The organism is Desulfobacter sp. (genome assembly GCF_050177295.1).
In genome coordinates this window covers 1-57,671 of record NZ_JBFXHE010000001.1, presented here as the reverse complement: position 1 = coordinate 57,671, position 57,671 = coordinate 1, and the positions used below count along the sequence as shown (strand labels likewise).

Below are 57,671 nucleotides of genomic sequence, written 5' to 3'. Positions count from 1 at the left end.
TGCCGACTCAGTGGCCATGTTGCAATGGGTTTCTGACTGCTGCGCTGCAATTTTAAACGGGGCCAAAGGAAACCCGGATCCGGGAAAAAATATCGGAGCGCCAATCAACGCCTTGGTACAGCAGGCCAATGCCCTCTTGGTCTATGCCAAAGCTGCGGATGCGGGCATTACGACCGTACCGGTTCTGTCCGATACCTATTATGCCCATCGCCTGGAATCGTTGCTGGATCTGGCCAAGGATTTCCAGGACGTCATTGACAATCTCCAAAAGACCGAAGAGGTCGAAAAAACCCTTGAAGAATTTGCAGACGCGTTGACCCAGACCACCTATAACAACGAGGAGCCGCTCCGCAGTGAGCTGGATTCCTATACCGCAAGTTATTCCCTGCTCTATGACAGTTACCTGAAGCTGATCGGGCTTTACCAGGTCCAGTCAGGTGTGGTTCAAACGGCCCGGGAAACATTAGACAAAGCCATTCAAGAGCAGAAGATCAAAGATATGTTCAACGCGGCCTTCGATCTTGTCAAATCGGCTGTAAGCGCCGGAAAAGCAGTGGCTGAATTCGCTGCCGAGGATTACGCAGGGGGGGCCGGCGACGCTTTGGAAAGCTTCACAAGCTACATAGAAGCGGTAGATAAATTCACCGATCCCTCCATGGATGAATTAAAAGACCAGGCAGAGGGGTTAAAAATCTCCCTGACCGGTATGGCAGGCGTCGGCAAAAGCGCCTATGACGTTTGGAAGTCGGTGACATATAAGGGGGGGACAGTCTCCTTCTCGGATGCTGCAGCACTTGAAACGTCCATAGAATCGGCCTCATTAGGAGGAGATCCCGGGCTTTCATGGGAACTTTTCAGCCTAAAGGTGGATGCGGTATTGGACGGCTCCATGCCATCGGGCATTGAATCTGCGGCAAAGGAATATAAGGCAGCGCTGAAGTCCCAATGCCTGTATGGGGAAGCCATCATGAATAAAGCCGTCTCCTTGATGCACCTTTCTTATCAACTTGCAGACACGGCCGGCCGGCTGGTGGCTGTCCAGAACAACCTGTCCGTTTGGGAAAAACTGTCCCAAAATACCAAGGAGAAGGAAAAACGTATCGAAGTCCAGAAGGCTTTTGTCCAAGAGCGTTTCATGGATATCAAACGGTCCCTGTTTGTGGCGCTGATTAACTACCAGGCTGCCTACAGGTATTTTTATTTAACGCCCTGTCCGACCACCATTTCCCTGGACATGAATTATCTGGCGCTGTCCAGTGCACTGCACGGCGTCGATGTCGAGATTGGCCAGTTGCTCAATCCATCCCGCCCCCTTCAGGACTTCAAAGAGGTGTCGTGGCCGCTGGATGTAGACGGAGAACAGGCTGCCGAACTGGACTCGAACAAATATACCTGGAATATTTCCATTGATGACACGGCATTTGTGTCCAAAGTGACAGCCAGCCACAGTAAAGCCTTGTTTCTGGAATCCGTGGAATTTTATGTATATCCGGAGCCGCCCCATGGCACAATCGTACAGATGAAGATTGGCCCCTCCGGAGTGATGAACCTTGAATCGTCAAATGGGCAGCGATATACATTTACATGTGAGCAGCCATTTGAACTGGATGCAGAATATGTCTCAGGGGGGGCTTACACCACTAAATGGCAGCCTTCTGAAGAGGTGAAGGCATACTATATGAAACCTTCTCCGTTCTCCATCTGGCATTTGAAACTTATCCAGCCCGAATCGGAAGATGGAGAAAGCATGACAGTGTCTAAAATTGAAATGAAATTAAGCGGAGTATATTGGCCCAAAACTGACGCCCGGACACCAACGGCCTGATTGCCGGAGATAAAAGAATGGCAAAACTTGATACGACCCAGATTTCGGCTCTTTTGACGGTTCCCATTGAGGATTGGATTCTCATCAATGAACGCGTGGGCATATTGCTGGCCCCAAGCCCCCTTGGCGGTCTCTATTACCAGCAATTTGCCTCGATCCCCATGCTTGACGAACTGCTGAATGTGTGTCGAACATGGAATAACAGTACTTGGCCCCTGGCCTGTGAGGTGGTTTCCGAAACAAATACCTTTGCAACTAGATTAAACGGGTTCCTCCAAACAGTACTGGACGGCGGAGGAGATGTCGATACATTGAAGAACCTGGCTTCGGATGCCACGGGCATACAAAAGCAAACAGAGACGTTCAAGACGGAATCGGCAACGTTTGCAAATGTTAATAAAACAGCCGACACGAGTCCTGCGCGCCACACGTATTCCACAAATTTCGTTTTTCACGATATCAATCCCGATCCCACCGCCGTGTCCGACGCTGCCCTCCAGATAACCCTGGGGTGGGGGAATATCGTGGATGATATGACCCAGGCCATCAAGGCTATGGAGGATGCGGAAAAGGGATTTGGCGGATTTATGAGCAGGGTTGAAATTGAAACGGCTGTGGCTGATTGGAAAACCGTAGCCGATAAGTTCAAGGACCTGAAAGACGGGATGGGTGAAGCTGCCAGTGGATTGACAGGTGAAATCTTTTATGAAGGCACCACGATCCGGGAGGACGGTACGCTTTACCATGTGCGCCTGGACCATCCTTACGAACCAACCGCACTGGCAGTGGGTAATAACGGATCTCTGGTGGTGGAAACATTTGATGCGTCTGACGCCAGTCAAAAATGGTCATTTTCCAAAAACGGATTCGGGTGGATTTTAATGTCCAACAGCAGCCCGAATTATTCAGGGTACAGGGCTGATGTCACGAATTCGGCGTCCTATGCACCGGTCATGACCAATACCGGAAGAGACACCGGTACAAACTATCGGATCATCAAGGTGGACAATCATAGTTTGCGCATCGTAAACCTGGACGTTGAGTTGGGGATGGAGCAACAGCGTGTATTGCAACAAAACGCGGTGTATCTGGGCGAACCGGGAGTCCTGAACTGGAATTACCTGGTGGAGGACGACACCACGCAATCCATCCAGACCTGGAAATTCACTGAAGCGTAAGTAAACCGATATTCAAAAAAAAGGAGAAGCTCTTTATGGAAACCACTGTACGGAAAGAATCCGATGAAACGAGGTTGCATGTTTTTTTGAACCCAATCGAGCTTGAAATTTTTGACAAAACAAAGCCGGACCACAGCCAGGCATATCTGTCCGAACTGGAAGCAAAATTGCACTTGCCTCCGGATTCCCTTACGGTTTCCAATTGTGTCGCCAAGAACGACGGGGCAGCGTCCGATACCCACGGGTCCCACGGGTCCCATGCATCCCACGGGTCACATGGCTCCCACGGATCACATGGCTCCCACGGTTCCCATGGCTCCCACGGATCACATGGCTCCCACGGCAGTTGGTAGCCGGAAGCATTGGGGATAAAGAAAATATTCGGCTGGTACAGACACAAAATCATAAATCGGAATATGGCCGCATGAAAAAAATTACATTTGAAGTCAATCAACACATACATTCCAAAAGCGTTATGATCCGGACGTGCCACGCATTCACTAAATCTTATTACACGGATTTGGATGACAATGGAAACGGCAAGTGGATTGTTACCCTCCGGGAGCGGACGGATAATTCCATGGGAAAGCATGATGACCCGGAAGCCGAGTTCCGCAATGAACTGCTGAATGAGTCTTTCCGGGAAATGTTGATGGAAAAATCGAAAACCGTCAAGGAAATCGTGGTCGCCCGCGCCCTGTTCGGCGCGGACGGGTTCCCCGGCGAAGATCCCCTGGAAGCCCTGGACCTTGAAACCGATTTTTCAGATACTGACGAGGATTTTGACGACTATATGGATGATCCCCTGGGCATCGCAGTCCCCTGGGAGGAAAAATACCAAAACGGAACAAAAGCAAAAGATGCGAATCAAGAGCAATATGAGAAATCCAATGAACGATGAATTAAACTATTTCCGGTTCAAACAGATCCATTCCGACAGGTATCTTCTGACAAATGATGTGGGAAGCCATTTGTTTTTGAACGGAGATGAGTTTGCCGTATTGAGAAGTGATCCCACCCGTTTATCCGGACCCTTGCGGGCAAGACTGCTCGACAAAGGTTTTCTCTTCGAAGATGGCGAGATTGACGGTTTCATCAAGGAATACAGGACAAAGCATGATTTTTTACACAGGGGGCCGGGGTTGCATATCCTGGTGGTGACCCTGCGATGCAACCATACCTGCTCATATTGCCAGGCCGGCCGCAAGGGCATGGAAATCAAGAATTTTGATATGGATCCAAAAACCGCCGAGGAAACAGTCGATTTCATTCTGAGTTCCGGTGCGCAGGATTTGTGCATTGAATTTCAGGGCGGCGAACCCCTGGTCAATTTTGATACGGTCCGTCATGTTATTGAGTATACCCAATCAAGGAATACAGATAAAAATATCATTTTCAGCATTGTTACCAACTTAAGTTTGATGGACGACCAAACGCTCTCTTTTTTGCTGGAAAATGATGTTGCCATCTGTACATCCCTGGATGGACCGGAAGAGATTCACAATAAACATCGTGTGTTGACGTCAGGAAACAGTTACAGAAAAACGGTGGATCAGATCCGCCGGATTTCAGCGGAACTGGACAAAAAGGATCGGGAAGGCAAAACCTACGGCCGGTTAAACGCGTTACCCACGATATCCAAAGATATTTTAAGCGACCACAAATCATTGGTTGATCTGTACGTGGAACTTGGTTTTCAAACCATTCATCTGCGTCCGGTAAATCCCTTCGGTTTCAGTGAAGGTCACATGAACGGCTCGCAATACCCGGCAAAGGAGTTCCTAAAATTCTATCGCCGATGCCTTGATTATATCCTGGAGCTGAATGAATCAGGAACCGTTTTCCTTGAAAAAACAGCCTTAATTTTTTTACAGAAAATCCTGACACGAACGGATCCCGGATTCATGGATATACGCTCGCCCTGCGGTGCCGGTATCGGACAACTGGCTTACAATTACGATGGGCGCATTTTCACCTGTGACGAGGGCAGAATGGTCGATGCATCCGGAGACGATGTGTTTTGCCTGGGAAATGTCAGCTCTTCTTCCTACCCGGAGGTCGTTACAAACGGTGTGGTTCGATGCCTCAGCATTGCCAGTTGCCTGGAAGGGCTTCCCGGATGCCACGACTGTGTATACCACCCCTATTGCGGTGTCTGCCCGGTCTACAACTATGTGGTGCACGGCAACATCTTTGGGCGGCCGTTTAACGAGAGATGTCAGATTATGTCAGGAATCCAGGATTACATATTTGAACGCCTGGAAGAGAAATTCGATATTTTTTCCTCATGGGTAACCCTATCGAACCGGACACCTCCAGGAAAATTATGATTGAAAAAGTAGATGTGAAGTGCGGTTTTTTATGCAACAACCGATGTCTTTTCTGCGTCCAGGGAAATAAGCGGACGCAAATCGGGGATATCCCTACCCCAGACATCATTCAAACCCTGGAAAAGGCGCGGTCAGAGGCCCATTCCGTGGTACTGACCGGTGGAGAGGTGACAATCAAACCCGACTTTTTGCAACTGGTGAACAAAGCCGGGGAACTGGGATTCAGGCACATTCAGATCCAAACCAACGGCAGGATGTTCGCCATTAATGATTTCTGCGATAAAACCATCCGGGCCGGTGCAAATGATTTTTCTGTGGCCCTCCACGGCCACACGCCAGCGCTCCACGATTATTTGACCCAAAGCAAGGGGGCATTTTACCAGACTGTCAAGGGAATCAAAAATTTGAAAAAGCGTGGGCAACGGGTTGGCCTGAACATTGTCGTCAACCGTTCGAATTTCAGAAATTTACCCTCCATAGCCGCTTTGGCCATCCGCCTCCAGGTGGATCAATACCAATTTGCCTTTGTCCACGCACTCGGGACAGCCGGAAAAAATTTTTCGCGTATTGTGCCCAGGTACACCTTGATTGAGCCTTATGTGAAAAAAGGCCTCTCTCTTGGCATCCTGGCAGGTAAATCCGTTATGACCGAAGCGATCCCCTATTGCATGATGTCCGGATATTATCCTTATGTTGCAGAGAGGATCATTCCCAAAACAAAAATATATGATGTGGGGGTAATTGATGACTATACCGACTACCGGGTCAAGGAGGGCAAACTGAAAGGGGAGCATTGCACAGTCTGCAGATTCAATGCAGTCTGTGAAGGCCCATGGAAGGAGTATTCCGAAAGATACGGTTTTTTTGAATTCCGGCCTGTTCTCAACCCAGCCTGATGATGGAAAAATTATGGATTCGAAATGTCTGCACATTATGACAAGCCCGGTATGCAACAACCATTGCCTGTTTTGCAATGACGGTTTCAGGGATAACCCGGACCCGTCTGCATATGCGCCTGAAAACATTAAAGGGATTATACGCAGTTACAGGGGCAGGTTGAGCCGTCTGAACTTTACCTCGGGTGAACCCACCCTTAATCCGGAACTGCCAGCGTTCATAAAAACGGCGCGTGACAACGGATTTACAAAAATCGGGGTAACAACCAACGGAAGGATGCTTTCTTATCCGGGCTATCCCCTGGATCTTTTGAAAAGCGGTGCGAATGAAATTATTATTTCCATTCACGGCCCGGAGCCGGGTGTACATGACGCCCTGACCCGCTCCAAAGGCAGTTTTGAACAAACCGCCGGCGGCATCGCCAACCTGAGCAGACTCAAGCGGTCCTATAAATTTAATTTTCTGGCCGCAGTGACGCTCAACCGGCAGAACCTTCCATATTTAGAAGACCTTATTGAATTTTTAATGCCGGCTGGCCCGGATGAAATCATTGTCAACGTTATGCAGCCCTTGCAGGGCCGGAAAAAAAAAATATCCAAACGGCTGCTCCCACGGTACAGTGATGTGGCAAAAGTGGCCGGCGCGTATTTCCATAAACGCAAAGACTTTTTTATAGGAAAACAAAACCGACTCCGGAAAAAATGGTTCTGCATCATTGATCTGCCCCTTTGTACAGCCACAATGCTCAAGGATACGATCGGATATGGTGAGACAAGGATCATTGAAAATGCATCCGGTCATGACTCCGGTGCACCCGGCAAAACAGGTGAAGGCAGGCCCGGCTCGAACACCAGGATTTTTGCCGATAACCGCGAGCTGAAAATCAAGGGAAAAAATTGCAGGGCATGTATCTTTGACGACCGCTGTAACGGCATTTATAAACAATACATAGAATTTTATGGGTGGGACGAGTTTCAGCCCGTTTTGTCCGGTGCGTTTTAACATTGATGGATGAGCAGACAAAAGAGTCGGCTGTCTACGACAGAAGATACTGGTTAAAGATTTCAAATTGCTGCAACAACAACTGCATCTTCTGCCTTGATGCGGACTCTGTCCGGAAAACCGCTTTTGAGTCCATGGACGGGATTGAATCACGGATTCAAAAAGCGGTGAATGGCGGTTTCACCCGCCTGGTCATCAGCGGCGGGGAGGCGACCATTCATCCGGAATTCATTGAGATCGTCCAAAGCGCCCGGAAACGGGGATTTCCAAAAATCCAGGTCGTTTCCAACGGACGTATGTTCAGCTATCCGGACTTTACACGGCGCGCAGTGGCGGCCGGTTTGACAGAGGCCACAATATCGGTTCATGGGCACCACCCCGGGCTGCATGACCGGCTCTCGGGTGTGGCAGGGGCTTTTGGGCAGACGTATAAGGGCATTGTCCAGCTGTTGAAAACCGGGAAATGCATCGTGAATATCGACATCGTGGTCAACAGGATGAATTATCGGCATGTTGAAGACATCATCCGGCTTTTTTCCAGGCTTAATATTTTCGAATTCGACCTGCTTCATGTGATCCCGTTCGGCGCTGCGTTCAAAAACAGGGAAAAATTGTTTTTCGACCGGCAACAAGCTGCGCCGTATTTAAAAAAAGCATTCAGGTATTCAAAAAAACCGGGGTTTTATATATGGACCAACCGATTTCCGCCCGGGCTGCTGGAAGGGCACGAGGCGTTAATCCAGGACCCGCATAAATTATACGATGAGATCAACGGCCGGGCAGATCTATTTGAAGGATACCGGCATACCGGAAAACTGCACTGCAGATCGGAACGATGTGAAACATGCTTTATGCGCCCTTTCTGCAACAAATACCTGTGGTATGAAAAAAAACGGTACAATGCCGCCGGAATAGATACGATATGCACCCCAAAGATAACAGAAAAGCTGTTTACATACCTGGCAGACGTGTCTCCATACAGCCTGGAAACGGTTTTAAGCCGGGAAAACCTGGACAAATACCTTATGCAAAAAAGGAAAGCATCAAGGTTTCAACGGATTCTTTTCACTATGACCGACTGGAAGCCATCCGGGCTGCAGTGGTCGAAAATCTTTAATGACGGCCGTTGCGCCGTTGAAATTACCGGTTCATCACAAAACCTTCCCGAAATAATCCAAAGCGGTATCAAAACAGTTTTTCTTTTAAACCGCGATACCCGGCAAATGATCATGGCACATTATGATTTGGTTCAACGGTTTGCCGCCACAATCAGCTTCCGCTTCCCGGTTTTCGAAAAACTCTCAACGGCGCGGGACGAGTATGAGGGGATTTTGGAATTTCTTTGCCTGTTTCAATCCATTCCGGTACAAGACTGCACGCCCTGCCTGGCCAATGGCGGCTTTTTCCGGTCAAGGAATGTGATCAGCCCGGAACTATACCTGGACAAAGGCCGGATGGATCTTGGGGGGCTTGTAGAAGAGTATATTCATCGAGACTATTTCATCAAAGGCGACAGATGTTCGGAATGCATCCATGAAAAGAATTGCCGGGGAATGCATATCAACTTTATTCGGATTTTTGGTTTCGGGAGGTTAAAAGAGAACCCGCGCCCCCAAACCGTGAAAGGATAAAATTATATGGCTGGTATCGCCTACCTGCAAATTACCAGGAAGTGTAACCAAAATTGTATCTTCTGTTCCAACCCGGACAACAATGAAGTCCGATCTATGGAAGATGCCAAAAACACCATATTAAAATTCCGGGATCTAAACTATGACGGGGTTATACTCACGGGTGGAGAACCCACCGTCTATGACGGACTGCCGGAACTGATCGCCCACTGCCGCCAAAACGGCATTCCCTCACGGATAATATCCAACGGACAGAACCTGGCTGACAAGGGGTATCTCAATACCCTTGCCAGGGCCGGCCTAGATCACATTCATCTGTCCCTGCACTCCTTTAAGGATGATGTCCAGTCGGAACTCACCGGAAATCCCGGGTCCCTTGAGAATTTGACAAATGCATTGGAAAATTGCGGCCGGACCGGTATTTCCATAAACATCAATACGGTGATCAACAGCTACAATGCAGGCCACCTGCACCTTACGGTGAAATGGCTGATCCACAATTTCCCCTTTATCAGGCACTTTGTCTGGAACAACCTGGACCCGTTTATGAACCGGGTGGAACAAAACAGGCACGTTATAGCCCAGCTCCAGGATTTCGAAGTTTCTCTGTTCAAGGCAGCGCTTTTTCTGAAGCGGAACAACAGGACGTTTCGCATTGAACGCGTCCCACTGTGTTACATGGCCGAATTCGCCGAATTCAGCACGGAAACACGGAAAATAATCAAGAATGAAAAAAGGGCCATATCATTCTTGGATAACCGGGGAGATTACAGCCAGGATAATTTTTTCTATGAAAAAGGTCCGCCATGCCAGGTTTGCGAACTGAACCCGGTCTGCGCCGGATTATATGGCGGGGACGCGTATTTCCCATTTGACGATCTTTTCCCGGTATTCATGAACCGCAAAAGGATTATGGATGCAATCCTGAATCCAAAACCGATCCGGGAAGCCATATGAAAGAATCGGAAAAAAAACAAGTATTGATCAATCCAGCCGTTGAGTTGCCGGCACACTACATCGACAACCCGGCGTTCAATTTTTATGCGGCCGCATGTGCATACAAACAGCTCTCCCCAGGGATGGGAAATCTTAACTTCGTGGATGCATTTGCAGATGGAGACATACTGAAAAAAGAGGGGAGAGTCCGGTTCGGGGCAGCCAATAAAAAACTTATCCAAAAGGTTGATGCCCACGGCGCAGGGACCGCGATGATCATCTATACGTCATTCCACCGGGCCGAAGGATTGTACAACCGCGATCTTTTCGAGCTGATCGATTTATTGGGCAGTCGGGGGATTGAAATCACCCTGCTGGATCTGTACGATTCGACCACACACTACCTTGGATTTCATCAGGAGCGCTTGAAGCAGGCCTGCCGGTTTATCCGCAAGGTTGTCATCAGATACCTGCCGGCAGGGGCGTTGGGGGTTCCCCGCTTCCCGATTCAAATGGCGGGCATATACGGTGATTGGTTGGAAAAAGCACGCAAAACCGGGACGATCAAAGATAACAGGCCCGGTGCCCGGATTTTCCCATATCAATCTTCATTCGGATGCCCCTATCAATGCCTATTTTGCAAAAAACGCCCGGAACAATGGACCGGCTTACCTGCCCGGACAGTGCTTGATGATTTAGACTATTTGAAAAATCTGGGATATGACCGGATTTTTGTCACCGATCCCTATGCCAATTTTGACAAGGACCGTTTCAAGGCTATTTTGTCCGGTTGCGCAGACAAAAAGATCGGTCTCCACTTTGTCAACGGATTGGGGCTTGGTCATCTTGACACGGATACCGTCTGCCTTTTAAAACACACCACACAAATTGTTTCCCTGTCCCCGGAAAGCCTCTTGGATCCGGAACTTACGCGTCTTAAAAAACCCTTTGACAGGCAAACCGCCCTTGAAAAGATCGAAATGATAACGGCGCTGGGGCTGCCTGCGCACCTCCATTTCATTATAGGGCTTCCAGGTCAGAACCGGGAGGCTGTAAACCGCTCTTTGATGGAAATATGGCGGCTATATCGCCAGAATCCTTTTATACCGCGGATCCAACAGTACCGGTCAAGAGACGATCTGTTCATCAGTCAAAATAAAAGAGAGAACATTTACCCTTCTTTTTCACCCGGGCATTCCCGGGACCCATGGCTCCAAACCGCCCACTGCTGCTTTGATGCCAAGGTGAACGCCAGAAGAACGGAAAAGATAATCATCAATGTCTCCTATCGCTGCAACAACCGGTGCCGCTTTTGCGCCGTTGCCGACAGGCAGAGAACAGACGGTGACTTTTCCCGGCAGAAAGATTTGATTCTTGATGCGTACAAGCAAGGCATCCGGCGGCTCGACATCGACGGCGGAGAACCTTTTTTATATGAAAGGCTCTTTGATTTACTTGATACCGCACGAAATTACGCTGCCGTTACCGTCACCACGAACGGAAGAATGCTTGCCTACAAAGGATTGGCGCAAAGGCTCTCGGACTACCCGAACGTTGGCGTGTTGATATCCGTCCATGGCCCGGATAAAAATATCCATGACCGGGAAACAAATAGTCCCGGCAGTTTCCAGCAAACCGTGCGGGGAATTACAAATGCTGTAAAAACCGTATCAAGAGTGGGAATCAACACCACGGTAACCCGGCACAACTACCACAGCCTGCCCGGCATCGCTGAAATGGTTCGAAAGATAGGCATCAAGGTTTTCAATATTCAATGGTACACCCCTTTCGGAAACGTGGACCGGTTCCTGGTCCCGCCGGACGATGCGCTCGCCATCATCCGTGACCTGATCGCAACATACAATGGCTCAATGAAAATCAACATGATTAACTTTCTTTATTGCCAGGCACCGGATCTGTTCGGTCATATGATCGGCGATCATGGCAAGGCAGACCGAAAAATGTTGTTTGTGGACGGCAGTATCGTCAATTTATCCGATTTTTTAAAAGAGAAACGTATCATTACAAAACAATGTGTTGAATGTGAATATAAGATTCTGTGTAACGGATTCTGGAATTACGGCGATGGCAGGGGGCGTGAACGCGTGGCGCTTCTTGACATCATACCCGGCTATGCGTGCAACCGAAATTGCGTATTTTGCGCACTTCCCGAAAAACTGAGATCGAGTAATCCGACAACCCGGGAGATCATCCGGAAGCTGGAATCCGCCGTTGCTGTTTATTGCCCGGAAAAGGCCAGGATCGGTGGCGGGGAGCCCACAATCCGAAAGGATCTGTTCAAGATCATGGGATGGCTGAAACGGAACGGGGCGCCCCATATCACGGTCCAGACCAACGGACTGCGCCTTGCCGACCCAAGATACCTTGACCATCTGATCCTGGCAGGGGCGGACAAAATCAATATATCGCTCCCGGCTTATGATGAGGTTTCCCTGGCCGGCCTGACCGGCGTTAAGGGCTCGCTGGCATTGATTCAACGCGCCATTCAGAATATCCTCGGCCGAGACATCGGCCTGGCCCTGGATATATTACTGACCAAGACCGCCGTGACCCGATTGGACGACATGGTCTCCACGCTGTCCGCAATGGGAGCCGATACGTTTAATTTTTGGTTTATTTCCATTGAGGAACATATAAAACCCCATCTGTCCCGTTGTGTTCCGAGAATGTCCGAAGCGTCTGAAGCGCTTATTCGGATTTTCAATAAATATGGCGACCTTTCACTGTTGTCCTATTATATTCCCTTCTGTTTTTTTCCGGATCATGTGGCTTATGTCTGGCATCCGGCAGATGAAAACGCATTTGTCGTCACACCGGAAAAATCTTTTTTCCTTGAACAAGGCCGGATAGACCTGGGTGTGAAAACCAAACGCTGCTCCGGCTGCCGGTACGCTGATAATTGTTTCGGGATCCGGGAAAATTACCTGGAGGTATTCGGTGACAGCGAAATTCATCCCATATGAACAACAAAACCACCCGGAGGATTTTTGAAAGCTAATGTGTTTATATCAGACGGTGTAAAGCGCTGCGAACCCAGCGCCTATATCCTGAACCAGGTGGCCGCTTTCCTGGCGTTGAACGGTCATGTCCTGTGTGACGCCATGGCCGATTGCAATACGGTGATCGTCAATACCTGCTGCGTAACCGAGTCTAAAATCAAAGATTCAAATTACCTTATCGAAAAGGCGTTGAAACAATCAAACGCAGAAAAGGTGATCATCCTGGGGTGCCTTGCAAAAACCACATCAAAATATCGCCCAAGCGACAGGCTTTTACTTGTCGGATCAAAGGAACTTTATAAACTCAATCACCATTTCACCCACGAGCACCCCATTGAAACGGTGTCACCCGGGGAATTGCCCCAGACGTATTTCAAACCCTACCAATCGGCTATAACCAACAATGATCCCTGCGTAATGATCAGTCAGGGATGCCGGCATGCCTGCAGTTATTGCAATATCAAACGATCCAAAGCAGATGTGACAAGCCGCAGCATCAGCCAGGTCACCACCGACATCCGCCCATTGGTGGAGGCGGGCGCAGGACAAATCGTGCTTTTGGCAGATGATTGCGGCAGTTACGGCCGCGATATCGGTGTGGACATTGTCGATTTGCTGCAGGTTCTGCTCCTGGAATACCCGTTGCCGTCATTCAAAATAAGTTCGATTTTTCCCGGCGATTTAATGTCATTATTGCCGCGCTTCCTGCCGATACTGGCGTCTGGCCGGATCAGCTATATTAATATTCCGCTGCAATCGGCTTGCCCGAGAATTCTTGGTTTGATGAACCGGGGGTATGATGCGGCCGGTGTGTTGAACGCTGTGGATCAAATCAGGCAGATCTCTCCGGGCACCTGGCTTTACACCCATATCCTGTTCAATTTCCCCACCGAGTCAAATGCTGATTTTGAATTGTCCCTTGATGCATCTGCCGGTTTTGATGAAACCATGTTTATCTCCTACTCGGAAAATTCCCGTACAGTTGCGGCGCGTATCGCACCCAAGGTCCCCCAAAAGGATCAAATCCAGCGATTGCAGCGGATAAAAACCATGATCGAACAAAATGACCGGAACGGAATCATTGTTGATTCAAGATACAGTGAGATTGCAGAACCGGAACCGGAGCGTGCCGTTGCCGGGGACCATCATCGCAGGGTCGTCCAACTCACGCTTACAAACCGGTGCCAATGCAACTGCTCACACTGCGGCGTTAAACACCTGAACAGGGCCTTGGGCCATGCCGAACCAGACCTAGGGGAAATCGAGGAGATGTTCCGTGACTTCAAAACATCGGGGTTCAGCAGCGTGGATCTGTTCGGCGGTGAACCCACCTTGCGCAAAGATCTTCCTGAAATCATAACGATTGGCAGGCGATTCGGTCTTGAGATGCTGGTGGAAACCAACGGCCTGGAACTTGACCGGGACTACTTGATACGGCTGAAAAATGCCGGGGTTTTCAGGATTTACATCAGTCTGGACGACTACAACGCCAAGTATCACGACAGGAACCGGGGGCAGAAATGTTTTCAACACGCAGTAAAGGTATTGACGCTTTGCCGCCATTTAAATATCCAAGCCCATACCTCTATTGTTCCAAGGGACCGGGAATATTTCCTGGACGGTGAAATTAACCGGTATATACGTTTTTGCCTGGATAAAGGGGCTGCCTCGGTGCGGATTTTATTCCCCAGTTATGTGGGCAATTGCACGGATAACAATAAAATCTTTTGTTCAAATGAGGATGAGCTGTTCCTGCTCAGCCATGTGGATGCCCAATACAGGCACCGGACCTATGTTGAATCCCAGGCCTTTCCCTTGGATGCCGTGCTCAAAGGCAGGCCCGTCAAATGCCCTGCAAAACAAATGTTCTGCCATGTCACCGCATCCGGCCTGGTGATGCCCTGCCCCTACCTCCCACTGGTTTTCGGCGATGTCAAACGAGAATCCATCACCGAGATTTTTTCACGGATGATGGATCATCCACTGCTTAGGAAACCCGGATTGTACTGTCCTTCACGGGATATCGGTTATATGGAAAAATGGATGGGCACAATCAACGCTGGCAATCCCTGCACCAGGATCGCCAGCAACAACCGAATCGACCTGCAATCCAAATGCAACAACAATTGCGACGGATGCTGTCTGGCCCCGGCACAGCGGACAGGGGAGGCAATAATAGATCAACTTGAAAAACTGGACAACGGGTACGGAGCGGTTCATCTGTTCGGGGGGGAGCCGTTTTTAAGGCAGGATATATTCGATCTTTTGACCGCCGCCACCCAACGCTGCGAAGCGGTCCTGCACACCAATGCCAGAATCTTCTACTATCCGGGTCTGGCGGCAAAAGTAAGCAAATTCAGGATAAGGGCCGTCAAAGTTCCTTTTTTTTCATTTGATGAAAAGCGGTTTGACGCACACACCAAAGTCCCGGGAAGTTATGGCCAGACACTGTCCGGGATAAGGAACCTGGCGGACAACGGGATTCCCGTGTGCATATATACGCCCGAACACGTTTCAAGCCACGGACTTGACCTGCTGTCATCCCTGGGCATTGTCAGCATCAGCAGATATCACCAGGCCCGCACGGGCCAGTGCCTGGAAGACACGGTGCTGTGCTTTGGCACAGGAATCAGCCGGACCAGACTGATATGGAGAAGAAAATGACCCGGCGTGTCGCCCTGCTCAGTGTCAACCCGTGGCACGGTGCCAAAGATTTTCAATTGAACAGTGCCGGTGTGTACCGTCTCCAGGCAGCGTTGATTACGGACCCTGAAGCAAAAGAGGTGGAGTGCAGGGTTTTTGACGGCAGGAGTTGGAACATCCTGGAATATATCGACATGGTCGAAGAGTTCCATGCGGATATTGTCGGCCTCTCGGTCGCCACCTGGTCTGTGGGATTGTTCGTGGAGTTGGCGGCCCGGATCAGGCGCAACCGGCACAAGCGCCTGATAATAATGGGAGGACCTTGCGCACGGCCGTCCGTACTTTCCCTTCCACCCTACACAACAGCCGTAAGGGATGTGGACGCCCTGGTGACGGGTGAGGGAGAGAATGTGCTCAGGGAAATCGTTCGCGCAACAATAAAAGGCAACCTCCAGCTTGAAAAGATTTCCGGGCTCCTGGTATCGGACGGAAAAACATTTGCACCGACACGGCACGCCCCGCCCATTGCCGACCTTGATTCCCTTGCCTCTCCCTATGCTCTCGGTATTACGCCCGGGGGGACAACCGCCTACCTGGAAACGTTTCGCGGTTGTCCGATGTCATGCGGCTACTGCCAGGACGGCGGGTCAAAAACCGCTATGAGGAAATTTTCAACAGAATACCTGACACGTGAATTACAGGCCATACAGGCGTCCGGCGCATCCGGGGTGTATTGCCTGGACCCGGCGCTGAATCTTAACAAGACCGCTTTCAGGCGTCTGGCCTGTGCCGAAGCTGAGACCGGATTTCTGCGCAACTCCTATCTCATATGTGAAATATATCCTTCACTATTGGATTCCCTTCACCTGGATTTTTTTTCAAAGGTGAAAACCGTCATCGGAATCGGGGTTCAATCCTTGAACGCCGAGGTGCTCCAGGGCATGGGCAGGCCCTTCAACTACAAAAATTTTCTCAAAATCGTGGAGCAACTCCACGGAATCGCCCAGGTTACCGTGGAAATAATACTGGGACTTCCAGGGGACAATCCGGCTTCATTCAGGAGAACATTGGAAGAATTGCTGGAACTGCCATGCAATCTGCGGATTTTTTCATGCCTGGCATTGCCCGGCGCACTCATGGATGTGGGTGCGGACAAATTCCGGGTTTCCTTTGATCCATTGTCCTTTGAGGTGACAAATTGCCTGGGGTGGTCACAGGAGGCGCTGGCCAAGGAAAAACAACACCTGGATAAGCTGACCATCCGGCGGGGAGGATGGCGTTCCCCGGGCCGGCTGAAGACCGGGCAAGGAGTTGCCGGTGAGCACCTTGCCCATGATGTTGTCCTGGGCTGGGCTTTTCCGGGCGGCCCATATCCGTTAATAAAATTTTAAATAGCGAACAGGCAACCAGTTATGGAATATTCAGAAACTAAACAACACAAAACACCGTTGGGCGGTAATCCGGCCGGGAACAGTCCTGCGGAACCCGTGGGGGCATTTCCCCTTGAATATTGTGATAAAAACGAGGTGCAGCTTGACTACACGATGCGCCCTTACCATTCCGGGGACGCTTCTGCCACCCCTTGGCTCCGCAATGTCAATCTGCTCTATCTATTCCTGGATAACAGCCATGAGAAGGAAAGGTGGCGACGCCTGATAAATGGGATCCGTGGTGAGCTTGGAGAAAACCGAACGGTCTGGGGCATAAAAATGGATGGAAAAAAGGTAAGTATGGAACTCTATTTTTATTTTCGTTCCTTGTCCGCCTCCAGCACTCCGCCGGACAGGCCGGGGGATATCCCGCCCCAGATAACCTGGCCGGATATAAAACAGGCTCTGTCAAAATCATTCTGTATTATCCCGGATTACCCGGTCCCGGCGCCGGCAGTTATGGTGAGTGTCGATGTCGACGATACGGTTTTGGGCAGAGGAGAAATAGATATGTTGCACATCTATACCGGAAGCGGTCTCTCCTATGACGTAACGCTGAAATCAATCGAGCATGTCAACACCTATCATTTTTTTGAGTTAGCCGAACAGCCCAGGCTGGAAGAAATGGTGAGACATCTGACAAACGGCATGATGCATTCGGCTGTCTGCGGGGTCGATATCCAGCATGTTTTGCTTCCCCAGCTCTACTCCTGCCGCACAATCTGCCTGGCAGCCAAGAGGTTTACCGACGGTATCTATTTCAGCGGCATTAAACTAAACCAGTTGGCGTGGTTTCTCAAACAATATGATTGGCCAGGGCCTGTTTGTGACTTTGTCTTGGAAAACGGTCCCGGGCTTTCCCATTTGAGATGGGATGTGGGACTGGACTTCACCGGAAACAACGGCCGTATACAATGGAAAAAAAGAGGAATCTATGGCACCTTGTAGAACAGCCGGCCTGTCCCCGGAAGGGGCGCAGACCCTTGCGGTCACTTATAATTGCGAAAACCGGTGCACAATCTGTTTTGTGGAAGGGTTGAGAAACAAAGTGCCGCCAATGGATATGGAGACCTTCAAAAAACACGTGGATGACCAGAGGTGCCGCCCAAAATTCAACCGCCTGGTTCTGTCAGGCGGCGAAGTCGCCCTGGATACGGATTTCATACGCCGTGTGGAATATGCCGCAGCCAGCCGGTCGTATCAAAAGATCCGGATACAGACCAATGCCTGCGGTTTTGCCGATCCTGCATTTACCCGGGAAATCATAAACGCCGGTGTGGATGAATTTTATGTTTCGCTCCACGCGGCATCTCAAACGCTTGACCGAAAGATAACCCGGAATGGCAAGAACTTCAGTGCCAAAATAAAGGGAATTGAAAATATTCTGGCCTGCGGAGGCACTTTGATCACCTGTACGGTTGTTTTTTCCACCAACCTTTGTCAACTGGAAAAGACGGCAGAATTCATCGCAGAATTCGCCCCTGCGCGCGCGGAATTTTACAATCTCGTTGCGGTTGCGCCGGCGCATAATGCTTTAATGGCCCGGCTTTCGCTTATCAAACCACGCCTCTTGTCATCCATGAATATCCTGACGTCACAAGGGATCAATACCGCTTCGACGTTTATACCGAAATGTTTATTGGAACATCACCGGGACCGTCATACCCATCACCTGCCCCAAACCGTTATTGATCCCGGATTCTGGAAATGCTACCCCGGATTCGCCTGTTTCTATGAAAAGACCTGCCGCTGGCACGGCCAGTGTGAAGGCCTCTCCTTTCCGTATTTATCCCAATTCGGATGGGAGACCCGGATTCTGAAACCTGAGCCCGTAATGCCGGAAGAAAAGAGGCGCCCGGGACCTGAAAAAAGCTTCACCGCAACTGATGAAGAGTGGCTAACGCTTTTTAAAGGACCGGACGGCGGCCTGCTTACGGAGACCTCACTTTGGCGGCTGGAGGGGATCCGCAGGCAAAAAAGAAGGGTGAGGTTCCAAATGGTCTGCCCGGGGGGCAGCCGGCATATACTAATGCTGGAACCACGGGATGACACCCGAAAACGGCACGGACAGACCACCGGCTTCAATGTTACCCTTTTGGAACTGCCGCCCCCGAAAACCGAATCCGGATTCAAGCGCCGGTTGCGCTTAACGCTGATGGCCCTGCTCCGCCGAAATGATGACGGGCGTATGGCTTTGGAGTGATGCATGCATATGCCTGACCGGATTATGCAAAACTGGTTCTCCCTCGTTCGAAAAGGCATGGCCGGATTGAACCAGGCCGAGTCTCATCTTGGCTCTTCGGTTCTGCCGGTGATGGAGAAAAACCTGGCTCACATTTATCTGGCGGACCATAAAAAATTTTCCAATATTTTTGAACCCTCGATCCAGTGGACAGAAGGCAGGTGCTCAATCTACCGTTTCTCGTACAGTTTTCCGCTGTTCCGGGAACGCAAAGAAACCGTATATGATAATTTGGCAATGCTGGTGTCACCGTTGGGAAATCAATATAAAAACTGGATTGACAAAATAATCCGGAAAGCCTGGATTTACGGTGCTGAGCAGCTGCTGTTCGGAACGGAAGTGATTGATTCAAAAAATTTTCGTTTCAAATTATACCTTCAGTTTCCGCCCCAAAGCATTCCGCAAAAGGCAAAAATACTTTACCAACTGGGGATACCGGTTTTGGGAGAAAAGGAACGGCTGTCACTTTCAAGACTTCACCTGGTCGGAATTGATTTCGGTCAAGGGGGCATATCACGGATTAAGACTTACTACCTGTACAATAGAATTAACCTGACGCATCAACCTGGGAGATTTTTTTCCCTCCCTTTTTTTAATTATCTTAAATCGCTGGGCTACACTCAACTGACCGACGTCGTTTCAATCAGGAGAATCAAAGGTAAAGGGGCGATTGAAGGGACCAATGTTTCGGAAATTGATCTTTCTCTGGAAAAAAACGGCATTACCTGGAAAACCGTTGGCAATTTTATTCAATCCCGGGGATATGAATTCGACCTGAACATTTACGAAGACTTAAGATCGAATTTTCAAATACGGGAGAACCGGCTCTCCTTTTCAATACATCATACCGGCAAACTGACACTCTATTACCTGGTCGGATCATGAGAACGGAACCCGGGCATTTTTTTCAGCCTCAATCAACCAGAAATTGTTCCTTTTTTCCTTGCCATCGCTTTTGAAACAACTGATGAATCCGGCTTTTTCCAGTATTATTTCAGCATCTTCCATATCTGAATTCCTGTAATGTTGATACATCCGGCCATCCATGCGCCATGCATTTTGGAAACCGGATCCGGCTATGCCAAAGATATCGTTCTCGATGACGATCAATTTACCATGGGGTTTCAACACCCTTTGCATGACCCTCAATCCCCGATCCAGGTCCTTTATGTGGTTAAAACTTCCCAAAAGGAGTATATAATCAAACTTCACATTTCCGGGTTTGAAACGTTCAATGGTCCGGTTTATCAAAAAGGCTTCAGGATATTTTAATACAGCCCTGTCAAATTTTTGTTTATCCGGTTCAATACCGGTATACCGGATTTTGCCTTTCAATACCTGAAAAAACAGATCTTCGAAAACCATATCCCCGAATCCGACATCCAGCACATCACCCCTGATATTCGTCAAATTTTTAGGAATGTCGTCTAAATCAAAAACAGTCTCCGTCCCGGCCGAATAGATCCCGGGACAGGCCTTATCGCAATTTTTACATCCGGCAAGCCTCTCCATCTTCACCATGCACTCAAAACCGCTATCCCCGGATACCCCGGAAGAATCAAATGTATTCGCACCGTTCATCAGGTAGAGATGCCCTTTATGTATGGCAGATAAAAAATTCCGGGGTTTGAAAAAACTGCTCTCGGCCTCGAACAAGTGATAGGAATTGGAACCTTGCATGACGATCTGTTTGAAATAGGAGGGGAAAGAGGAGACCGATTCAAGTAAACAATTTTTACCGGCCCCTCTGATTTCGGCAATTTCCCGAAATACAAAATAATTCGGAACTGGTTCGACGATGGGTTTCAAGTCCGCCGTATCACTCCCTGCATAAGGGCCTTCGCAAACTTCAGTATAGGAACATCCAGAACAGATACCGTTTTTTCCCCTTTCACTTTCATCGGTTCGATGAAATCCATTTTCAAAAACCTCGCTCATATAATAGATACGATTGCTTTCCAAATTGTCGAACTTGAACCGATATGATGGGTCGATGAGGCAATACGGCAATCCGTCATAGTAGCAAGAAACCCCGATTTTTTGAGCAGCCGCCATGGCTTCATTCACCTTTTCCCCGGCATGTTTTAATCCGGCATCTATTTCACCATGATGCGATTTCATCAAACCTTTCAGTTCCGGATAGGAGAATTTGATTGTATCGATTCGATTTTTTGCGGAAAACTCCGGGAAATTCTTCAGATAATCAACGTTCTGACTTGTGATGACGCAATTGAGTATAATCTCGGGTTTTTCAATATAACGCACTATATTTTGAATCCCTGCCAACGTCTGTTCAAACGCGCCTTTGGTAGATGTGAGGTAATCGTGAATTTCCGAGCTATGCGAATGTAATGACACATAAAAATAATTTGAACCGGCGTTGCGAATCATTTTCAAAAAGCCGGCATAGGAAAACATCCTGGCGTTTGTAATAAAACCGGAAGCGATTGATTTATGCCTCAAATATTGCATGATCTTGCCAAGTTCCGGGTAAATCGTGGGTTCGCCCCCAGACAGGATAATCTGATCAATACCCAGGTAACGGGCCTGGTCGATTTTGTCAAATATATCCTCAATTTTATTCTGTCTGTTTTTGTATTGATGACAATGGCAAAACTTGCATTGATTGTTGCATCGATAATGCAATTTGATTATGGCTCGATTCCGATTTATCATGCACCCCCTCGCTGGCTTCTTATCCGATTCTAATATAGTTCTAATTTTAAGAGTATGTGGTCTTTTTCCCGGCATGTCAAATCAGGGTTGGAACAGGTAATCTTTTTCTTTGCCGTTCATTTAGGCCAGCTACATCAGTGATGTCCGGTTAGGGTTTTGCATTTTGATTTTTTGATTTTGCCCCGTCTTTATAAGGCTGCCATTAATTGATACGAGATCACCCAATTCTTCTTATGAATTAAGAAGCACCTCTGAGGTTTATTTATAGGGAGGATTATACTTCATAATCCGTATGAGCTATCTGAAATTTGGCATCAGACGGCGAACGATAAATTACATGACGATTGCCCTATGTGCTTGACTGTTATCTGTTTTTTTGCGTTAATACCTTGTGTTTGAAGTAACATAGGACCGTAAAATAACATTTTCGGCCAAATACCCAATGAATTGAAGGAGTTTTTAATGGCAAAGGAAAAAGTGGTTCTGGCGTATTCAGGCGGACTGGATACCTCGGTCATTCTCAAATGGCTGCTGGAACAGGGGTACGAAGTATTTGCATACATGGCTGACATTGGCCAGGATGAAGATTTTCAGGCCGCAGAACAAAAAGCCCTTAAAATCGGTGCGTCAAAAGTGTTCATCGAAGATATGAAAAAGGAATTTGTCACCGATTATATATTCCCCGTTTTCAAATCAAATACAGTTTACGAAGGCCGCTATCTTTTAGGTACAGCCATTGCCCGTCCCATCATTGCCAAAAAGCAGATTGACATCGCAAAGCAAGTGGGGGCCCGGTATGTGTCCCACGGCGCCACGGGCAAAGGAAACGACCAGGTTCGGTTTGAACTCTCCTACTATGCCCTGAATCCGGCCATAAAAGTCATTGCACCGTGGAAAAACCCGGACTTTCTCAATGCATTCCAGGGCCGCTCCGACCTTCTGGCCTATGCGGAAAAGCACGAGATTCCCACCAAGCAGACCGCAGCCAAGCCGTATAGCGAAGATGATAACCTGTTGCACATTTCCCATGAAGCTGGGATTCTTGAAGACCCCGGCGCAGTATGCGATGAAAGCATCTATTCCCGCACCGTATCCCCGGAAAAGGCCCCGGATACCCCCACACGCATCACCATTGAATTCAAAAACGGAATTCCGGTCAAGGTGAAAAACCTGGAAGACGGCACCGAAAAAACAGATGCCCTGGAATTATTTTTGTATCTTAACCAACTGGGGGCGCAAAACGGCATAGGCCGTCTGGACATGGTGGAAAACCGGTTTGTGGGCATCAAATCCAGGGGGGTTTACGAGACGCCAGGCGGGGCCATTCTGCACGAGGCACACAAGGACATTGAAGGCATTGCCATGGACCGTGAGGTCATGCGTCTCCGGGATATGCTGGCACCCAGGCTCGGGGAACTGGTTTACTACGGCTTCTGGTTCAGCCCTGAAATGGAATTTCTCATGGCAGCAATGGACAAAAGCCAGGAACTTATTGACGGCGAAGTGACCCTGAAACTGTTCAAAGGGGTGGCCTATCCGATCTCCAGAACCTCCCCATCTTCCCTGTACAACCAGAACCTGTCCTCCATGGATATCACCGGCGGCTACAACCAGGAAGATGCCGAAGGCTTCATCCGCGTCAACGCCATCCGCCTGATGGCCCACAGGGGCATCACCGACAAAAACTAAAAAAGTTTTAAATTCCGGCACGGCTTTTGCTGTGCCGGAGTGTTTGTTTACACCGCTCCGGTTAATTTTTCATGATTAGACAAGGATGACCCCAATGAAATCGACTTCTCATCCGCAAAACCAGCGAAATAAGCACTGCGAAAAAAGGAGATCCTCTATTTGGCGTTTAGAACTGGCCATAATGGTATTTTCGATGGTATTGCCTGGGCTGGTGGCGGTATGCGCCCCAAAGCGCCTTTCAGCGGCACCCCCCACCAATAAGGCGGTTTTCCTGACCAGGGAAGAACGTCTCTGGCTTGGGGCGCATAACGGTGTCATATATAGAAAAGAACTTACCGAGAATTGACCTCATGCTTGTCCGCGACAACCTCGAAGGGTTACAAGCGGTATCGTTTGGCAGAATAGACGCCATGGTAACCGACTTGGCAACAGCATCCCACACAATTGATCACCACGGCATCACAAATCTTAAAATTTGCCGTTTTCTGCCCGGCGGTGAATTGACCTATGTCAATGAGGCTTATAGTAAATATCTCGGCAAGACAGCCGAAACACTGTTCGGTTCCTCTTTTTTGTCACTTATTCCCAAGGAAGCACACGAACAGGTTAAGCACGCGTTATCCACTCTAACGGCCGAATCTCCGGCCCAGTCCAACGAGCATAAAGCGCTTGCACTGGATGGCGAAATCCGCTGGCAGCGATGGACCAACAGAGCGCTGTTTGACGCCGGGGGAAAGGTCGTGGCGTTTCAGTCCATTGGCGAGGACATCACGGACCATGTGCGGGCCGATATTATCGGCTATACCCTGGATGAAATATCACCCGTATCCATAGATACGTGGATAAAGTTCTGTCACCCCGAAGATCTGAAAGAATCCAACCGGTTGCTCCTAATCATTCATGCAGGAGCGATTTGCGAGCCTTCGAGTTCGCCTCTGTTCGGGCTGGCGCTCGTTGAAGACATCACAGAGCGGAATAAGGCAGTGGGCAAGATGACCATTGAAACGGGCAACACGACATTCGATGAAGCTTATTGCGCGGTTCACGCTGGCTTTATACCCGGAGAATTTGCAATGCTGGCTTAAGAGAAAGGGGTACACCTTGATCGCGGCCGGCACCTGACCGAAAACATTTGTAATCACTATCCCGATCTCAAGTGCCTGTTCATGTCAGGATACACAGCTAATGTGATCGCACACCGCGGGGTCTTGGACGAGGGCGTCAACTTCATCCAGAAACCGTTCTCAATGGATGACCTGTTTGTAAAAGTGCGGGAGGTGCTGGAGAAAAAATAAGTGTACAAAAACAGCCCATGAAAAATGAAATCATTCAAATCAATGCCAACGTTGCATGCATAACAAGGAGTTTCATGAGATATAACCATATATTCGGCCCGGTCCCTTCAAGGCGTCTTGGGCTTTCCCTGGGCGTGGATCTTGTATGTCACAAAACCTGTACCCTGGATTGTATTTACTGCGAGTGCGGACCGACCACCAACCTGACCCTTGAGAGAAAGGAATATGTTCCCTTTGACGAGGTTCAAGCAGAACTTTCCCATTATTTTGAAAACCATCCTGACCCGGACTATGTGACATTTTCAGGTTCTGGAGAGCCCACCTTAAGTCCGGACATCGGCAAGGTCATTGCGTTTATCAAAGAAAAAAGGGCAAAAATCCGGGTAGCTGTACTGACCAATGCCACCTTGCTGTCCGACCCCGTGGTCAGAACGGATCTTAGCAGGGCCGATCTGGTCATGCCTTCCCTGGATGCCGTGACCCCCGAGACCTTTAAAAAGATCAACCGGCCTGCCGGACAGCTTGAGATTCATGAGGTTATTGACGGACTCAACGCGTTTGCCGGGTCTTTCCAGGGAGAACTCTGGCTGGAGGTGTTTATCCTGCCCGGGATCAACGATGCCAAAGCAGAACTTGAAATCCTGGGAAAAATCATCCGGGACATCAGCCCTGCCCGGGTTCAACTCAATACCCTGGACCGCCCCGGGGCTGTAACAGGGCTTAAACCCGCTTCAAAACAGGATCTTGACCGGGTGGCCGGGATTATTGATGCCGGCAATGTGGAGATCATTGCCCGTGTAAAGGATCTGGCATCAGGCGACCATATCAGCGACGATCAGATGGAAGCCATGGTTATGGAAACCATTCACCGCCGTCCCTGCACCGTGGAAGACCTGACTGCGGCCTTGAACCTTGAAAAGGGAAAACTTGAAATTTTGATAAAACAGCTGATTCTGGAAAATAAAGTTGAATCTGTCCTTCAGAAGCGGGGCATGTTTTACCAGACCATAAAAGATCCCCGGAATTAAAGCCACTCGGGCGGGAAAGCCACAACCTGCTCAATATCCGGGGCATCGCAGAACAGCATGACAAGACGGTCCATGCCAAGGGCAATGCCGGCAGCGGGCGGCATCAAGGCAAGGTCGGATAAAAACTTTTCAGGCAGCGGCAGTTTTGTCTTACCCTGGCTGACGCGCAGTTCATTTTCCGTTTCAAACCGTTTTCTCTGGAGTTCGGGGTCGGTCAGCTCCGTGAATCCGTTGGCCAGTTCAATGCCTGCGACATACATTTCAAACCGTTGGGCCGTATCCGGTTTTTCAGGATGGACCGCAGAAAGGCTGGCCATGGATATGGGGTAATCATAGAGAAAGCAGGGACGGGTTGTGCCTAAATGGGGTTCAATATCAAAACTTAGAATCTCATCAAAGCGCCCGGATTCAAGGGCCTCGTCCAAAGAAATATCGGAATAATGCTCAAACGCCCCGGCAACCGAAATCCGCTCAAAGGCGCCTGCCAGGTCCAGGGATGCGCCCTGATAGACCAGGCGTCCCGGTGTGCCCACGCCTTGTGCAATATGGCGCAAAAGGCCCTGGCACTGATCCATGAGGTCCTCATATGTCTTATGGGCAGCATACCACTCAAGAAGTGTCAGTTCAGGTAAATGGCGCTGACCGCGTTCACCCTGGCGAAAGCATTTGCAGATCTGGAAAATTTTGTCTGCACTCCGGGCCAAGAGCCGTTTCATGCACAGTTCCGGTGAGGCCTGAAGATATGCGCCCTGGGATGTCACCGGATCAATATGGGCTTCGGGAATGACTGATGGGCACCGAAGCGGGGTTTCCACCTCGAAAAAATCCATGGAACGGAAAAAATCCCTTGTCAATTCGCTGACAAGGGATCTTTTTTTTAAATTTTCCAACAATTGGGAACCTGGCATCTTTTTTTGCTTTGGGTGCAGGGCCTATTGTTTGATCTCATACAAATCTTTTGTCCGGTCCTGAAGATAGATGCGCTGGTACTTGGTTTTATCTGCCTGGTCATAAAATTCATAGCCCTGCTCCTGGCAGGCCCTGCAGGCATTGATGGGAATATGAACGCCCAGAACATGATGGCCTGGCATGGCCTTGGAATCCACCTCAAAACTGCCGCCGCAATCCCTGCAGACCCGTATTTTTTCTTTCTGGCGGTCAAAAATATTATCCGTGTCATAAAAAACTTCACGGTGGCGGATCATAATCTGCCCGGGTTCCCCGGCGGCTTCTCTCATTTCATACCGCTGATCCCAGTAGGTCATGATCTGATCGCAGGTATTTTTGATTTTGTCCGTAATACTCACCGACTGTTTGAGCCTTTCCGGATTATAATCCGGTTCCACCACGCCGGAATAATCAATACCTGCCATGGCAAGGATAATACCCAGGTTGACATAAGGCAGGGCACCTTCAATGGCGTATCCCCCTTCAAGGACCGCAATGTCCGGCTTAAGCATGGCGGTCAGACGCGCATACCCCTGGGCCGAAAAATTCATATTGGTCAAAGGGTCTGTATAGTGGTTGTCCTGGCCGGCGGAATTCACCACAAGATCAGGCTTGAATGCCTTAAGTACCGGCAGCACACAATTTTCAATAACATAGAGATACCCTGTGGTGGAAGTCCCCGGGGGAAGCGGGATATTCAAATTGGACCCCTTGGCATTGGGACCTCCCAGTTCACCGGGAAAGCCTGTGCCCGGATACAGGGTCCGGCCGTCCTGGTGCAGCGAGATAAACAGCACATCAGGATCATGCCAGAAAATATCATTGGTGCCGTCTCCGTGGTGGCAGTCGGTATCAATGATGGCAATACGTTTGACCCCGAACTGGGAACGGATATATTCCACCATGACCGCTTCGACATTGATATGACAGAACCCCCGGCCTCCGTGGGTCACCCGCATGGAATGATGTCCCGGAGGTCTGACCAGAGCAAAGCCGTTTTTGACCTCTTTTAACATAACGGCATTGGCAATGGCCTTGGCACCGCCGGCAGATATCAGATGGGATTTGGTTGTAACGGTATGTTCATCAGGCACACAGAAATGGGCTCTTTGTAAATCTTTGGGCGTTACAATTTCAGGTTTGTACTCTATAATTTCGGGTATATCAAAAACCCCTTCTTCGGTTACCTGGTCCTGGGTATACAGAAGCCGCTCTTCCCTTTCAGGGTGGGTGGGATCAATGGCCCAGTCAAATGCAGGAAAAAAGACCAGCCCGGTTTTATGAGATGCGTTTAACATGGTATCCCCTTTAACTTCCTTGGGCCTGCCGGTTAAGCATTGATTCATACCCATGTATCAGGCCGGGTTTAAGCTGAATTTTAGTCCGAAGAATTTTTCCCCTGGGAGAAAAATTGCGCACAATATTAAACTCCTGAAATTCCACCACTTCCACCTCGTTGAGATTGTCGGGATCAGCCCCTGCATTTTCCGCCTTGTCCTTAAGCAGGCTGTAAGCGGTCTCCTCCAGATCGTCCCGGGAGAAAGATTTGGAAACAGGCTCGGCAAAATCCTCTTCATGGGCGGTTACCACGCCCTGCTCTGTGTCTGCATTCACCGTGACCTCACAGGTGGTCCTGGCAAGAGCCGCGCCAATGGCATTTGCCACTGAAGCATAGGGAACCGCAATGGTTTCAAGCTGATACATATCCTGGATCTTGTCGGCGAAGAATCTGGCCGGCCCCCCCATGAGAAGAATCGTGTCCGGACTGAACTTGTACCCTTCAAGGAAATCATGGACCGTATAAACAGGCTTGGCATTCAAGGTATCTATCATCTCAAAGGTTTTTTTCAAAATGATGTTGCAGCAGATTTTAAAGATATGTTCCGCAGCCTGTTTTTCTTCCATGCCCAGCTGATCTGCAATGGACTTTATACCCTGCCGGGCCCGGTCCTGGTCCCCCGCTTCCATGAGCCCTAAAACCACCAGGGCGTCCGTGGGTGTGGGCACAGGCCCGCCAAAGGCCATGGCCGGCCCCATACGGTCCGGTCCCACCGTAAGCTTGCGCTTTTCATTGACCCTTAGGGCTGAGTCGCCGCCAATACCTTTGGAATCCGTTCTCAGGGACCGAATCAGACTTTTGTATCCCCCGCGCTGGATGCCCACGGGTTCAAGCAATGGAATTTTATCCACCAGAAATGCAATATCCGTGGTGGTACCGCCGATATCAAGGACAACGGCATCCTGGCCTTCAGGGGCATAGGGAATCGCCCCCATGATACTGGCTGCAGGCCCTGACAAAACCGTCTGGGCCGGAAATGCCATTGAGGCACCCAATGTCATGGTGCCGCCGTCAGCCTTGAGAATCTGAATGGGTACGGTCAGCCCCATCTCCTCAAGGGATTGCTCAACGGCCTGGAAAAACTCTTTGTGCAGGGGATATACGGCCGCGTTCATGTGGGTTGTTGCAATGCGCCGGGGAAAATTCAGATTGCCGGAAACATGGTGCCCCAGAAAAATCTGTTTAAACTGCGTGTTTAATATCCGCTTGATCAAAATTTCATGGGAAGGATTTCGGACGCAGAATTTACTAACCACCCCCACATACTCAATGCCGGCCTTTTTGAGATTGTCACCCACAGCCCGGATTTCCATCTCATTAACCGGCTCTATTTCCCGGCCACGGTGGTTGATGGAGCCGCCCACGGCATAGTAGTGATCCCCGGTCCTGAAATTTTGAGGATCTATGCCCGGTCCGGCCGAAACAATCATACCCACCGGTGTCACGGTCTGCTGGACAATGGCGTTGGTGGTCAGGGTGGTGGAGATGACAACCCGCTCAATACATCCCGGATCAACGTCTTCAAGAATCAAAGTAAACCCTGAAAGAACGCTTTTAAACAAATTGTCCGGCTGGGTGGGCACCTTTACATGTTTTTGTACACCTTTTCTGCTGAGAAAAACAACATCTGTATGTGTGCCTCCGACATCTAATCCTAAAATCATGGCGTCTTCCTTGGCATAACGATTTTCGCCGAAATATACGGTATTCACAAAAGCTTGTCAGAAATCGATTCGCTTGTCAATGAAGTTTTAGTCCCTTGAAATATGGCATTATTTAATTTATCTTCCGAATATTATATTTATTTTCTAAATTAACAGGAGGGCGTTTTGGCCGTTGTCCAATGGAAGAGAAAAGATGCTGTGGCAATCGTTTCGATGTGTAACGCTGCCAACCGGATGAACAAACTTTTTGCACAGGATTTTACCCGGTGTCTTGATCAGGTAGAGGCAGATGCCCAAGTGAAATCCATGATCCTTACCGCCACGGATGAAAAAAACTTTTCCCAGGGTGTTGATGTGGAATGGATCGGTGAAAGATTAGCTGCCGGGCAAAAGCAGGACATCATTGACTTCATGTATGGAATGAACGATGTGTTCAAGCGCCTGCTGCTTTTTCCCGTACCTGTGATTGCTGCCATCAACGGCCATGCCTTTGGCAACGGTGCCATTTTAAGCTGTGCCTGCGATTTCAGGTTCATGAGAAAAGACAAAGGATTTTTTTGTTTTCCTGAAGTGGATGTCAGCATTCCCCTTCTGCCCGGCATGATCGCTGTTGTACGCAAGGCTGTACCCGAATACATGTTCAATCATATGCTGCTGTCCGGCCAACGGATGACCGCAGCGGATCTTGAGATGACCAATGTGCTTGTCAAAGCCTGTGAAAACCAGGAAGAACTGATGAAGGATGCCATGGCCTTTGCCGCAGGGTTTGACAAAAAGCGCGGTATTTTCCGGGAACTGAAAAAAAGGATGCACAGGGAACGGATCCAGAGAATGGATGAACAGGACCCCGAATTTATTGATGCGCTGAACCTGTTTGTCACCGAATGATAATACGTTCAGACCGATACCTGGTCCTTTAAAAATTGAATAAATTTTTCACATATGGGGGACCGGGTTCTCTTCCGGGACAGGGTCAGATAAAAATTTCTGGACAGGTCAAGGTCTTCAACACTCAGAGCATGCAGACGCCCTCTGGCCAGGTCCTCGGCCACGGCAATGGTGGAGAGAATGGAGATGCCCACATTGTTGAGAATGCCCTGAATGACTGAAACACAATTTCCCATGGTCACGGCAGGCTCAAGCCGGGATACGTCAACCCTGGCCTTTTCCATACTTGAGATCACGGTTTTCCAGGTACCTGACCCCGGTTCCCGGGCAATGAGTGGCTGGGACAGCAACGCCTTGCAGGTCACACTTGTCCTGTGTGCCCATTCATGGCCGGTGGGCACGACGAGTTTCATTTCATCTTCAACCAGTTTCTCCTGGACAATGTCGGGATCACTGGTTTTTGCACCCACCACGCCCAGCTCCAGTTCACCGTCTTTGACAGCCCGGGTGATCTGGTCGGTATCTCCGACCGTCAGAAGAATGGATACATCCGGAAAAGCGGTTTTAAATCCCCCCATCATCCTGGGAAGGATATACCCGGCAGGAATGGTTGACCCGCCGATGAGAAGCTGTCCCTTGGTATGCCCTAGAAAATCCAGCATGGCGGACTGAGTTTCCTGTTTCAGCGCCAGCATCTGTTTGGCATAGCCATACAGGATCGCACCGGCCCGGGTCGGCTCGGTCACCTTGCCCAGCCTGTCCAGCAGGCGGCATTGGAAATGAGCCTCCAGTTCCTTGATATGGGTGGACACTGTGGGCTGGGATAAATGAATCTGTTCTGATGCCCTGGAAAAACTTTTCTGTTCAACCACGGAAACAAAAATATGAAGCTGCCACAAGTCCACGTTTATATATCCTTTAAATTGACTTAAGTTATCAGGTCACTGTCCGGGCAAATTTCTCCTTTACCCTGCGTTCCACGGTTTCGGGAACCATATCCGAGATATCCCCGCCAAACCGGGCCACCTCCTTAATAATGGACGAGGAGGTAAAAATCCAGCGCAATCCGGTCATAAGAAAGACCGACTGGACCTCCCTATTGAGCTTTCTGTTCATCAGCGCCATCTGAAATTCATTGTCAAAATCAGAGAGCGCCCGCATGCCCCGGATAATGGCCACGGCCTTTTTCATTCGGGCATATTCAACAAGAAGCCCATCAAAGGTCTCCACCTCAATCCTTGCGGGGTCCACCTCCACCGATGGGTCTTTAAAACATTCTTCGATTATGGAGATACGCTCCTTGGGGGAGAACAACGGTTTTTTTTTAGACGGATTGTGCAGCACCCCCACGATCACATGGTCAAAAATTTCCTGGGCCCGTCTGATGACGTCAACATGTCCGTTTGTCAGGGGGTCAAAGGAACCGGGGTAAATGGCAATTTTCCGTTCTGGGGCAGTCATACGCATCCTTGTCGTCTGTGGCGGATTTCCGCCAAAATGTAAGAGTTGTCCTTGAGTATTTTTTTTCCAGGTATTTGTCAAGGCTGTTTACGGGGTTGTTAAGGGTTTCTTTGGCAGACTGTTCCACAATGATAATTGCCCCGGGTGCAAGGAGTTCTGAAAAACCTGGTTTCCCAAGCACCTGTTCGGGATACCCTTTATTGTACGGGGGATCCATGAAAATCAGATCAAAGGGCTGATGGAATACCGGTAAAGACGCGTTGACCAGGTCATGGCAGATAATCCGGGCCTGATCCGCCATCCGGCACAAATCAATGTTCTGTTTGATCACATTGCAGGAAGACCGGGCCGCTTCCACAAACACGGCAGATTCCGCCCCGCGGCTCAAGGCTTCAAGCCCCAAGGCACCGGTACCGGCAAACATGTCCAGCACCCTTTTTGCCCGGATACCGGGGCCAAGGATATTGAATATAGCTTCTCTGGCCCGGTCCGAGGTGGGACGAATATCTTTTCCCTGGATCTGGACAAGTTTTCTGCCCCGGCAGGCACCACTGATAATACGCATCGGTTAATACGCATCAATTTTTAGATATTCTTTTTTTGACAAAGTTCAGGCTTGTTCCCATATGTTTGGCAGCAGCCTGGAGATCTCCGTCCATCCGATCCACCTTTGAACGGATAAATTCCGTTTCAAAAGCTGCTTTTGCCTGGTCCAGTTTTTCCATGGTAAAAATCCGGGTGCGCGCTTCACCTGTCTCAGGCAAAATTTCAATCCCGGGGTTGTAAGGCCCGGGGATATCCTCTTTCCCGATAACCTGGCTTTCCACCATAATGGATAAGCGCTCCATCAAATTTTTAAGTTCCCTGACATTGCCTTTCCAATGCCATTGTTTTAAAAGCTCAAGGGCCTCCTTGGACAGCGTTTTCTTAAATGCAGAGGACCTTTCAGCCAGTTGACTTAAAAAAAAATCCACCAGTATGGGGATATCGTCGATCCTTTCCCTTAGGGCCGGAACATGGATAGGTATGACATTGAGCCTGAAAAACAGGTCTTCCCTGAACCGGCCTTCTTTGATTTCCGCTTCAAGATCTTTGTTGGATGAAGCGATCACACGCACGTCCATGTGCAGGGTACGGCTGGAACCGATGCGCTGGAAGGTTTTGGATTCCAGGGCCCGCAGCATTTTGGCCTGGGTACTGGTACTCATATCCCCTATTTCATCCAGAAACAGGGTCCCGCCTGCTGCCAGTTCGAATTTGCCTCTGTTTTTTGCCGTGGCCCCTTCAAAGGCCCCTTTCTCATGGCCGAACAGTTCAGGTTCCAGGTGCGCTTCGGGTATGGCCGCACAGTTGATAATGATAAAGGGACCTTCGGGACGTGTACTGAACTGGTGAATGGTGCGGGCCACCATCTCCTTGCCCGTGCCGTTTTCACCCGTGATCAGGATGGAGGTATCTGTGGGCGCAGCAGCCATAATTTCGCCGTAAAGTTTCCGGACTGCCGGGCTTGTGCCGGTAATGGAATTTTTTTCAATGGCTTTCTTGCGAAGGTACCGGTTCTCTTCCTCAAGTTTTCTGAAATTCAGGGCATTGTTGATGGTGAGTATCACCTTGTCAATGGATAACGGTTTTTCCAGGAAATCAAAGGCACCGGATTTCGTGGCATCCACGGCAGATTCAATGGAGCCGTGGCCTGTGATCATGACCACCGGCAGGCTGGGGTGATGCTGTTTGATCTCTTTGAGGGTGTCAATGCCGTCCATGCCCGGCATCCAGATGTCCAGCAGCACAATGTCCGGGGAATGGGAGTCAATTTTTTTAAGGGCTTCATATCCGTTGAATGCATGCATGACTTCGAATCCGTCATCGGAAAGAATACCTTCCAGGGAATCAATAATGGTGGATTCGTCATCAACAATCAGGACTGCCGGGTACATATTAAATCCTTTCTATATTTAGTATTTGCCATCAGGGCCCTTCGGCAGGCAGTTCAATGATAAATTTGGCGCCCCGGGGTTGATTGTCCTGGACCCGGATCACGCCGTTGTGGTCTGAAATAATGGAGTTCACAATGGCAAGCCCAAGTCCCATACCCGTTTTCTTGGTGGAAAAATAGGGTTCAAACAGCTTGGTCTTGTCCTTGTCTGAAATACCCTTTCCATTGTCTGCGATTTCAATGCGGACGATTTTAAGAATAGGGTCATAGGAGAGATCAATCACAATGAAGCCTTTTTTGTTCACGGCGTAAACCGCATTGTCAATAAGATTGATAAAGGCCTGCTTCATGTGCTGATGATCCAGTTTCAAGGTGGGGATATTGTCCTTGAACCGGGTCTGGATGTCCACCTGTTCCAACCCTTCCTTATACAGGGCAACGCTTTCAAGAATAATATTTTCAATGCGGGCCGAAGCAAAATTAGTATCCGGAAATTTGGCAAAGGCGGCAAACTGGTTCACCAGGTTCCGGATCAGATCAACATGCTCCACAATGGTGTCTGCACATCTGCTGAAAACCTCATCATCAATGATTTTGCCGTATTTTCGTTTAAGGCGCTGGGCAGACAGCTTAATGGGGGTTAACGGATTTTTCACCTCATGGGCAATGCGGCGGGCTACCTCCCGCCAGGCCACTAAGCGCTGGGCTCTTTCGAGTTCAGTCACGTCATCAAACACCAGTACAGCCCCCAGATTTTGGCCGGTATCGTCCTTGAGCGTGGTACAATTCAATGAAAAATGCTTGGGTACGCCGGCCACGGTGGCGGAGACAGGAATCTTGAAATGGGTGCCCCCCTGCTCTGCCTGTTCAAATATCTTGCTGGCCAAAGCCAGGTATTCTTCTGTCAGGACTTTTTTTAAATTTTTATTAAGGATATCATGGCTGTCAAGATCCAGCATGGACTCGGCAGCCTTGTTCATGGTGGTGATCGTCCCCTCATTGTCAATGGATACAACACCGGCAGAAATGTTTTTTAAAACGATCTCAATGTACTGGCGGCTTTTTTTCAACTCGACATTCTGCTGTTTGAGCATGCTTTCGGACAGGGCGATCTGCCGGCGGCCCTCGGCGAGCTGGCGGGTCATGGAGTTGAAACTTTCAATCAGGGTACCGATCTCATCGTCGGTCTTGAAATCGATTTGATATTCCATGTCACCATCTATGATCCGCTGGGTGCCCTCGGCAAATTTCATAATGGGAATGGTAATGGACTTGGCAATATGGAAGCCAAACCACACCGCACAGAAAATAACAAGGAGCGCCACAATGGACAAGGCAATGTAATAGGAAATCTGGGCCGGCCTCTTTGTCAGTTTGAGCTGATGGTACTCTTCCACGCCTTTGAGAATGGATTTTAAATTTTCAGACAGATCCGGGGTCATCAGGGTGGTGATCACAATAAATCCGGCAGCCTTGTCCGGTGCCACCTCAAAGGGGATGGTGCATACGGTGCGTAAAAATTCCCCCTGGTCCATGGTCTGGTAAACGGCGTAACTGGTGCTGCCATCCGGGATGCTCCTTAATTCCGTGGTGGTCAGCAGTCCAAAATGCATGTTCTCCAGTTCGCTGGCTAAAGAGAGGCTTACCCGCTGGGCATCCGGGGTGTAGACCTCTACGGCGTGGCGGTTAAAGGCCCGCTGGATCACCTGGGTATACCGGGTGAGTTTTTCCTGGTTTTCAGGCTTGAGCAGATCCCGGGAATGGATCTGAAACGCCCCCCGTTTGGCAAAAAAGGCATTTTTTTCTTCAATATAATCATACAGGGTTTGTCCTACGGACAGAGAGGCGTCCAGGGTCTGCTCCACAGGGGCATTGAACCAGAAGGCAATGGAGGTGGATATAAACTGGATGGAAAAAAAGAACAGCACTGTGGTGGGCAAAAGGGCCAGGACAACAAAAGCAATGGTCAGGCGGGTCTTTATTTTGGAACCCAGGATGTTATTTTTTCTCTCATAGTAGAGTTTGGCAAGATTCCTGAAAACCAGCAGCAGAAGGGTAAGCAGCAAAAGCAGGTTGATGTTTATCAAAATGAACATCAGCACGGTGGATGACAGGGGCAGCTCCGTGTCAAAGGGAGTGATGCGGGTTTCAAGCACCGTCAGAACCCCCACGGCCAGAACAAGGCATAAAATGGCAACGCCTTCTCTTTTCCGACCGGACCGTTTTTGTCCTGTATCCTGGGGTATCTGGGTCATAGATGCTATATCGGTTAATAGGTGAAATTAATCACATACCAGTCCGTTTCAAAATCCCAGTAGGAGACAAAGAAAAAAACATAGTGCAGCCACAGGGGCAACGTGACTTTTTCAAGTTCAGCCTTGATCCGGATCTGGTACTTGTCTCCTTTTACCAGCTGGTTAATGGGCACTACCTTCAGGTTATCAATTTCGGTCATCCAGGTCTTTGCCGCATCAAAGGATTTTGTGACCAACGGCGGGTCATCCTTCCATTGGCAGACAACCGCGTATTCCTGTTTCATGGAATTGTATTTTATTGTTGCACTGGTTTTGATATCAATGATCTTCTTGTCAAACAGACTGCTTGACGTTTTGTACAAGGTTACATAGAACGTAAAGGAGGTGGGAATGCCATTATCAATGGCCTGGGTGTTTTTTTCATTAAAGGCATTTTCCACCCTGAAATAAGCAAGCAGATCATCCCGGGTGTTGGCCAGTTTGATATGGGAGAGAAGCGCATCGTCATGGGCAAGGGCGATTGCCGGGGCAATAAAAAGAATGCCCGTGATAAAAAAAACAATAGCAAATAAAAATCTTGTACCCGCACCTTTAATTATCATTGACATTGAGTTTTAATCAGCGCTTTGCAGGGCCTGTTTCCCAAGCCTGTTTTTTATCAAGGAATTTTTTTATAAACAAGTGGTTCAGGTGATGCCCGGATTTATGGGTGATGATATGCCCTTGAATAGGCATTCCCAGAAGGGAAAAATCCCCAAGGCAGTCCAGCAGCTTGTGCCGGACAAATTCATCCGGATACCGCAGCCCCGCCGTATTCAAAATTTTATCATGATCAATCACAATGGCATTATCAAGGCTTCCGCCCCTGCCAAGGCTGAATTTTTTCAACAGTTCAATATCTTTCACAAACCCAAAGGTCCGGGCCCCGCAAATCTCCTGCTCAAAGTCATTTTCTGCCCGGTCATAGACAATTTTCTGCAGGCCGATAAGCGGATGGTTGAAATCAATGGTACAGGAAATTCTGAAACAGGATTCCGGTTCCACCCGGACCCATTTGTCTCCCTGGGTAATTTCTATGGGTTCGTTCACGATAAAAAGGTGCCTGGGCTTCTCTTGCTCCACCAGGCCCACGGCGGTTATGGCCCGGGTAAAGTCCCTGGCTGACCCGTCCATGATGGGGATCTCATAATCGTCCACCTCCACCAGGGCATTGTCAATGCCAAGTCCTGCAAAACTTGCCATCAAATGTTCAATGGTGGAAACAATGGCGCCATTGCCTCCGATAACCGTGGCAAGGCTGGTATCCACCACCAGTTTGAAAAGAGCCGGAATATCAGGGGTTCCGGGAAGATCAAGGCGCCGGAATTTAATGCCGTAGTTTTCCTCGGCCGGCCGGATGGTCAGGTTTATCTTTTTACCCGAATGGACACCTGTCCCCGAAAGGTTCACCGTTCCGGCAATGGTTTGCTGATTATAAAAACGGCTCATTGTTTATTCCAAAGTGTCTGACTACTATAAAACGTGGTATATATAGCGGATTTAAAAATACAAATCAAAACAAATGAGAAAAATATTTGGTTTGCAGGTATTTTCTGATAATTTCAATGAATTAAGTTCCATTTTTTTCTTTTGTCTTTATTTTTTAAACCGGAACCTTTTATGATAGCAAAAATGAAGTCCTGCGCAGTAAACGGGTTTGAGGCCATTGTTGTGGATGTTGAAGTGGACATCACACTGGGGTTACCGGTATTCAACATGGTGGGACTAGCTGAGATCGCGGTCCGGGAAAGCCGGGACAGGGTCCGGTCAGCCCTGCAGAATGCCGGATATACCTTTCCCATGGACAGGGTGGTGGTGAACCTTGCGCCTGCGGATTTCAAGAAAGAGGGTACCGGTCTGGACCTTCCCGTGGCTTTGGGAATTCTGTGTGCCCAGGGTTTATTCCAGGCATCTACCGCCGCATCCTGGCTGTTTGCCGGGGAACTGTCCCTGGACGGGCACCTGCGGCCGGTCAAGGCAGCGCTGCCATTTGCCCTGGCCGCCCGGGACAATGGGTTTAAAGGCATTATCCTGCCCAAAGAAAACGGTACGCAAGCGGCGCTTGTTAAAGATATTGAAGTACTGGCCCCGGGTCATATAGCCCAGGTGGTGGATTTTCTGGCAGGAAAGGCAGAACTTTCGCCCCTGGAACCGGACCTGTCCATGCTTCTTGAGACCGGTGAAACAGAACGGGAAAACGATTTCTCCCATGTCCGGGGCCAGGCCCATGTAAAACGGGCCATGGAAGTGGCAGCAGCCGGCCATCATCATATCCTGCTCAACGGTCCGGCGGGATCCGGGAAAAGCCTGATGGCAAAATGCCTGCCCGGTATCATGCCAGAACCGTCCTTTGAAGAGGCCATGGAAATCGCCCGGGTCTATTCGGTGGCCGGGGTGGCCCGGGAACCGGGTCAAACCCTGGGCGCACGGCCTTTCAGGTCCCCCCACCATTCCATTTCCGATGCCGGACTTGTGGGCGGGGGCACCGTGCCCAAGCCAGGGGAAATCACGCTGTCCCATAACGGCGTACTGTTTCTGGATGAGTTGCCGGAATTCAGGCGCAGTGTGCTGGAGGTTCTGCGCCAGCCCATAGAGGAGGGCGTCATCACCCTGGCCCGGGCCAATGCCAAGGCCACCTATCCATGCCGGTTTATGCTGGCAGGTGCCATGAATCCCTGTCCCTGCGGTAATCTCACCAATTCGGACAGGGAATGCACCTGCACCCCGGCAAAAATTGAGCAGTACAAAAACAAAATCTCAGGCCCGCTCATGGACAGGATGGACATCCTTGTGGAGGTTCCCCGGTTGTCTTTTAAAGAAATGACGGCAGACGGGCTTGGTGAGTCTTCCAAATCCATCCGGAAACGGGTGGAAAAGGCCCGGGATATCCAGGCCCTTCGGTTTAAAAAAGCCGGGACAACATGTTTTTCCAATGCAGACATGGGCCCAAAACTTTTGCAACGGTTCTGTCCCCTCAATGCCCAAAGCCGCCGGGTGGTTGAACAGGCCATGAAAGAGTTTAACCTGTCCGGCCGGGCCTATGCCTCCATATTAAAACTTGCCAGGACCATCGCTGATCTGGCAGACGCACCCGATATACGCAAACCCCATGTTCTTGAGGCGATTCAGTACAAACGCCTGGACCAGGCGCGGGATAATTTTAGCTGATGCGGTTCCCCACAGGGCAATCGCATTTAGCTTGCCTGCCGTTTAATGTCGATTTCGAATGACTCATAGGAATTATAACTCAACTTTCGGAGGAGTAAATTTACACCCCCAATAATTCCTCAGGCTCACTTGAAAAGCCGAAATACTTGAGAGCTTGCCCCATTACCTGATCAAGCATCATCTGAAGCATACATTCAGTGAAATCAAATAGTTGTCTAATATTTGCCAAAGCTAAACGCATGATCCGTTCCAAAGAAACCATAAAAGACAAATTGGCCATTTCGTCGTTACAGGCCCTGAAGAGTTCTCCGAATGATCTCTGATCTATACATTGCCGCTGATAAAGGCTGAGAATATTATACCTGGCAATAACCAGGGATGTATGGGCCACAAGGCCATCGTAATTTCGAATTTGTATTTCTTTCACTAATTTTAAGTGCTGTTTGCACATTTTGAAAAAAACCTCAATATCCCAGCGTTTGCCATATAAAGAGGTAATTTAATAAACCAATATGCCTTAGATTAGGGCTGTTTTCAACCCACCGATTTTATTTTCAACCCAGTAGTTTTCCAGAAAGCATACCAGAATTGCATTTTACAGCCCCTTTATATGAAACACCCTATTTAAAAAAGACAATACAATCCCTTTAGGCTCTGAGTAATTTTTCAGAAGCCCACTGAAATCTAAACAAATTATAGGCAGTGTCAGACACGCCTCCTTGTTAAAGATTAACCGGAAACGAACAATGTTACATGTAGCAAGTAGCCTATCAGCCTCTGATATAAAAGTTTTATATACGTGGTCTCTCTTTGGGGGAGCCGACAGTTAGTTGTGCAACAGGCTGATCGGTCATGTTCTTATCGCGCTCTATGGCTTCATTTGTTAATTCGACCTCTTTTGGCTACTAATCTCAAAGCTTATAGCTTTTCAGTTACCTGTTAGCAAGTGTTTCATGCTTTCTTTCAAATTGCATACGATTACGCAGTTCAAGCGTCACTTCTGTCCTAATTTTTCTTCTGGACAAATTTTACTTATTAACTTTTGACCTATTGTCAACATAAGTACTCCACATGCCTTTTGAGGTCGCTTATATTAAATATCCTCTATTCGGGAGACATTCGGTGAAGCTCATCTGTCTCTTAAAAAATTGCTGGGAGTGAATATCAGCACGAATCGAAAGGTACGAACGCCTGAAGAAGTCGCGGAGAACCTGCTTTATCCGGAGAAATCCCGACAAAACCGGCTTGAAAATAAGGCGTCCCCGTCCGTTCGAGCCCAGAACATCCGTAGAATGGCAAGTCTCGAACGTCCCAAACAAGAAGTGGCGGAAGAAATTATTCGGGATGCCCGAACCAGGGATTCCGATTATCAACGGCCATGGGGAGTCGTAATGGATGGCGCCCTGCATTTGTGGACATTGGTTGTGCCCCTTCTCCAAGGTATCGATTATACGGGTATTCTGGATATCATTCATGTAGTGGAATATTTGTGGGATGCGGCAAGTGCATTATATGATGAAAAAGATTCCACCAGAAAGAAGTGGGTTCATGATTGTCTTCTGTCTATTCTACACGGTCGGGTAGGTCACGTCATTGGTGGCTTGAAGCAATCACTGAAAAAGCGCAAATTAAACAAAAAAAAGCGTGAAACTATCGAAAAAGCTATCCTTTATTTTGAAAATCATCACAAATGGATGCGTTACGATGAATATCTGCAGGCGGGATACCCGATCGGAAGCGGTGTTGTGGAATCATCCTGCGGGCATACCGTCAAAGATCGAATGGAGGGTTCAGGGCGTCGCTGGTCCATTAAAGGCGCGGAATCTACTCTTTTGCTGAAATCGGTATACACGAGCAATCACTGGGATGATTATTGGCAGTCACATATGACACTGCAAAGGAAACAACTTTACAAAAATATTTTGAATGCATTTAGCGGTGCCGATGACTACTTTTCGAACGATTCTGAAGAAGCCGTGCAGTTTCAACGAACAGGGTAAAAGTTAAAAAGGTTACACTCTTTTGAAAAACCGCGTGAAATAATCGTACAATTGATTAAGGATCTTCATGCTCTTTTCATGGCTGCACAGAACCCATTAGGCCCGGCCGTAAATTCAAACGGAAACATAAGATCAACAAGCGGGAGCACTACATGAATTGTAAGCCTTGTCGTTAACTTTATGACATTGAGTTCGTATTTGACTTATTATTGGATCCGGGTCTGGGCAATGGCCTTATACATGGAAGTATCCTGGCTTTCGGCAATTTTTTCATACATCAGGCGGCTGGCATCCGCATCATTGAGCTTTTCATAAATCAGGGCCAGGGCAAACCGGGCATCATCCTTTAAAAGGTTTGATGGGCCCTCTTCCACACGCAAATAATAAGATTTCCCCTGTTCCGGATCATTTCTCAATTCACAGATGGTTCCCATGGTGCAAAGTAAAAAGTTTTTCACGCCGGCCTTATCCCCCACACTTGACAGTGCCCGGGCATACAGATCAAATGCTTGATCATACTCCTTGGCCTCAAAACATATTTTCCCGAAATTGATCAGTGCCATGCGCCCGGCACTGGTATTTGGATATTCACCAAGAAGGGTTTGAAAATCATCCTTAACCGCATCATATCCTTTCCGGGCATCCCGGTCTTGGGAATATTGTTCCTCATATTTCTCATAGGCTTTGGCAGCTAGTTCAGACGCCTTGATTTCAGACTGTTTAAAACTGAACAGAATCGCAGAAAACACAACCACCATCCCAACCAAAGCACCGGCTGAGATCATCAATAGTTTTTTATGGGCTAAGACCCATTCAACGGATCTGCTGATACTTTCCTGGAACGGATCCATCTGGGCCAGTTCTCTTTTCCGCTCATTTGATACGCCTTGATTCGTCATGGAATTTTACCTATAAAATTAGTTTATTATCTTACAAATACAGGTTCCCGTTCAAGCACTATATAGGCTGCTACCACACCAAATTTTTAATAATCCAGCCCACTTCCCCATCAGCATGCTCAATGTTAATCCAGTCCCCTTTACGACCGAGCACTTTGAAAGGGACACCTTTCTCCACTCTGAGTACAATGTCACTTGATGTATCCGGTTTTGAGCGGACATTACATTTTGATTTCATGGAAATGACCGTATCCGTTTTTTCCAGCATGGTGTTATGAACCCAGGCCGTATCCCCTTCAAAGTCCTTAACCTCGTACCAGTCATCTTTTTTATTGATCACAAGAAAAGGGTGATATCGTTCCACCTGCCACAGCACCTTATATTTGGTTCCTGCACCGTTTCTTAAATTAGCAACGGAGGATTTTACCGATAGCCGTTCCGAGGCCAAAGCAATGCCGGCACCAAGGGAAATAAAAAGACAACAAACTGAAATTATTAAAATATTTTTACTTTTTACACGATCCATAAATATCTCCGGTTGAATCCTGTTTCAATCACGTCGTACCCGGTATATCAGAAAATCACCTTTGCATGCAAGATATTGTGACAGACCACCCCTGCTTTGGTGCCTGAAAACATTTACAGCGTGATTTTTTCCACAAAAATTTTCGACGCATCCTTTTCTGACAGAAAAAGATGGTGCCCCTGCACCATGACCTCTAGGGAATCTGATGACGGACTGTTATTGATTACCCGAACAAGAACGCCCTGAAGAAACCCCATCTTTCCCAGCCGCCGCCGTGAAAAATGTCCGCCGTTCACCCGGGCAATACTCCCCTGTTTTCCCGATGCCATCCGGATAAGCGGCAGGGACTCACTGAGAAACGGCAGGCATTCCCCCCCTGCCCCGTCATTGAAGGCCCTCCCGGGTCTTTTTTCGGGACGAACCCAGATTTTTGCAGCCATGCCCGCACACAGAATCAGCCGGTTGCAATCCGATGCAATGACAATCTGCCCCCCCATGGCACTGGAAATGATTTCAACAAAGATACCCGTCCGAAGCCCCATGGATGCAAACCGCATCTGCATGTTCCTGCCGGCAGCCACATTGACAATCTCAACCTTTTCTCCGATTCTGGCCCTGGACAAGGGTATCAGATCGTCCCGTTCAGCCATGCACTGCCCGCAAAGGCCATAAATCTCCATTTTATGCTGGAGCATAAAAAAACCATATTCGGCAGCCAGTTTGTCCTGAAGGCTTTCTAGCGCATCATCATTGAACTCAATAATTGCACCGCATTTGGTGCAGACCATATGATCATGATGCACCCCGAGATGGCGGTGTTCGTATAGAATGGTTTCATCCCGGTCAAACACCACCTGACTGGCAAACCCGAACCGGCACAGCTGCGCCATGCACTGCCGCAGAAATTCATCATCCACACCCAGGCCATCCTGCCTGACCTGATCGGCAATCTGGGCCAGACTTACATGGCTTTCCAATTTTAAAAAGGATTCCAGTATCTGAAACCGCTCCTCAAAGCGGTCAAGTCCCCGCTGGCCAAAAAGGCGGCGGAACTGCTCTTTTTCCTGCTGATGCCTGTCCGGCATATTTTTCAACTCCTCTTTAAACAGCCATGGTCTATCCCGGGACTATACCCGGATTAAGCCTTGCAGCCAAAAATGAAAGGAATCTTAAATCTTTCATAAAGAGCATATAAATAATATAGGTCCAATACCTTGTCAATATAGCCAGTTACCCCCCAATCCACCACCTATTTTTCTGAACACCTGTCCAAGGACAATTTCGGGAAATTTTTTCTCGGAGTGCGACTATTTATGTCAGAGAAACGACGTTTTGGGTAACGTTAACCTCTCTTGCGGGACAATTATTCGTCTTAATTTAAGAAGTGAGCACGAAATAAAGTATAATGGACCCCGAAATCTGAACCGGTTGCTAAGAGACACTTGACGTGCTAAAAGCCCGGTTCGATTTTCACCAGACAAAGGAGGTCCATGAGAAAGAATTACAGCGGAAAGTTCAAAGCAAAAGTTGCGACACACAAAATTTGATAGAGGATTTATACAAACAGATCGGTCAGCTCACAGTTGAAAACGACTGGCTAAAAAAAGGTTGAGAGAATCGGTAGCTGACAGAAGGCTCTTGGTTGATAAACAACATCCTGAGATCAGCATAACCAGGCAGTGTGGGCTACTGGAAATTTCAAAGGGAGGCCTGTATTACAAGCCGCTATAGATTCGTATACTCTTATCCTGATGGATCTGCTGGATGAACAGCACACCAGGACCCCTTTTTACGGGAGTAGGCGGCTGACCGCTCAAGCAAAAAGTCGAAGAGGCTCTTTCACATTTTGCTTATCGACAAAAGGAGATTCTTGGACTTTTTGGGCATTGTGAAGAATTAAAAGCTGCCTGATTTTTCAAGGAGTTATGTTAGCAAATTATTTATCTGGAAAACTATATAATCCCCGCACCCAGAAGCTGTCAATGGTCGCTGCCCAGTATTCCCCCATTTCATCCACAGATCGTCAATCATTCCCCCTTCCATGGAGGCGGTTCAATTCATTGATCCGGGAAGGCAAAAAGTGGTAAGGCGCTATAATCATCCCGGGGAACATATTGTGGCCCGTTATGTCTGGGAGGGCATGGGTGAAAAAGATATGTCTGAAATGGTGCTCAGTCTCAAAATTAACAAAACATGGATCGGTGCCGTCAGTGTGATGGTCAAAGGATTTGACCGGTACTCCCGGGAACACGAACGTATGCTGGCCCTGCTTCTTGGGGAGACCGGTGTGGGTAAGGAAGTTATTGCCAATGCCATCCACTTTTCATCGCCTAGGGCCAAAGGCCCATTGATCAAAGTCAATATTCACCTTGCTTAATCAACCCGTCCAATATATTGATGAATTTAAGACCATGATGGTCAAAAAACATTGAATATAAATTGCCAACCTGAAAAAACGACTATAGAGACGGCTTGTTATGAATCAAAAAGAATTTGATCTGCTGCTTGATGCGGCAAAAATGATTTGCGGTCATCTGGAAAAAACAGCCCTTGTTTCAGGATGCCGGCGGTTCTTACGACAATATATGCCGGTGGATGCCATTTCCTTAGGTTTTATAAGCCTTGGAAATGAAACAATTCTTCAAATGAACGACATCATTGCGCCGGATCAGGCCCCGCTGACACGTGGCGTTTGTCTGGGCAAAAAGAGTATAAAAACCGTTTTTTCCCTTGACGATGCCTCTCCGGCGATTATCAGGTCCGGGCCGGATGGAAATGATCCTGTAAACGAATTGTTCCTGCGGGCCGCGCTGCAGCCAAAATGCTCGGGGATGGTTATGAAAATTAAGGCGGACAAAGGTAAAACCGGCATTGTCTTTATATTTTCCCAAGCCGGGTATCATTATACGTTTCAGGATGCTGAAATATTTTCTTTGTGCAGCCGACTGCTTGATTTCACCAATCCAGGACCCGGCACAGGGTCTGTCTTTGGCTGCACACCGGTTCCCGAAGAAAAAAAAATATTTTCGGATCTGGATATTATCGGCAAAGATACCGGACTAAAGCCTGTCATGGCGCGGGTCCGGCAGGTGGCTGGATTTAACAGCCCTGTGCTGCTGCTCGGCGAAACAGGATCCGGAAAGGAGGTTATTGCCAATGCCATTCATTACGGGTCGCCCCGGGCCGGCTTTCCTTTTGTTAAAGTAAACTGCGGGGCCATCCCCGAAGATCTTGTGGACAGTGAACTGTTCGGGCATGAAAAAGGATCGTTTACCGGTGCCATCTGCCGGAGAAAAGGGAAATTTGAACAGGCCGATACCGGCACCCTGTTCCTTGATGAAGTGGGAGAGCTTCCGCTGCCGGTCCAGGTGCGGCTGCTCAGGGCCATTCAAACCGGCGAGATCTGCCGGGTAGGTTCAGAGCATCCCGTGAACGTTGATATCCGTATTATCTGCGCCACCCACAGAGATCTCAGACAGATGGTGGCCCAAGGGGCATTCCGGGATGATCTCTGGTTCCGGCTGGCTGTTTTTCCCATCCATATTCCGCCTTTACGGCATAGACCCCAGGACATTGAGAGCCTGGTCAGGTATTTTGTGCGTAAAATGGCCGTGGAAATGAACCTTGACCATATCCCGGAAATCAGCCCCAAAGGACTGGCCCGGCTCCAGGGGCAGCTGTGGCCGGGCAATGTGCGTGAGCTAAAAAACCTTGTGGAAAGGACACTTATCCGGCGTGGCAGGGATTTGGGCAGGAAAACAATGCTTGATTTTGATGCCCTGCCCTTAACTGCTGCACCTTTTTCACAGGATCTGACCGCGCAAATTTGTAAGAATCACGGGCTGAAATCCCTTGATCATGTGATGGCCGGTCATATCCGCAGTGTTCTTTGCCATACCCAGGGCCGGATTGAAGGCCCAAAAGGGGCGGCGGCTATTCTTGCGCTCCATCCCAGTACGCTGAGAAGCCGGATGAAAAAGCTGGGAATACCGTCATTTCAAAACTGAAATAAACAGCTTGTCTCCCCAAATACCGTATTTGGCACTTTATCCCTCGAAATTTCGCGGGCCTGATCAGATGAGAGAACGAATCTGTTTAATATCAATATGTTATTTTTTGGCATGTTTATAGCATTTGAATATAAGGGCGTGTCTGGCTGCCATGCACTCCATGAGGAGGATGACAGGACAGACACTAATATTTTTATTTTTTTTTAATAAGGAGGAAAAAATGAAAAAACAAATCGTGGGCCTGCTGTCCGCCATGGTGCTGTTGTGTGCAGGAACAGCCATTGCGTCGGACTGGAATTTTTACGGATCTGCCCGGGTGTCAACCTTCTGGGAAGACAGCGATCTGAAAGACCAGGTCGACTTTAGCGAGGGTTTGCAAGAAAATGCGAGGATCGGGGCCAAGGTAAAGGTCAGCGATGAACTGACCGGCCGTTTTGAATACGGCGCTAAAAATGATAACGCCAACATCCGTCTGCTTTACGGTGCATGGAATTTTGGTGCAGGCACATTAACTGTGGGCCAGGATTACACCCCCATATACCTTCCCTTGTCCAATCAGGTATGGAACGACGACAAGGGCCTGCATGGCTATGGCGACCCCTACCCCGGACGTCGTGCCCAGGTCAAACTGCAGTTTGACGGATTCCAGATTGCTGCAATTAAACCGAATACGAAGTATTACGACGGCACAGATCTTGTTGATAAAAAGATTCAGGTCGTGATCCCCAGAATCGAAGTTTCCTACGGCATCAATATAAGCAACAATGCAACCTTTGATATTGCTGGCGGTTACACAACGTTTGAATACAATGACGACGAAGATATTGATTCCTATATCATCCAGGCCAGAGGCACCTGGGAGGCTGCCGGCTTTAAGCTGGGGCTGGTTGCTTTCTACGGCCAGAACGCCGGCAACCTGATCGAATGCCACACCACCGGAAATGCTGATGGTGAAGGCTATGCCAAAATCGATACCCTAACAGGCCAGGTTGATGATGTGGACAACTATGGCGGAGAAATCGTGGCCGGATACACCTTCAATGATATGTTTGGCGTTGAAGCCGGCTTTGGTTACATGCAGGGCGAATATGATGATGCCGACGAAGACGAAGTCTATGCCTACTACCTGCAGGCGCCCATTACCCTGGCCCCAGGCGTCACCATTACACCGGAAGTCGGTTACATTGACTACAATGAAAGCGGCCAGGATGAGATCACCTACTTTGGCGCCAAATGGCAGATTAACTTCTAAACGTCATATAGCACCAGGACGCGTCTTTTCGGTTTTTTATCCCACCTAATCACCCCGTGGACTTCCCGATTGACGCGCTTGCAAGGCGTACCGGCAACGGCTTGGCGGTACGCCTTTATTTTTTCTATTTTATGCCGCTGGCCGAAACGATGCTTAATGTATAGGTTTTATTAGGACCTAATTAAAAAAAACGAGAAAAAAGTTGTAAACAGGTTTTTTTTTTGATAGAGGAGGATGGTGAATTTTTAACAAACCATGGGTGAAAAAATTTAATGCGGCAATTAGATTTATCCTTAAACCTTATAAAACTTTCGAAACAACTGAGCGCAAGCTTTCCATATTCGGTATGGACACCGGTTGGTTTGAACACCGATTTTGTCCATGGCGATTATGTTTGGAATACATTGACAAGCACATTTAGATCTCTTAACCACATGCCCCAATTTAATCCGGTTTAAAACCGACGATGAGGAAATTATGGCAAAAGGAAAATCCGTCACACACATTATTGACAAGAGCTGGTGCAAGGGGTGCGGCATTTGCGTTCACTTCTGCCCCAAAAAGGTTCTGGAACTGAGCAGCGATGAAAAAGCTGAAGCTGTTCGCCCCGAAGACTGCATTGGATGCAAGCTTTGCGAACTTCGGTGCCCTGATCTGGCAATTCAACTTTTAATCAAGGAGGGGGAATAAATAATGACTAAGAATATCCAATTTATTCCAGGAAGCGATGCTTGCATTGAAGGCGCCCTGTATGCCGGGTGTGATTTTTTTGCAGGTTATCCTATCACTCCGTCTTCAGAAGTTGCAGAGGGTATGTCTGCTGCACTTCCCAAAAGAGGTGGCAAATTTATCCAGATGGAAGACGAAATCGCTTCCATGGCCTGTATCATCGGCGCATGCCTTTCTGGAAAAAAAGTTATGACCGCAACTTCCGGCCCGGGATTTTCCCTGAAGCAGGAAGGTATCGGATACGCCTGTATGGCCGAACTCCCCTGTGTTGTCGTTAACGTACAGAGAGGCGGGCCATCCACAGGCAACCCCACCCATGTAAGCCAGGGCGACACCATGCAGGCCAGATGGGGTACCCATGGTGACCACAGCATCATTGCCATGACAGCTTCAAACCTCCAGGATTTATTTACAACAACGGTTGAAGCGTTTAATTTCTCTGAAACATACCGGACGCCTGTTATTCTCATGTTTGACGAGGCTACCCAGCACTTGAGAGAAAAAGTGGTCATTCCCGAACCCGGCGAGATCAAAGTTGTCGACAGGCTTAGAACCACAATTCCCGTAGGGGAAAAATACTATCCCTATCTTACCGATGCAAACGGCAAGCGCCCCATGTCCGATTTCGGTGCAGGCCATCGCTACAATGTAACCGGTCTTCATCATAACATCTCAGGCTTCCCCGACGTGAGTCCTAAAAATGTCGATGACCTGATCCACCACCTGGTTGAGAAAATTGAGAACAAAGCCACTGAAATTGCCAGGTACAAAGAATACTACATGGATGATGCTGAATATGTCATCGTTGCATACGGCACCACAACAAGATCCGCCATCCAGGCTGCTGAAGACTATCGGAACCAGTTAGGGATCAAGGTCGGCGTTTTTGAACTTCAGACCGTCTGGCCCTTTGCCGACGAGATTGTCAAGGAAAAATGCGCCAATGCCAAGGCTGTTATTGTAGCTGAAATGAATATGGGCCAGATCGTTAGAGAAGTAAGTCGTGTTTTGGCTGCGCCTGGCAAGGTTTTCCTGTCCAACCGGGCGAACAACGAGATCATCAAGCCTTCTGACATCAAAGCAAGCTTGAAAATGATCATTGGAAAGGGGGTATAACATGAGCGAATTTGATATCAAGAAATATATCCGGGCCAACAATTTCCCCCAGATGTGGTGTCCGGGTTGCGGCCACGGTATTGTCATGGGCGCACTGCTCAGGGCAATTGGTGATATAGGCTTAGAAAACGATGATGTTGCCGTTGTTTCAGGTATCGGGTGTTCCTCAAGAATAGCCGGGTATCTGGATTTCAACACCGCTCACACCATGCACGGAAGAGCCCTCCCCACTGCCACAGGCGTTAAACTCGGCAATCCCAACCTCAAGGTTATTGTTCCCTTTGGCGACGGTGATTCCACAGCTATCGGCGGTAACCACTTCATCCATGCCTGCAGAAGAAATATTGATATTACTGCCATCGTCATGAACAACCGGATCTACGGCATGACCGGCGGACAGTATTCACCCATGTCCGGCTGTGGCGTAAAAGCAAGTACCGCCCCTTATGGCGTACCTGACCGTGCATTTGATCTGGTGGAACTGGCTAAAGCCGCAGGTGCTACTTTTGTTGCAAGATCAACCGTTTTCCATGCCAAAGAAGCCCAGGGTTACATCCAAAAGGCCATTGAACACAAAGGCTTTTCAGTGGTAGAAGTTCTGTCCATGTGCCCCACTCAGTTCGGAAGAAAAAACAAGGCTGGCGAGGCTCCCCAGATGATGGAATGGTATAAGGAAGCCACCACACCGATGGGTTCCAAAAAACTGGCAGAAAATCCCGACCTGATTCAACGCGGCATTTTTGTTGATGAAGAAGTACCTGAATACTGCGAAGTTTACCAAACAAACGTCATTGATAAGGTAATGAAGAAAGGATAGGCATAATGAAATCAACAGGAATTGTTTTTACAGCTTCTGGCGGACAAGGGGTCATTACTACGGCCATTATCCTTGCCAGATCAGCTACAATCTTTGAGGGCAAAAACGTTATTCAGTCCCAGAGCTATGGGGCAGCTGCCCGTGGCGGTGCTACCCGTGCCGACATTTTAATTTCAGAAGGCAATCTTTATTACCCCAAGGTTGAAGAGGCTGACGTTCTTGTCGCCCTGATGCAGGAAGGCTATAATAAATATGCCAACTTGATTCGTCCAGGCGGCCTCATGATAGTCGATCCACGGTATGTTAAACCTACCAATATGAATGCCAAGATCGTAGAGTTGCCCATGTATGACACAGTTGTTAAAGAAATCGGAAAACCGATTGTTTACAGTGTCTGCGTACTTGGGGCTCTGATCGGGATGACAGGCATATGTAAAGCCGAATCAGCTATAAGTGTTATTCAGGATGCCATGCCCGCAGCTTTCTTTGACATGAACAAGAAAGCCCTGGAACTTGGAATCACCATGGGAAAAGAGGCTGCTTAAAACCAAATTGACAGATTGAACTTTAAGTTAAGCAACTCGAATAAAGAAAAGGCCGATCCACTAAGTAATGTGTGAGATCGGCCTTTTTTTATGCCATGGTATACGACATGACACAGATGAAAATCCATCAACGGCTGATTTTAGGCGCCTTTGTTTTGAGCATGACACTGTTTCCGGCAAAAGCGTTACCCCAATGTCTTCAACCTCTTGAAACCGGATACATAAACTGGACAACCGGCCTTGTCACAGCCACAGGCCATGCCGCCCCTGAGATCAATGCCGAAGGAAAGGCTATGTCCATGCCGGGGTCTGCCAGGGCCTGCGCCATCCGGAATCTGATCGCCGTTCTCAAGCAGATGAAAATTTCAGGTGATCTGACGGTTGGAGAATACGCATCTACCCATGATGCCATTCTCGCCGGGATTGAGAAGATAGCCCAGGATGCCCGGATTCGCCGTCAACTGTATACCTCTGCCCTGGATGTGGAAGTCCAGGTGGAGGCCCCATTCTATGGCGGGTTTCTTCAACTGGTGCTCCCGGATCATATCCGGCAGATTTCCAAGATCAGCAGCGAACTGAAGCAGGGTCCTGCTGAACCGGTTAAAAATATACCTTCAGCAGCGGTTGGTGCCAGGCCATATACCGGACTGATTGTGGATGCAAGGACATTGAATCTTGAGCCTGTCCTTTATCCCACCATTGTCAGTGAACAGGGCCGGGAAATCTATTCATCTGTTTTTGTAAGCCGGGAATTTGCCGTACAGAACGGCGTCTGCGCCTATCTATGCGACATGGACCAGGCCTTCGCGTCTGACAGGGCCGGGCTAAACCCCCTGGTGGTCAAAGCGTTAAGAAAAACCGGGGACAGAGCCGGTGCCATTGTGATGAGTATGGCAGACGCCAAAACCCTGGACAGGGCGACCGAACGTCATACCTTTTTAAAGGAGTGCCGGGTGATTGTCGTGATGAAGCAGCCGGTGCAAAAAAAGGTCAGGCCGGCTCAATAAGGGCATTGTCAATCAGCCTTGGTTTTCCCACATGCACCGCCAGGGCCACAAGCGTTTCTGCCTGGATGGTTTCCACCGGCTCCAGGGTCATGGGATGGCACAGTTCAATGTAATCAATCCGGGTGTGGTCAAATGAGAGAATAAAGGTCTCCATCTCCCTGACAAGATCCGGCACAGACCGGACACCTTGGGCAACCCTGTGTTTTAAAAGGCTGATGGCCCGGAAAAGGCAGACGGCTGAAGCACGCTGCTCCGGCGTAAGATAGGCATTTCTGGAACTCATGGCCAACCCGTCTTCTTCCCTGATGATCTCCCCGCCGATGATCCGGATATTGAAATCCAGGTCCTTCACCATCTGCCTGATGATGGCAAGCTGCTGGAAGTCTTTTTTCCCGAAAACCGCCACATCGGGCATGACAATGTTGAACAGTTTGGTCACCACCGTGGCCACCCCCCCGAAATGAACAGGGCGGGACCTGCCGCACAGGTACTGGGGAAGGTGGTCCAAAAAGACATGGGTCTGGTAGCCAGGCCCGTACATCTCGCTTTTATCCGGAAGAAAAACCGCTGTCACACCTGCCTGCTGCGCCAGGTCGAGGTCATTCAGGGTCTTGCTGGGATAGGCGTCCAGGTCTTCATTGGGGCCAAACTGGGTGGGATTGACAAAAATGCTTAGGACCAGTTCATCACTTAAAGGCCTGCCTATTTCAAGCAGCGAAACATGTCCTTTGTGGAGGTATCCCATGGTGGGAACGAAACTGATGGTCTTTCCCTGTCTTTTTTTGTCAGCAGACCAGGCCTTCATATCTGCTTTTGTTTTTAAAATATCCATTATCTGTCAAGCTCCTCTTTTACGGCAATTCCCATATCCAATATGGTGTAGGGCTTTTTAATAAAAGCGCCTGCACCCAGAGACAGGGTTTTTAATACATCTTCTGATTCAGAATGTCCATTTGCAATAATGATTTTCTGATCCGGCCGTATTTTCTTGATCAGCCTGTAAGTCTCAAGCCCGGCAATGGACGGGGCCATGACCATGTCTAAAAGTATTAGATCCACAGGCGTCTGCATGATGAAATCAAGGGCACTAACCCCGTTGGCAACGCTGAAAACCTTGTACCCTAATTCTTTAAGGATGGTTTCTGCAATTTCACGCTGGCTTGCCAGGTCATCCACAACCAGAAGGGTTTCCCCTTTTCCTCTGATTTCCTCAATGGCGGCGGGTTGATTTGCCATGGGCAGCTCCGGGCGAAGGGCCGGAAACAGCAGTGTGAACTTTGTACCGTTTTCATCAGACGTTACAAAGATTTTTCCCCGGTGGTTGAGGACCGTATTCTTTACCAGGGTCAGGCCAAGCCCGGTGCCGGTTCTGCCCATCTCCTTCTGGGTGAAAAAGGGCTCAAAAATTTTATTCAGGCAATGTTTAGGTATCCCTTTGCCGGGGTCCAGCATTTTAAGCATCACATATTCGCCAGGGGACAGATTTTTTTCCGTGTGCCCGCCTTTCTCCCTGTCCACATAGTAGTTGGCCGTTGAAAGCACGATTGTTCCGTTGCCGCGGCCTGCCTCTGCCGCAGTTGACCCAAGTGCATGGATCACAAGATTCATAATGCTTTTTTCAATATGTATATAGGAGCCGGATATGGTTAAAAGTTCAGGTTCCAGCTGTATGTCCATCTCCACCTTTCCGTATGCGGCTTTTATTTTTTTAAACTCGGGCCCAGCCATAAACCGCTCAATAATCGTATTGATGTTCAGGACCTGGCACGCCTCTCTGATACCCATGGAAATGGTTAAAAGGTCACTGACCACGGCAGAGGCGTTCTGGCCGGATTCTTTGATAATGGTAAGGCTTTCCCGGATCTTGGGTTCCAGGTTATCGTCGAGAAGAAGTATTTCAGGATAGGTGGCAATACCTGCCAGAATGTTGTTCAGATCATGGGCAACACTGCCGGCAAGAAGGCCCAGGTTCTTTAACTTTTTTGAGCGGTTCAGTTCTTTTTCAAGGGCCTGCAGTTTTTTTTGATCGGATATATCCCGTATGATGCCGTGAAATATATCCTGTCCGGATCCATGGATAGGCGCGGCCAGGATCTGTACAGGCAATGTCGAATTTTCACCGTTGGAAATACGGCACGCCATGGAGAAGGGCTGGTTTTCCCGGATACGGGTATGAAAGCGGTCCCTTGCATCCCCGGGTAAAATGGACGCCAAAGGTTTATTTAGAAGCGCCATGGCGGTGTTACCGGATATATGTTCGGGATCTCCGCAAATGACAGTAAAGTTCAGCCGGGAATCCACGGCCCACATCAAATCCCTTGAATTAGACAATATCAATGCGGTTTCTTTCATAAATGTGTTAATACGCTTAACCCATGAAAGCAGCAGGATAATAAATGCTCCGTTGAGCATGAAGAAAATCAGACAAAGGGGCTTGCCTGTCAGGGCAGGCAAAAAAAGAATCAACAGAGCGAAAAAGATAAACAGAACACCCGAAATCTGCAAGAGTCCGGTAATTTTACGTGCTAATTCCCTGTATCTGGGAAAAATAAAAATCGTGTTATTCTTTTCAGAAGACGGCATTAATCCGGGCCTGTTTCATTCATTGACTTGTAAATAGTTAAAAGTTATCGAAGTTGTAACCTAATAAATAGCTTGAAAAAGCAACAAATGACAAGGAAATATCATGGACATCAAAAGCATTCTGGATATCAATGTAAAATACGTACAGAAAGAATTAGATGTCAGGCCTTTGGCGGCGGTCCGGCAGGACCCTGACGCACAACCCTGCAAAATTTTCCTGGTTGTTAGATGTGAGTTAAGTGGGATTTTTTGATAACATACTGAAATTTAAGTAGATAGTGCTTGTATGAAAAGAGTTGGCATACTTGTTGCTCTGATATCCTTAACATAATTTTAAAAATTAATTTTAAATTAAAGGAAGAGCCATGAGTAAAACCCTTGATAGATTCAGCCATAGGTTATCAGCCGTTTTCGGCCTGGTATTCGGATCTTCTCTGCACAGGGCCCAGGCACAGAACAAACTGGCCCGTCACATTGTGGCTCTGAATGAAAAAACATCCCCTGCAGAAATTATAAATGAAGTGGCGGACTGCTTAAAAGATATCCTCGGATACAGGCTTTTTGCCTTTGTTAACAAAAAAAATGCCGGGGTGGTGGATGTATGGCTGGACCCCAGAATGTATAAAACCTCCATAGAAGATATTATCATAAAGGATTTCCAGATTATGGATACCAAGGATCTGGCTTATCTCAATGACCATGAAGATCAGGAGGCGTGCCTGGAAAAATTCAGTCTGGATTCCCTGGTGCATTACGATCATAAAGAAGAAAATTGTTATTCACGGCTTTACATGATGCCCAGCAGGCCCATCACTTCATTTCATGATGATGTGGTCAGCATTGTGCTTAAGGGGTGTTCTGCGGCCCTTTCAAGGCAGATTAAGATCCAGTGGCTCCAGAATGCCGCAGCCATTGATCCTTTGACCGGCTGCTATAACCGCAGGGCTTTTGAGGTTCAGCTCAAAGGGTGTGCAGCAGGCGCCGGCCGGCGCAAAAAGCCATTATCTGTTTTTATGTTTGATCTGGATCATTTTAAATCTGTGAACGACACTTACGGCCATTTAGGCGGGGATGAGGTGTTAAAGGAAGTCAGCCGGCTGGTCCGCGAGAATATACGCACAGAGGACATCTTTGCCAGGTTCGGTGGTGAGGAGTTTATCGCTATCCTGCCGGAAACCGATAAAACCCGTGCCATTGAACTTGCAGACAGACTCAGACAAAAGATTTCCGCATTAAGCATTCCTTTTAATAATTTTACCATACGGGTTACTGCCAGCTTTGGCGTGGCTCAGTTGGAGGCCGGTACCGATATTGTAAAATTGGTTGAGGATGCTGATTCCATGCTTTACAAGGCAAAACTCAACGGACGCAATACGGTTATGCCTGGACTGATAAAACTGCACAGGGATGAGGTCGCACCATCATTGACCCAGGCAATAAATTCACTTTAAACACTACCTGGGATTTTCTTTCCGCCATGTTTTGGGACTCTTATAAGCCTTCCCCTGTGACCACATACCTGCATTTCTGCGCCTGGCCTCAGCCTCAGCCTTCTTGTAGGGGCCGGGATCAAGACTTTCAGGTAATCTGCCCCGGTAAACTTCGGCAAGACCCTGGCGGACCATGGTCAGATTAATGTTGATGCCCTGGGAAAAAATTTCCGCCAGAATCCGGTTGTACCCGCCGGTGCCGTATTGTTTCAACCGGACTTTTTTACCTTGAATGAGCTGCCTTAAAACTTTTTTTGCTTCCTGGGAATAGGGCTGGCCCTTGTTTTTTGATCCGCCGGTTTCCGGGGCATCAATGGCCACCATGCGGATTCGAAATTCAAGATCCTGTCCCTGAACCTGTACCGTATCCCCGTCAAAAACCTTTGTTACCAGAAAATTGGATGTGTCTGATTTTTTTGGGATGGAACTGACAGATTCCGGTAGTTGTGTTGCCTTTTTCCCCTGGGGAGTACTGACATTGGAAAAATGTCTGACTCCGTTTTCGTCAGTCCACCTGTACACATCACATCTGGCCTGGGAAACGCCCAAAACCAGAAGCACGGGTACAAGAATTTGAATGACAGGGTGCATGCTTTCCCCTATGACTTTTTTGTCAGGGCCAGAGCGCCCCATAATTTTGCTTCCCGTTCCCAGTCTATGGAAAATCCCATGGCCCTGTAATGGGTTTTCAGCTCATCCATTTCCCAGGCCCTGACCCCTGAAAGAATCAGATGTCCGTTGGGTATCAGGATTGAACAAATATCAGGTGCAAGCTGCTTAAGGGTGGGAAACCTTAAATTGGCCATAACAAGGGAAAGCCTTAAATCCTGGGCTGCCATGGTGCCGTGGATGACGTTTACCTTGGTTTCAAGGCCGTTGGCTGCCACATTCCTGCAGGCCTCGCAGACAGCATTGGGGTCTGTTTCCCAGGCCATGCATTGGGACATGCCTGCAAGGCAGGCAGCCATGGCAAGCACCCCTGAACCCGTGCCGATATCTCCTGCTTTTCCGCCTTGGAGGAGATGGCCTGACAGGCCTGTTGAGAAAAAAAGCCTGTCCAGGGCAGCCAGGCAAAGCCGGGTGGTGGGGTGGTGGCCGGTGCCAAAGGAGAGACCCGGGCTTATCCGGATATCTATATCCCCGGGACCGGCAATGCTTGAAATATCAGGGGGCAGAA

The 57,671-nt window shown here is 48.7% G+C and carries 48 protein-coding genes and 2 pseudogenes (1 of these 50 running past the window's edge); 31 read left to right on the top strand and 19 right to left on the bottom strand.

Annotated features, from left to right (window positions below; translation table 11 throughout):
- The 15 genes from AB7U36_RS00250 to AB7U36_RS00180 all read left to right on the top strand — a co-directional run.
- Positions 1-1,825 carry the 3' portion of a hypothetical protein gene (locus AB7U36_RS00250; protein WP_428157792.1) on the top strand. 497 nt of this gene lie to the left of the window's left edge, so the window shows 1,825 of its 2,322 coding nt (coding positions 498-2,322); its start codon lies beyond the left edge, outside the window; it ends in the stop codon at positions 1,823-1,825.
- 17 nt (positions 1,826-1,842) lie between these two features.
- Positions 1,843-3,003, top strand: coding sequence for a hypothetical protein (locus AB7U36_RS00245; protein WP_428157791.1), 1,161 nt, complete (start codon positions 1,843-1,845; stop codon positions 3,001-3,003).
- Between the two features lie 35 nt (positions 3,004-3,038).
- Positions 3,039-3,356 carry a His-Xaa-Ser repeat protein HxsA4 gene (hxsA4, locus tag AB7U36_RS00240; protein ID WP_428157790.1) on the top strand — a complete coding sequence of 106 codons (318 nt, stop codon included), beginning with the start codon at positions 3,039-3,041 and terminating at the stop codon, positions 3,354-3,356.
- Between the two features lie 71 nt (positions 3,357-3,427).
- A complete protein-coding gene (locus tag AB7U36_RS00235; RefSeq protein WP_428157789.1) occupies positions 3,428-3,904 on the top strand; it encodes a hypothetical protein in 477 nt (158 codons plus the stop codon).
- A complete protein-coding gene (hxsB, locus tag AB7U36_RS00230; RefSeq protein WP_428157788.1) occupies positions 3,882-5,333 on the top strand; it encodes a His-Xaa-Ser system radical SAM maturase HxsB in 1,452 nt (483 codons plus the stop codon). The genes AB7U36_RS00235 and hxsB overlap by 23 nt, the downstream gene beginning before the upstream one ends.
- Complete coding sequence (locus AB7U36_RS00225; protein ID WP_428157787.1) at positions 5,330-6,229, top strand: radical SAM protein; 900 nt, start codon at positions 5,330-5,332, stop codon at positions 6,227-6,229. Before hxsB ends, AB7U36_RS00225 begins: the two co-directional genes overlap by 4 nt.
- Before the next feature lie 13 nt (positions 6,230-6,242).
- Entirely contained in the window at positions 6,243-7,232 is a 990-nt protein-coding gene (locus AB7U36_RS00220) for a radical SAM protein (RefSeq protein ID WP_428157786.1), read from the top strand.
- Positions 7,193-8,863, top strand: coding sequence for a radical SAM protein (locus tag AB7U36_RS00215; protein ID WP_428157785.1), 1,671 nt, complete (start codon positions 7,193-7,195; stop codon positions 8,861-8,863). The genes AB7U36_RS00220 and AB7U36_RS00215 overlap by 40 nt, the downstream gene beginning before the upstream one ends.
- Positions 8,864-8,869: 6 nt before the next feature.
- Complete coding sequence (locus tag AB7U36_RS00210) at positions 8,870-9,820, top strand: radical SAM protein (protein ID WP_428157784.1); 951 nt, start codon at positions 8,870-8,872, stop codon at positions 9,818-9,820.
- Entirely contained in the window at positions 9,817-12,783 is a 2,967-nt protein-coding gene (locus AB7U36_RS00205) for a radical SAM protein (RefSeq protein WP_428157783.1), read from the top strand. The genes AB7U36_RS00210 and AB7U36_RS00205 overlap by 4 nt, the downstream gene beginning before the upstream one ends.
- A 24-nt stretch (positions 12,784-12,807) precedes the next feature.
- A complete protein-coding gene (locus AB7U36_RS00200) occupies positions 12,808-15,483 on the top strand; it encodes a radical SAM protein (protein ID WP_428157782.1) in 2,676 nt (891 codons plus the stop codon).
- Positions 15,468-16,853: a B12-binding domain-containing radical SAM protein gene (locus AB7U36_RS00195; protein WP_428157781.1), complete on the top strand. Its 1,386-nt coding sequence runs from the start codon at positions 15,468-15,470 to the stop codon at positions 16,851-16,853. The genes AB7U36_RS00200 and AB7U36_RS00195 overlap by 16 nt, the downstream gene beginning before the upstream one ends.
- A 21-nt stretch (positions 16,854-16,874) precedes the next feature.
- A complete protein-coding gene (locus tag AB7U36_RS00190; RefSeq protein ID WP_428157780.1) occupies positions 16,875-17,840 on the top strand; it encodes a hypothetical protein in 966 nt (321 codons plus the stop codon).
- The gene (locus AB7U36_RS00185) at positions 17,827-19,095 is read left to right on the top strand and encodes a radical SAM protein (RefSeq protein WP_428157779.1); all 1,269 of its coding nucleotides are present in this window, start codon (positions 17,827-17,829) and stop codon (positions 19,093-19,095) included. Before AB7U36_RS00190 ends, AB7U36_RS00185 begins: the two co-directional genes overlap by 14 nt.
- A gap of 3 nt (positions 19,096-19,098) precedes the next feature.
- Positions 19,099-20,019, top strand: coding sequence for a hypothetical protein (locus AB7U36_RS00180; RefSeq protein WP_428157778.1), 921 nt, complete (start codon positions 19,099-19,101; stop codon positions 20,017-20,019).
- Here the strand turns inward: AB7U36_RS00180 and AB7U36_RS00175 are convergent.
- Positions 20,014-21,780 carry a radical SAM protein gene (locus AB7U36_RS00175; RefSeq protein WP_428157777.1) on the bottom strand — a complete coding sequence of 589 codons (1,767 nt, stop codon included), beginning with the start codon at positions 21,778-21,780 and terminating at the stop codon, positions 20,014-20,016. The genes AB7U36_RS00180 and AB7U36_RS00175 overlap by 6 nt on opposite strands.
- A 492-nt stretch (positions 21,781-22,272) precedes the next feature.
- Here AB7U36_RS00175 and AB7U36_RS00170 point away from each other — a divergent pair, with 492 nt between their 5' ends.
- The 3 genes from AB7U36_RS00170 to AB7U36_RS00160 all read left to right on the top strand — a co-directional run bounded on the left by AB7U36_RS00170 (position 22,273) and on the right by AB7U36_RS00160 (position 25,822).
- Positions 22,273-23,499 carry an argininosuccinate synthase gene (locus AB7U36_RS00170; protein WP_428157776.1) on the top strand — a complete coding sequence of 409 codons (1,227 nt, stop codon included), beginning with the start codon at positions 22,273-22,275 and terminating at the stop codon, positions 23,497-23,499.
- Positions 23,500-23,849: 350 nt separating this feature from the next.
- Positions 23,850-24,584 (top strand): PAS domain S-box protein, encoded by a 735-nt coding sequence (locus AB7U36_RS00165; protein ID WP_428157775.1) that lies wholly within the window; start codon positions 23,850-23,852, stop codon positions 24,582-24,584.
- Between the two features lie 284 nt (positions 24,585-24,868).
- Entirely contained in the window at positions 24,869-25,822 is a 954-nt protein-coding gene (locus AB7U36_RS00160) for a radical SAM protein (protein WP_428157774.1), read from the top strand.
- Here the strand turns inward: AB7U36_RS00160 and epmA are convergent.
- Genes epmA through AB7U36_RS00145 form a run of 3 tightly spaced genes read right to left on the bottom strand, consistent with a single transcriptional unit; the run spans position 25,819 to position 29,773 of the window.
- Positions 25,819-26,730 carry an EF-P lysine aminoacylase EpmA gene (gene epmA / locus AB7U36_RS00155; RefSeq protein ID WP_428157773.1) on the bottom strand — a complete coding sequence of 304 codons (912 nt, stop codon included), beginning with the start codon at positions 26,728-26,730 and terminating at the stop codon, positions 25,819-25,821. The two genes, AB7U36_RS00160 and epmA, sit on opposite strands and share 4 nt — an antisense overlap.
- A 24-nt stretch (positions 26,731-26,754) precedes the next feature.
- Positions 26,755-28,068, bottom strand: coding sequence for a histone deacetylase family protein (locus tag AB7U36_RS00150; RefSeq protein WP_428157772.1), 1,314 nt, complete (start codon positions 28,066-28,068; stop codon positions 26,755-26,757).
- Positions 28,069-28,078: 10 nt separating this feature from the next.
- Positions 28,079-29,773, bottom strand: coding sequence for a hydantoinase/oxoprolinase family protein (locus AB7U36_RS00145; RefSeq protein ID WP_428157800.1), 1,695 nt, complete (start codon positions 29,771-29,773; stop codon positions 28,079-28,081).
- A gap of 165 nt (positions 29,774-29,938) precedes the next feature.
- Here AB7U36_RS00145 and AB7U36_RS00140 point away from each other — a divergent pair, with 165 nt between their 5' ends.
- Complete coding sequence (locus AB7U36_RS00140) at positions 29,939-30,661, top strand: enoyl-CoA hydratase/isomerase family protein (protein WP_428157771.1); 723 nt, start codon at positions 29,939-29,941, stop codon at positions 30,659-30,661.
- 8 nt (positions 30,662-30,669) lie between these two features.
- Here the strand turns inward: AB7U36_RS00140 and AB7U36_RS00135 are convergent, their stop codons facing one another.
- From AB7U36_RS00135 to lpxC, 7 genes are read right to left on the bottom strand one after another with little or no spacing between them, the layout of a single operon-like run.
- Positions 30,670-31,566, bottom strand: a complete 897-nt coding sequence (locus tag AB7U36_RS00135; RefSeq protein WP_428157770.1) for a selenium metabolism-associated LysR family transcriptional regulator — start codon at positions 31,564-31,566, stop codon at positions 30,670-30,672.
- Between the two features lie 31 nt (positions 31,567-31,597).
- Positions 31,598-32,122 carry a pantetheine-phosphate adenylyltransferase gene (coaD, locus tag AB7U36_RS00130; RefSeq protein WP_428157769.1) on the bottom strand — a complete coding sequence of 175 codons (525 nt, stop codon included), beginning with the start codon at positions 32,120-32,122 and terminating at the stop codon, positions 31,598-31,600.
- Positions 32,076-32,687 carry a 16S rRNA (guanine(966)-N(2))-methyltransferase RsmD gene (gene rsmD, locus AB7U36_RS00125; RefSeq protein WP_428157768.1) on the bottom strand — a complete coding sequence of 204 codons (612 nt, stop codon included), beginning with the start codon at positions 32,685-32,687 and terminating at the stop codon, positions 32,076-32,078. The genes coaD and rsmD overlap by 47 nt, the downstream gene beginning before the upstream one ends.
- Before the next feature lie 13 nt (positions 32,688-32,700).
- Positions 32,701-34,059, bottom strand: coding sequence for a sigma-54-dependent transcriptional regulator (locus AB7U36_RS00120; RefSeq protein WP_428157767.1), 1,359 nt, complete (start codon positions 34,057-34,059; stop codon positions 32,701-32,703).
- A gap of 31 nt (positions 34,060-34,090) precedes the next feature.
- Positions 34,091-36,313 carry an ATP-binding protein gene (locus tag AB7U36_RS00115; protein ID WP_428157766.1) on the bottom strand — a complete coding sequence of 741 codons (2,223 nt, stop codon included), beginning with the start codon at positions 36,311-36,313 and terminating at the stop codon, positions 34,091-34,093.
- Positions 36,314-36,327: 14 nt separating this feature from the next.
- Positions 36,328-36,921: a DUF4390 domain-containing protein gene (locus tag AB7U36_RS00110; protein ID WP_428157765.1), complete on the bottom strand. Its 594-nt coding sequence runs from the start codon at positions 36,919-36,921 to the stop codon at positions 36,328-36,330.
- 10 nt (positions 36,922-36,931) lie between these two features.
- The gene (gene lpxC, locus AB7U36_RS00105; protein WP_428157764.1) at positions 36,932-37,801 is read right to left on the bottom strand and encodes a UDP-3-O-acyl-N-acetylglucosamine deacetylase; all 870 of its coding nucleotides are present in this window, start codon (positions 37,799-37,801) and stop codon (positions 36,932-36,934) included.
- A 171-nt stretch (positions 37,802-37,972) separates the two neighbouring features.
- On the opposite strand from lpxC, the gene AB7U36_RS00100 reads away from it, so the two are divergent.
- Positions 37,973-39,520, top strand: a complete 1,548-nt coding sequence (locus tag AB7U36_RS00100; RefSeq protein WP_428157763.1) for a YifB family Mg chelatase-like AAA ATPase — start codon at positions 37,973-37,975, stop codon at positions 39,518-39,520.
- Between the two features lie 100 nt (positions 39,521-39,620).
- Here the strand turns inward: AB7U36_RS00100 and AB7U36_RS00095 are convergent.
- A pseudogene (locus tag AB7U36_RS00095) lies at positions 39,621-40,019 on the bottom strand (IS4 family transposase); the annotation flags it as partial.
- Positions 40,020-40,677: 658 nt separating this feature from the next.
- Between AB7U36_RS00095 and AB7U36_RS00090 the strand changes: the two are divergent.
- Positions 40,678-41,520 (top strand): hypothetical protein, encoded by an 843-nt coding sequence (locus AB7U36_RS00090; protein ID WP_428157762.1) that lies wholly within the window; start codon positions 40,678-40,680, stop codon positions 41,518-41,520.
- 206 nt (positions 41,521-41,726) lie between these two features.
- Here the strand turns inward: AB7U36_RS00090 and AB7U36_RS00085 are convergent, their stop codons facing one another.
- From AB7U36_RS00085 to AB7U36_RS00075, 3 genes are all read right to left on the bottom strand, one after another.
- Positions 41,727-42,419 carry a tetratricopeptide repeat protein gene (locus tag AB7U36_RS00085; protein ID WP_428157761.1) on the bottom strand — a complete coding sequence of 231 codons (693 nt, stop codon included), beginning with the start codon at positions 42,417-42,419 and terminating at the stop codon, positions 41,727-41,729.
- 70 nt (positions 42,420-42,489) lie between these two features.
- Positions 42,490-42,945 carry an SH3 domain-containing protein gene (locus AB7U36_RS00080; RefSeq protein WP_428157760.1) on the bottom strand — a complete coding sequence of 152 codons (456 nt, stop codon included), beginning with the start codon at positions 42,943-42,945 and terminating at the stop codon, positions 42,490-42,492.
- Positions 42,946-43,058: 113 nt separating this feature from the next.
- Positions 43,059-44,030, bottom strand: a complete 972-nt coding sequence (locus AB7U36_RS00075) for a FeoA domain-containing protein (protein ID WP_428157759.1) — start codon at positions 44,028-44,030, stop codon at positions 43,059-43,061.
- Positions 44,031-45,211: 1,181 nt separating this feature from the next.
- Here AB7U36_RS00075 and AB7U36_RS00070 point away from each other — a divergent pair.
- From AB7U36_RS00070 to AB7U36_RS00035, 8 genes and pseudogenes are all read left to right on the top strand, one after another.
- A pseudogene (locus AB7U36_RS00070) lies at positions 45,212-45,307 on the top strand (sigma 54-interacting transcriptional regulator); the annotation flags it as partial.
- A 115-nt stretch (positions 45,308-45,422) separates the two neighbouring features.
- Positions 45,423-46,952 (top strand): sigma-54 interaction domain-containing protein, encoded by a 1,530-nt coding sequence (locus tag AB7U36_RS00065; RefSeq protein ID WP_428157758.1) that lies wholly within the window; start codon positions 45,423-45,425, stop codon positions 46,950-46,952.
- A gap of 223 nt (positions 46,953-47,175) precedes the next feature.
- Positions 47,176-48,207: a hypothetical protein gene (locus AB7U36_RS00060; protein WP_428157757.1), complete on the top strand. Its 1,032-nt coding sequence runs from the start codon at positions 47,176-47,178 to the stop codon at positions 48,205-48,207.
- Between the two features lie 477 nt (positions 48,208-48,684).
- Positions 48,685-48,897: a 4Fe-4S dicluster domain-containing protein gene (locus AB7U36_RS00055; RefSeq protein ID WP_428157756.1), complete on the top strand. Its 213-nt coding sequence runs from the start codon at positions 48,685-48,687 to the stop codon at positions 48,895-48,897.
- Positions 48,898-48,900: 3 nt separating this feature from the next.
- The gene (locus AB7U36_RS00050) at positions 48,901-50,052 is read left to right on the top strand and encodes a 2-oxoacid:acceptor oxidoreductase subunit alpha (RefSeq protein WP_428157755.1); all 1,152 of its coding nucleotides are present in this window, start codon (positions 48,901-48,903) and stop codon (positions 50,050-50,052) included.
- Position 50,053: 1 nt separating this feature from the next.
- Positions 50,054-50,869, top strand: coding sequence for a 2-oxoacid:ferredoxin oxidoreductase subunit beta (locus AB7U36_RS00045; RefSeq protein WP_428157754.1), 816 nt, complete (start codon positions 50,054-50,056; stop codon positions 50,867-50,869).
- Positions 50,870-50,874: 5 nt separating this feature from the next.
- Positions 50,875-51,414, top strand: a complete 540-nt coding sequence (locus tag AB7U36_RS00040; protein WP_428157753.1) for a 2-oxoacid:acceptor oxidoreductase family protein — start codon at positions 50,875-50,877, stop codon at positions 51,412-51,414.
- A gap of 71 nt (positions 51,415-51,485) precedes the next feature.
- Complete coding sequence (locus AB7U36_RS00035; protein ID WP_428157752.1) at positions 51,486-52,421, top strand: hypothetical protein; 936 nt, start codon at positions 51,486-51,488, stop codon at positions 52,419-52,421.
- Here the strand turns inward: AB7U36_RS00035 and panC are convergent.
- Both panC and AB7U36_RS00025 read right to left on the bottom strand, forming a co-directional pair.
- On the bottom strand, positions 52,405-53,253 hold the full coding sequence (gene panC, locus AB7U36_RS00030; RefSeq protein ID WP_428157751.1) for a pantoate--beta-alanine ligase: 849 nt from the start codon (positions 53,251-53,253) through the stop codon (positions 52,405-52,407). The two genes, AB7U36_RS00035 and panC, sit on opposite strands and share 17 nt — an antisense overlap.
- Entirely contained in the window at positions 53,253-55,004 is a 1,752-nt protein-coding gene (locus tag AB7U36_RS00025; RefSeq protein WP_428157750.1) for a hybrid sensor histidine kinase/response regulator, read from the bottom strand. The genes panC and AB7U36_RS00025 overlap by 1 nt, the downstream gene beginning before the upstream one ends.
- 103 nt (positions 55,005-55,107) lie before the next feature.
- Here AB7U36_RS00025 and AB7U36_RS00020 point away from each other — a divergent pair, with 103 nt between their 5' ends.
- Positions 55,108-55,257 (top strand): hypothetical protein, encoded by a 150-nt coding sequence (locus AB7U36_RS00020; protein WP_428157749.1) that lies wholly within the window; start codon positions 55,108-55,110, stop codon positions 55,255-55,257.
- A gap of 112 nt (positions 55,258-55,369) precedes the next feature.
- Positions 55,370-56,455 (top strand): GGDEF domain-containing protein, encoded by a 1,086-nt coding sequence (locus AB7U36_RS00015; protein ID WP_428157748.1) that lies wholly within the window; start codon positions 55,370-55,372, stop codon positions 56,453-56,455.
- A 3-nt stretch (positions 56,456-56,458) separates the two neighbouring features.
- Here AB7U36_RS00015 and AB7U36_RS00010 read toward each other — a convergent pair whose 3' ends face one another.
- The gene (locus tag AB7U36_RS00010) at positions 56,459-57,085 is read right to left on the bottom strand and encodes a thermonuclease family protein (protein ID WP_428157747.1); all 627 of its coding nucleotides are present in this window, start codon (positions 57,083-57,085) and stop codon (positions 56,459-56,461) included.
- 8 nt (positions 57,086-57,093) lie between these two features.
- Positions 57,094-57,671: 50S ribosomal protein L11 methyltransferase (locus AB7U36_RS00005; protein WP_428157746.1), on the bottom strand; the 578-nt coding region annotated here is incomplete at its 5' end.

Excerpts from the sequence above, each read along its gene's own strand:
- AB7U36_RS00055 (WP_428157756.1), top strand. The coding sequence starts at position 48,685 with ATGGCAAAAGGAAAATCCGTCACACACATTATTGACAAGAGCTGGTGC.
- AB7U36_RS00245 (WP_428157791.1), top strand. The coding sequence starts at position 1,843 with ATGGCAAAACTTGATACGACCCAGATTTCGGCTCTTTTGACGGTTCCC.
- AB7U36_RS00040 (WP_428157753.1), top strand. The coding sequence starts at position 50,875 with ATGAAATCAACAGGAATTGTTTTTACAGCTTCTGGCGGACAAGGGGTC.
- lpxC (WP_428157764.1), bottom strand. The coding sequence starts at position 37,801 with ATGAGCCGTTTTTATAATCAGCAAACCATTGCCGGAACGGTGAACCTT.
- AB7U36_RS00120 (WP_428157767.1), bottom strand. The coding sequence starts at position 34,059 with ATGTACCCGGCAGTCCTGATTGTTGATGACGAATCCACCATTATTGAT.
- rsmD (WP_428157768.1), bottom strand. The coding sequence starts at position 32,687 with ATGCGTATTATCAGTGGTGCCTGCCGGGGCAGAAAACTTGTCCAGATC.
- AB7U36_RS00170 (WP_428157776.1), top strand. The coding sequence starts at position 22,273 with ATGGCAAAGGAAAAAGTGGTTCTGGCGTATTCAGGCGGACTGGATACC.
- AB7U36_RS00075 (WP_428157759.1), bottom strand. The coding sequence starts at position 44,030 with ATGCCGGACAGGCATCAGCAGGAAAAAGAGCAGTTCCGCCGCCTTTTT.
- AB7U36_RS00085 (WP_428157761.1), bottom strand. The coding sequence starts at position 42,419 with ATGACGAATCAAGGCGTATCAAATGAGCGGAAAAGAGAACTGGCCCAG.
- AB7U36_RS00165 (WP_428157775.1), top strand. The coding sequence starts at position 23,850 with ATGCTTGTCCGCGACAACCTCGAAGGGTTACAAGCGGTATCGTTTGGC.
- AB7U36_RS00185 (WP_428157779.1), top strand. The coding sequence starts at position 17,827 with ATGGCACCTTGTAGAACAGCCGGCCTGTCCCCGGAAGGGGCGCAGACC.
- AB7U36_RS00080 (WP_428157760.1), bottom strand. The coding sequence starts at position 42,945 with ATGGATCGTGTAAAAAGTAAAAATATTTTAATAATTTCAGTTTGTTGT.
- AB7U36_RS00115 (WP_428157766.1), bottom strand. The coding sequence starts at position 36,313 with ATGACCCAGATACCCCAGGATACAGGACAAAAACGGTCCGGTCGGAAA.
- AB7U36_RS00060 (WP_428157757.1), top strand. The coding sequence starts at position 47,176 with ATGAAAAAACAAATCGTGGGCCTGCTGTCCGCCATGGTGCTGTTGTGT.
- coaD (WP_428157769.1), bottom strand. The coding sequence starts at position 32,122 with ATGACTGCCCCAGAACGGAAAATTGCCATTTACCCCGGTTCCTTTGAC.
- AB7U36_RS00190 (WP_428157780.1), top strand. The coding sequence starts at position 16,875 with ATGGAATATTCAGAAACTAAACAACACAAAACACCGTTGGGCGGTAAT.
- AB7U36_RS00220 (WP_428157786.1), top strand. The coding sequence starts at position 6,243 with ATGGATTCGAAATGTCTGCACATTATGACAAGCCCGGTATGCAACAAC.
- AB7U36_RS00235 (WP_428157789.1), top strand. The coding sequence starts at position 3,428 with ATGAAAAAAATTACATTTGAAGTCAATCAACACATACATTCCAAAAGC.
- AB7U36_RS00145 (WP_428157800.1), bottom strand. The coding sequence starts at position 29,773 with ATGATTTTAGGATTAGATGTCGGAGGCACACATACAGATGTTGTTTTT.
- AB7U36_RS00225 (WP_428157787.1), top strand. The coding sequence starts at position 5,330 with ATGATTGAAAAAGTAGATGTGAAGTGCGGTTTTTTATGCAACAACCGA.
- AB7U36_RS00150 (WP_428157772.1), bottom strand. The coding sequence starts at position 28,068 with ATGTTAAACGCATCTCATAAAACCGGGCTGGTCTTTTTTCCTGCATTT.
- hxsA4 (WP_428157790.1), top strand. The coding sequence starts at position 3,039 with ATGGAAACCACTGTACGGAAAGAATCCGATGAAACGAGGTTGCATGTT.
- AB7U36_RS00210 (WP_428157784.1), top strand. The coding sequence starts at position 8,870 with ATGGCTGGTATCGCCTACCTGCAAATTACCAGGAAGTGTAACCAAAAT.
- AB7U36_RS00110 (WP_428157765.1), bottom strand. The coding sequence starts at position 36,921 with ATGTCAATGATAATTAAAGGTGCGGGTACAAGATTTTTATTTGCTATT.
- AB7U36_RS00050 (WP_428157755.1), top strand. The coding sequence starts at position 48,901 with ATGACTAAGAATATCCAATTTATTCCAGGAAGCGATGCTTGCATTGAA.
- AB7U36_RS00065 (WP_428157758.1), top strand. The coding sequence starts at position 45,423 with ATGAATCAAAAAGAATTTGATCTGCTGCTTGATGCGGCAAAAATGATT.
- AB7U36_RS00025 (WP_428157750.1), bottom strand. The coding sequence starts at position 55,004 with ATGCCGTCTTCTGAAAAGAATAACACGATTTTTATTTTTCCCAGATAC.
- AB7U36_RS00160 (WP_428157774.1), top strand. The coding sequence starts at position 24,869 with ATGAGATATAACCATATATTCGGCCCGGTCCCTTCAAGGCGTCTTGGG.
- AB7U36_RS00015 (WP_428157748.1), top strand. The coding sequence starts at position 55,370 with ATGAGTAAAACCCTTGATAGATTCAGCCATAGGTTATCAGCCGTTTTC.
- epmA (WP_428157773.1), bottom strand. The coding sequence starts at position 26,730 with ATGCCAGGTTCCCAATTGTTGGAAAATTTAAAAAAAAGATCCCTTGTC.
- AB7U36_RS00010 (WP_428157747.1), bottom strand. The coding sequence starts at position 57,085 with ATGCACCCTGTCATTCAAATTCTTGTACCCGTGCTTCTGGTTTTGGGC.
- panC (WP_428157751.1), bottom strand. The coding sequence starts at position 53,253 with ATGGATATTTTAAAAACAAAAGCAGATATGAAGGCCTGGTCTGCTGAC.
- AB7U36_RS00020 (WP_428157749.1), top strand. The coding sequence starts at position 55,108 with ATGGACATCAAAAGCATTCTGGATATCAATGTAAAATACGTACAGAAA.
- AB7U36_RS00180 (WP_428157778.1), top strand. The coding sequence starts at position 19,099 with ATGCATATGCCTGACCGGATTATGCAAAACTGGTTCTCCCTCGTTCGA.
- hxsB (WP_428157788.1), top strand. The coding sequence starts at position 3,882 with ATGAGAAATCCAATGAACGATGAATTAAACTATTTCCGGTTCAAACAG.
- AB7U36_RS00205 (WP_428157783.1), top strand. The coding sequence starts at position 9,817 with ATGAAAGAATCGGAAAAAAAACAAGTATTGATCAATCCAGCCGTTGAG.
- AB7U36_RS00195 (WP_428157781.1), top strand. The coding sequence starts at position 15,468 with ATGGAGAAGAAAATGACCCGGCGTGTCGCCCTGCTCAGTGTCAACCCG.
- AB7U36_RS00100 (WP_428157763.1), top strand. The coding sequence starts at position 37,973 with ATGATAGCAAAAATGAAGTCCTGCGCAGTAAACGGGTTTGAGGCCATT.
- AB7U36_RS00045 (WP_428157754.1), top strand. The coding sequence starts at position 50,054 with ATGAGCGAATTTGATATCAAGAAATATATCCGGGCCAACAATTTCCCC.